Origin of the sequence: Mycolicibacterium austroafricanum (assembly GCF_000612725.1) — a bacterium.
Taxonomy (GTDB): Bacteria; Actinomycetota; Actinomycetes; order Mycobacteriales; family Mycobacteriaceae; genus Mycobacterium; species Mycobacterium austroafricanum.
Window position 1 is genome coordinate 173,789 of the sequence record NZ_HG964452.1, and the last position, 55,895, is coordinate 229,683.

Sequence of the window (55,895 nt, forward strand, 5' to 3'; positions counted from 1 at the left end):
CAACTTCCACGCGATCAACCCCTCCATCGACTTCACCCCGGTGATCGCCCACAACCCGGCACCATCAATCTCGGCAGCGATCTGCGCAATACGCCCATCAATGGCATTGCGCTGACCCGCCAACTCCGCCAACTCCTCGAAAAACGCATCCAGACGATCAGACTGACGCACCACACCACCAGTGCCAGTACCAACCGCAACCCTCGAAGACATAACCCCATCCAACCAGCAGGGTCCGACAAAAACGGCGACGCGAAACCGGGCCTGGCACAGAGCTGTAGCGCATCCGCCGGCGTGGTCATCGTGATGGCAACGGCAAACGTCAGAACCCGCCGAGAGAAATTGGTGACGGCAGTGTCCCTACAGGCGCGGGAGCGCCCGGCCGGCGGTGAATTGGCTACCGTCAAGGAGATTCGGTGTCGCGCGATGGAGCAGCGGGCGACTTGAGCCGGGCCAGGGTCCTTCGGCGATCTCACTGCAGTCCGCGACGCGCTCGGTCTAAGGTTGGGCCAACCGCACGCGAGGAGCGAAACAGATGTCCGGCGAGCTCGCGATCGCTCTGACGGCCGCACTGATCCTGCTCGCCGTGGCCGCGGTGGTGCTCGCGGTCCGGACCAGACGGGTGGTGGCCACCCCCACCGAGCGCGCGGTGCACGCCGCGTTGCACACCGCCTCGCTGGCCGCCCGGGCGTTGCGTCAGGGGCTGAACACCGATTCGGCGCAGACCGCGGCGCCGTTCCTGCGTGACCTGACCGGCGCCGACGGTCTGGCACTGTTCGACGGCGACGGCGCGGTGCTGGCCGAGGACGCCCTGGACGACGCGCTGTGGGACGACGACGTGCGCGACGCCTGCGACGACGCCGCCCACGAGTCGATCTCTGGTCAGCGCCGGGTGATGGCGCACGCCGGCACCTCCGCGGTGGTGGCCCAGCCGCTGCTCGCCGAGTCCGGCGACCTGCTCGGGGTGCTGGTGGTGGTGACGACGCGCTCCCCCGGCCCCGGCATGCTCGGGGCCGTCGGCGAGGTGGCGCGCTACGCGGCCAGCCAGATCGAGCTGGCCGAACTCGACGCCTCCCGGGCCCGGTTGGACCGCGCCGAGGTGCTGGCGCTGCGCGCCCAGATCAGTCCGCACTTCATCTACAACGCGCTGAACACGATCGCGTCGTTCGTGCGCACCGACCCCGACCGCGCCCGCGAACTGATCCTCGAGTTCGCCGACTTCACCCGTTACTCGTTCCGCGCCGCCGGTCAATTCACCACGCTGGCCGAGGAACTCCGCAACATCGACCGCTACCTCACCCTGGAGCGGGCGCGGTTCGGGACAGCGCTGAAGGTCACGTTGCAGGTGGCGCCGGAGGTGCTCAACGTGGTGGTGCCGTTCCTTGCGTTGCAGCCCCTGGTGGAGAACGCGGTGCGGCACGGGTTCGCCGGCCGCGGTAACGGTTCGATCGAACTGGTGGCCCGCGACGAGGGCTCCGACTGTGTGATCACGGTCGAGGACGACGGCGTCGGCATGGATCCCGACGCGTTGCGCTCGGGACCCGGCGATGCGCTCTCCGACGGCGCCCCGGCCTCCGAGGGTGCCGGCGCCCACGTCGGCCTGACCAATGTCGACCATCGGCTGCGCGCGGCGTTCGGCAACGACTACGGTCTGGTGGTCGAAACGGCGATCGGCGCGGGCACCAAGGTCATCATGCGGGTGCCGAAGTTCCGGTCGGGCGTGCGGGCCAGCGGAGGTGGGTTCGTGGTGGGTAGAAATGAGTAGGGCGTGACCAGACCACTGACCGTGCTCGCCGTCGACGACGAGGCGCCCGCCCTCGACGAGCTCGCCTACCTTCTCGGCAAGCACCCGTGCGTCGCCGAGGTCTTCCGTGCCGGCGACGCCACTTCGGCACTGCGGGAACTGAATCGGCGAACCATCGACGCGGTGTTCCTCGACATCAACATGCCCGGCCTTTCCGGGATCGAACTCGCCGGGGTGTTGACCAACTACACCCAGCGCCCGGCGATCGTGTTCGTCACCGCCCACGATGACAAGGCGGTCGCCGCCTTCGACGTGGGTGCCGTCGACTATCTGCTCAAACCGATCAGGGAGGACCGCCTCGACGAAGCGGTCCGACGCGCCGCGACGGCCCACTCCGCGACACCGGCGGCTGCGTCGAGGACCGAGACCGGCGCCGCGGCGCCCGATTCCGACGTCATCCCGGCCGAGCTCGGCGGCGTGACCCACCTGATCCCCCGCGACAGCATCGGCTGGGTGGAAGCCGAAGGCGATTACGCCCGGCTGCACTCGGCGTCCGGATCACACCTGGTGCGCATCCCGCTCAGCACACTCGAAACACGTTGGCGCGACCATGGATTCCAGCGTGTGCACCGCTCGTATCTGGTCGCGCTGCGCCTCGTCACCGGCCTGCGCACCACCGACGGCGCCGTCCTGGTCCGGCTCCGCGCCAACGGCTCGTCCCCCGCGGTCGAGCTTCCGGTGAGCCGGCGCCAGGCCCGCGAACTGCGGGATCGCGTGGTACGCAACCCGATGCGCAGCCTGCGACCGGCCGGGAGCACCGATGACCAGCAGTGAGCGACCGCAGCGGCAGCGGGTGGTCCTCGCGCACCGTCGGGGCGCGCGGATGGTGCGCACCCGGGTGGAGGTCCAGGAACAGACGCAGGTCGGCGACGCTCTCGTGCGCGGCCTGGTACGGGCCCAGCTGGGTCTGGCGCTGCGGCTCGGGGCGGTCGTGGTGGCCCTGATCGGGGCCATCCCGCTGCTCAACGCACTCGTTCCCGGCCTGGGCGCGATCACCGTGGTCGGCATCAGGCTGAACTGGCTTGTCCTTGCCGGCCTGGCGTACCCGCTGATGTACGGCATCGGGTGGCTCTACGTGCGGTTGGCCGAACAGGGTGAGCGCGACTTCGTCGGCGTCGTCGACGCCGAACCATGACCGGCTCCCCGCTGACGGCGGCGGCGCTGCTGGCCGCGGCCGTGGCCACCATCGCGATCGGCGCCTACGGGGTCCGGTTCTCCCGCACGACATCCGACTTCCTGGTCGCCTCGCGTACCGTGGGCTCGCGGTGGAACGCGGCCGCGATCTCCGGTGAATACCTCTCGGCGGCATCATTTCTCGGGGTGGCCGGGCTGATCGCCAAATACGGTGCCGACGCGCTGTGGTACCCCGTCGGGTTCACCGCAGGCTATCTCGGACTGCTGCTGTTCGTCGCGGCACCGCTGCGCCGCTCGGGGGCCTACACCGTGCCCGATTTCGCCGAGTTCCGGCTCGGCTCGCCGCGCCTGCGCAAGGTCGCGATGCTGGTGGTCGTCGTGATCTGCATCTTCTATCTGGTCCCCCAATATCAGGGCGCGGGCCTTGCGCTGAAGACTCTGCTGGGCGTCCCGGTGTGGCTCGGCCCGCTGGCCGTCGGCGCCATCGTCATCATGAACGTCGTCGCCGGGGGGATGCGCTCGATCACGTTCGTGCAGGCATTCCAGTACTGGCTCAAGCTGACCGCGGTCGCCATCCCCGCGCTGGCGCTGGCCGGGCTGTTCCTCACCGACCGCGGCGGTGAGCTCGGCGGCCCGCTGCCGCCGACGGTGCAGCAGATCACCACCGTCGAGATCGAGACCGACGTCGTCGTGCAGGTCGCCGAACCGGCCGGGATCACGGTGACGGGCACGCTGGACGACCGGCAGGTCGACGGTGCGAAGATCGGACCGGCAGGTGACCACACCTTGGGCGCGGGCAGCACCCTGACCTTGTCCGCGGGTGCGGCCACACCTGTCGTGGCGGGCACGCCGAGCGCGGGCCGGGACTGGATCTCCTCGGGCGGCGGATTGGGTGGGCGGCACCCGCTGTATCAGGTGCTGTCCATCATGGTTGCGACGTTCCTGGGCACCATGGGACTCCCGCATGTGCTGGTCCGCTTCTACACCAACCCCGACGGGCGGGCGGCGCGGCGTACGGCGCTGGCGGTCATCGCGCTGCTCTCGCTGTTCTACCTGTTTCCGACGTTGCTCGGCGTGTTCTCCCGGCTCTACGTTCCCCAGCTGCTGATCACCGGAACCGCCGACGCCGCAGTGCTGTTGGCGCCCGGTTCGGTCATCGCCGGGGTGACCGGGCAGCTGCTCGCGGCGCTGGTGGCGGCGGGGGCGATCGCCGCGTTCCTGGCGACGTCGTCGGGCCTGCTGGTCAGTTTCGCCGGGGCCCTGGCCACCGATGTGCTGCCCGGGCGGGTCCGCGACTTCCGGGTGGCGGCCGTCATCGGGGGCCTGATCCCGATCCCGTTGGCGCTGGCGGCTTCCGGGGAACTGGAGCTGTCCCGCAGCGTAGGACTGGCGTTCGCGGTCGCGGCGTCGACGCTGTGCCCGCTGCTGGTGCTCGGCATCTGGTGGCGCGGGCTGACCGCGACCGGTGCGATGGCAGGGCTTGCGGTCGGCGGTGTGCTGTCCGGCGGGGCGGTCACCGTCGCCGTCGCCGGCGGTATCGACGAGAACGTGCTCGGCGGCTGGCCCACCGTGCTGGTCGGCTACCCCGCCGCCGTCAGCGTGCCCCTGGCGTTCGCGACCATGCTGGCCGTCAGCCGCCTCACCCGCGCGACCGCGCCGCCCGACGTCGCGCAGACGTTCGCGCGGATGCACCTGCCGGAACATCTCGGAATGGGAATCGAGCGCATGCCACGGGCATGACCCGCCACCGTTCGTCGTCGCTGAGCAACCGTTCACCGCAGCGTCCCCCGACCTCACCGTGTGACCTGCGTCAGCACTGGGTATGTGACCCACATCTCAACTAGTTTCGCCGGAGAGCCGAGCCACATGTCAGGAGTGTGAGACCAAGGTGTCCGAAACAGATCTTCCCATTCGCCCGGAAGCCATCAGCGGCGAACGATATTTGGAAGTGCAGGCCAGCCCCGAGTTCCAAGAACTGCGAACTAGGTTGCGCCGCTTCGTGTTCCCCATGACGGCGGTCTTCCTCGTCTGGTACGCCGTCTACGTCCTGCTCGGCGCCTTCGCGACCGGGTTCATGGGCACCAAGGTCTGGGGCGACATCAACGTCGGCCTGATCATCGGGCTGGGCCAGTTCCTGTCGACGTTCCTGATCACCGGGCTTTACGTGCGGTTCGCCAACCGCGAACTCGACCCGCGGGCCGCAGCCATCCGCACCCAATTGGAGAGTGAGATCCGATGACCACCCTGCTGGCCCAGACCGAGACCATCGGCAACCCGGTCGCCAACATCGGCATCTTCAGCCTGTTCGTCGTCGTCACGATGATCGTGGTGATCCGGGCGAGCAAGCGCAACGCCACCGCCGACGAGTTCTTCACCGGCGGGCGCGGCTTCTCCGGCCCGCAGAACGGCATCGCCATCGCCGGTGACTATCTGTCGGCCGCCAGCTTCCTCGGCATCGCCGGCGCCATCGCGGTCTACGGTTACGACGGCTTCCTGTACTCGATCGGCTTCCTGGTGGCGTGGCTGGTGGCTCTGCTCCTGGTGGCCGAATTGCTACGTAACACAGGCAGATTCACGATGGCCGACGTGCTGAGCTTCCGCCTCAAGCAGCGGCCGGTGCGGTTGGCCGCGGCCACCAACACGTTGACGGTGTCGCTGTTCTACCTGTTGGCCCAGATGGCCGGCGCCGGTGGCCTGGTGGCGCTGCTTCTGGACATCAACAGCCGCACCGGACAGTCGGTCGTGATCGCCGTGGTCGGCGTGCTGATGATCGTCTACGTCCTGGTCGGCGGCATGAAGGGCACCACCTGGGTGCAGATCATCAAGGCCGTCCTGCTGATCGCCGGCGCGGGCTTCATGACGGTCATGGTGCTCGCGAAGTTCGGGATGAACTTCTCCGAGATCCTCGGCTCGGCGCAATCCGCCATCAGCGGTTCGACCACCACCGGCGTCGCCGGCCGCGACGTGCTGGCCCCCGGTGCGCAGTACGGCGGATCACTGACCTCGCAGATCAACTTCATCTCGCTGGCGATCGCGCTGGTGCTCGGCACCGCGGGCCTGCCGCACGTGCTGATGCGCTTCTACACGGTGCCGACCGCCAAGGAGGCACGACGAAGCGTCGTCTGGGCGATCGCGCTGATCGGCGCGTTCTACCTGTTCACCCTGGTGCTGGGCTACGGCGCGGCAGCTCTGGTGGGTCCCGACCGCATCCTGGGCGCGGCCGGCGGGGTGAACTCGGCGGCTCCGCTGCTGGCGTTCGAGCTCGGTGGGGTGGTGCTGCTTGGGGTCATCTCCGCGGTGGCGTTCGCGACGATCCTGGCTGTCGTGGCGGGGCTGACGATCACCGCCTCGGCGTCGTTCGCCCACGACATCTACGCCAGCGTGATGAAGTCGCACAAGGTGACCGAGGCCGAACAGGTCCGGGTCTCCCGGATCACCGCGGTCGTGCTCGGTGTGCTCGCCATCGGCCTCGGCATCCTGGCCAACGGGCAGAACATCGCGTTCCTGGTGGCGCTGGCGTTCGCGGTCGCCGCGGCGGCCAACCTTCCGACGATCATCTACTCGCTGTACTGGAGGCGTTTCAACACCCGCGGCGCGCTGTGGAGCATGTACGGCGGGCTGATCTCGACCATCGTGCTGATCGTCTTCTCCCCCGCGGTGTCGGGATCGAAGACCGCGATGATCCCGGGTGCGGACTTCGCCTGGTTCCCGCTGGCCAACCCGGGCATCGTGTCGATCCCGCTGGCGTTCATCCTCGGCATCGTCGGCACCCTGACCTCACCGGACGACGAGGATCCGAAGGTCGCCGCCGAGATGGAGGTCCGCTCGCTGACCGGCATCGGCGCCGAGAAGGCGGTCGCCCACTAGCCCCGTTCGCGTAGCCCCGTCCGCGCCGAAATTGCATTCCAGCAGACAAACGTCGAGAGGACGCCTGCTGGAATGCAATTTCGGCGTTCGGGGTTGAGTGGTTCTACTCAGCCGGGCGGCGTCTGCGGTCACCTAGATTTCTGGGCATGAGCGCTGCCGCGTTGTTTCCGCGCCCCGCAGAGGTGGAAGCCGCCACCCCGCCGGACCGCGACCGGGCCATCGACGTCATCCGGATCGTCGCGCTGGTGGGCGTCGTCGTCGGCCACACCGTCATGGCCACCAGCATCATCCGCGACGACGTCTTCATCTGGACCAACCTGCTCACGGCATCCCCGGTGTTCCAGGCGCTGACCTGGCTGTTCCAGATCATGCCGTTGTTCTTCTTCGCCGGCGTCGCCGCCTCGGTGCAGTCGTGGCGGCCCGGCGCCAGCTGGGGCAACTGGCTGATGCGCCGGTGCACGCGGCTGTACCGACCGGTGTTCTACTACCTCGCGTTCTGGGCCGTGGCGCTGGTGGTGCTGCGCCTGCTCCTCCCGGTGCACGTCTACGAGCCCGTCGCGGGCATCTCCGTTCAGCTGCTGTGGTTTCTGGGCGCCTACGTCCTGGTGCTGGCCGCGGTCCCCGCTCTGGCCCACATCAGCACCACCGGGCGCCTCGTCGGGGCCGTCGCCGCCACGTACGGCGTCGTCGCGATCGTCGACGTCATCCGGATCAACACCGACGTGTGGCCGGTGTTCGGTTACCTCAACCTGACGATGTGGCTGATCCCCGGCATGTTCGGGGTGGCCTACCGGCGTGGGCTGCTGAGCTCCGGAGCCGCGCTGGCCCCCGGGGCCGCGCTGTTCACCGTCAACGTCGCACTGGTGACCCTCGGACCGTACGAGCTCAGCCTGGTCGGCATCGAAAGCCAGCAACTCAAGAACATGTCCCCGCCGTCACTGTTGCTGGCCGGGCACGCGATCATGATGTGCGCGTTGGCCATCGCGGCGGCCCCCGGGATCAGCCGGTGGGCGCGGCGCCCGCGGGTGTGGTGGCTGACGGCGATCGGCAACAGCGGCGCGATGACGCTGTACCTGTGGCACATCCCGCTGCTGCTGGGCATGCACCTGACGTTCGACTACCTCGGCCACCCGCGATTCGATCCGGCGGCGCCGGACTTCGTCGCGCTGTCGGTGCTGCAGCTGGTTCTGATGGTGCTCACAGTCGCGGCGGTATTCGTGATGCTGCGCCCGCTGGAGAACCGTCCGCTGCCGTACTGGGATGGCGGATTCGTGGCCCACCCCGGTCTTCGTAGCGCCGCGGTGGGCGCGCTGCTGTGCGTGGCGGGGGCGGCGACGCTGGCGTCGGTCGGCTGGGGTCTCAAGGAGCAGGGTTTGTACTGCGTGGCGGCGACGGTGACCGCGTTGGTCGCCGCCCGGGCACTCGCGAACGACGGGCAGCTGTAGCGCCACCCGGTCGCCGAAATTGCATTCCAGCAGGCGTCCTCTCGACGTTTGTCTGCTGGAATGCAATTTCGGCGGATCAGGGGCTAGCCGCTCTTGCGGCGGAACTCCCGGCGGTTCTCGACCGGGCCGTGCGCGCGGGGCTGCTTGGCTCCGGCGTCCTTGTGCGAAGACCCGCCACCCGCTTTGGCGTTCTTACGCTCGAGCGCCTCACGGAACTTGCGCTTGTTGTCGTCCTCACCGGACTCGGCGGGCTCAGTAGATGCCATGACGGCAGCCTAGTCCGGCCAGGGCCAAACTCGAGCGCCCGCGCTCAACGCCAAACTCGAGCGCCCGCGCTCCGACCAAACTCGAGCGCCCGCGCTCCGACCAAACTCGAGCGCCCGCGCTCAACGCCAAACTCGAGCGCCCGCGCTCCGACCAAACTCGAGCGCCCGCGCTCAGCGCCAAACTCGAGCGCCCGCGCTCAGCGCCAAACTCGAGCGCCCGCGCTCAGCGTTTCCCCGGGGGCATGCCGTACACGTGCGAAATCGGCAGTCTCATCAACACCCGGCGCTCGTCGACCATCGCCCGCCGATAGTCGTCCCAGTCCGGATGCTCACCCGAGATGTTGCGGTACAGCTCGATCAGACCCGTGACCGTGTCATCACCGGGATCCGCGGCCGGGGCGCTGAGCACGGCGTCACCTTCGGCGACCGCGTAGGCCCATCCGTCGTCGGAACTGACGTGGATCGCCGCGCGCGGATCGCGGCGCAGGTTGCGCGTCTTGGCCCGGGGTTCGGCGATCGACACGGAGATCGTCAGCGTGCGCGCGTCGAAGTGGTAGGACACGTTCGACAACTGCGGCCTGCCGTCACGCTTGAGGGTGGCCAGCACGCCCAGCGAGTTTCCGCCGATCAACGCCAGCAGCTTGTCGTCGAAGACATCGCGCGTCATGCGACGAGCCTACGACTTTCAGCGGTCTGGGATCATCGACCTGCAAGACACGCAGGAACAGCGCGGCAGGACGGGAATATTTGATGAACCACACCGGCAAGCACACCGCCACCGACGTGACCGGGGTGTCCGAGACCGCGCTGCTGACGCTGCTGGTGCGCGCTACCGAGGCCAGGCGCCCCGACTCACTGATCGACGATCCGATGGCGATCCACCTGGTGGACTCCATCGATTTCGACTTCGCCAAGTTCGGCTACGTGCGGCGGCAAGATATGTCGTTGCGCGCCTTGGCTTTCGACAAACAGACCCGACTCTATCTACGCGACCACCCGAAGGCGACGGTGGTGGCTCTCGCCGAGGGACTGCAGACCAGCTTCTACCGGCTCGACGCGCAAGGGCCCGATGTGGGCCACGACTTCCGCTGGCTGACCGTCGACCTGCCGCCGATGATCGAGCTGCGGCGCAAGCTGCTTCCCGCGTCCGACCGGGTGCAGATGCTCGCGCAGTCCGCGCTGGACTTCAGCTGGATGGACCGAGTTCCCACCGACGACGGAGACGTCAATCAGGCAGGAGACGACGGAGACGTCAATCAGGCAGGAGACGACGGAGACGTCGATCAGGCAGGAGCCGACGGCGTGTTCATCACCGCCGAGGGGTTGCTGATGTACCTGCAGCCCGAGGAGTCGATGGCATTGATCACCGAATGCGCGGCGCGGTTCCCGGGCGGTCGGATGATGTTCGACCTGCCGCCCTCGGCGTTCGCGCCGCTGGTACGCCGCGGGTTCCGTGCCTCCCTGCGCTACCGGGTCCCGCCGATGCCGTTCACGTTGTCGCCCGCCGAAGCCGCCGACCTCGTCAACACCGTGCCGGGCGTGCGCGCCGTGCACGACGTGCCGGCCGAACACGCGCGCGGCCGCATCCTCAACGCGCTGTTGTGGACCGCCCAGCGGGTGCCTCTGCTCGACCCGGTCAGGCCGATGTTCACGCTTCTCGAGTTCGGCTGACCAGCCGCGCACGCTCGATCACCGGCTCAGCCGAAGGCCGTCTCCACGTAGCGCAGCGCCTCGCCCTTGCCCACGCCGAGCGCTCGGGCCGTGGCCACGTAGGTGTGCGCAGCGGTCGCCATCGCGGCGTCGGCGGGATCCGAGCGCGGCACGTACGTGCCGAAGCGCCCCCGGGTCTCCAGAATCCCCGCCGCTTCCAATTCCCGGTACGCCCGCGCCACGGTGTTGACTGCCAGGTTGATCTGACCCGCCAGTTCACGGACCGTCGGAAGTCGGGTGCCCGGAGTGAGCTCTCCATCCCGGATACCTGCGATGATCTGCGTTCTGAGCTGATCGAACAGCGGCCTGGCAGCGTGCGGATCAACGCGTACCCAATCCCCCAACTCGGCCACGTGCCCAGTATGTCCCAAAGCGGCTAATTTGGTGGGCGTGCAGGTGACGGTGTTCAGCGGTGCGGGGATGTCCGCCGAGAGCGGTGTGCCGACGTTCCGCGACGTCGAGACCGGACTGTGGGCCAAGGTCGACCCCTACGAGATCTCCAGCGCCGACGGCTGGCGCGCACATCCGGACCGGGTGTGGGCGTGGTATCTGTGGCGCCACCACATGATGAGCGCCGTCGCGCCCAACAACGCCCACCGGGCCGTCGCGGCGTGGGAGGACTACGCCGACGTGCACGTGGTCACCCAGAACGTCGACAACCTGCACGAGCGCGCGGGCAGCAGCCGGGTGTACCACGTACACGGCAGCCTCTTCGAGTTCCATTGCGACCGGTGCCGGTCCACTTTTCCCGACGAGGTTCCCGACATGCCCGAGCCGGCGGAGTCCGTCGCCCCACCCAGTTGCGGTGAATGCGGCGGGCTGATCCGGCCCAACGTGGTGTGGTTCGGCGAGCCGCTGCCCGACGACGCCTGGCAACGGTCGGTCGACGCCGTCGTCAACGCCGACCTCGTCGTCGTGGTGGGAACGTCGTCGGTCGTGTATCCGGCGGCCGGACTGCCGGAGCTGGCGATCGCCCACGGCACGCCGGTCATCGAGGTCAATCCCGAGCCGACACCGTTGACGGCCAGCGCGACGGTGAGTCTGCGGGAGACCGCGGCGACCGCGCTGCCGGGGCTGCTGCAGCGCCTCCCCGCGCTCCTGGGTTAAGGCTTGACCGCGACGCCGATCGCGAACTCGGCCACCGGCAGCGGAACCCACCGCGGAAACGTCCACTCCCGGCGGGCGTCGCGCACCCGGAATCCCGCCCCGACGATGGTCTCTTCGGTGTGGCGGTGCGTATGACAGTTGCCCAAGAGCCGGGGCCAGACGGTGGCGTCTGCGAAGCGCTGTAGCCGGGCCCGGCCCCCCTCCGCGGCGATGTGCTCCAGGTAGCGCAGCTGACCACCCGGCTTGAGCATCGAAAGCAATTCAGCCACAACGTCTTCCGGTTTGTCGACGGAGCACAGCACCAACGAGCACACCACGGCGTCGAAGGGTTCGGCGTCGGTGAACTCTTCGACGGTGTCCGTGGTGACGGTGATCGGCACCGCCGCCCGTGCAGCCGCCTCCTGCGCCAGCGTCGCCAACCGGTGCTCGGGCTCGACTGCCACCACCTCGGTGACCGTCGCGGGGTAGAACTCGAAGTTCGTCCCCGTCCCCGCGCCGACCTCCAGCACGCGGCCGGTCAGGCCTGCCAGGTTCTCCCGCCGCAGCCGGCGCAGCGACTCCGGTTCGCGCGACGACATGAGCGTCCACAGCCGCGCGAAGAACGGGTTATCCACGCTGTCGTTCATCGACTACCTCCTTCAACCAGGTCATGATCTCCCGCGGCGACTCGTCCGGCCGGATCGCGACTGACAGGGCTTGGCCGCAGCAGACCGCGCGCATCAGGCGATCGGCGAACTCCTCGGCGCCACCCCAGGGTAGATACGGGCGGGAGATGAGCATCGCGGCGATACCGTGCACGGCCGTCCAGAGTTCCAACGCGAGCATGGTCGGGTCTGCCTGCGGATAGACGCCCTCGGCGATCAGCGCCTGCACCGACATCAGCAGGTGGCCGAACGCCGAACTGTTGAGCGCGACGTCGACGTCGCTGCCCGGGCTTCCGGGGCCCATCATCGCGATGCGGTACAGCACAGGGTTTTTCAGCGCGAATCGCACGTAGGCCATCCCCTGGGCCCGCAGCACGTCGAGGGCCGTGGCGGCGGCGCCGGCGACCTCCTCCATCTCCTCGTCGAGCTTCTCGAAGTACCTGCCGCACACCGCGTCCAGCAGCGCGGTCTTGTCGACGAAATGCAGATAGATCGACGGCGGGGTCACACCGACCCGCTGCGCCACCGACCTGATCGACACCGCTTTCTCGTCGCCGGTCTCCAGAAGGAGATCGGTTGCCGCATCGAGGATCTCGGCGCGCAACTGCTCACCGGCGCCGCGGGGGGCGCGGTGCCGTCGCTGCCGCGGGGCGCTGACGTCAGCCATGCTCGTTGCCGGTGGCGACGTGTTGTCGGCTTCGCGGCGGGCTGTCGCTGCTGTCGTCCAGGGTCTCGCTGAACCCGATGCGCTCGTGCAGTCTGGCCAACGGCTTCGGCGCCCACCAGTTCCACCGGCCCAACACGTGCATGAAGGCAGGCACCAGCAGCATGCGCACCAGGGTGGCATCGGCCAGGATCGCCAGGGTGAGGCCCACGCCGAACATGCGCATGAACGCCACCTTGGCCGCGATCAGTGCAGCGAACGAGATCGACATCAGCAGCGCGGCGGCGGTGACCACGCGACCGGTCCTGGCCAGCCCGAGGGCCACGCTCTCGTCACTGCGCACGTGAGGAGCAAGATCGTCACTGCGTTGGTGCGCGGTAGAACTGTCGGCGCCGGCCCCGCCCGACGCCAGCCAGTATTCGCGGATGCGGGACACCAGGAAGACCTCGTAGTCCATCGAAAGCCCGAAGGCGATGCAGAACAACAACACCGGCATGTTCGCGACCAATGTCCCGGTCGGTGTGGTGCCCAGCGCGCCCAGATGACCGTCCTGGAAGATCCAGACCAGCGCGCCGAACGCCGCGGTCAACGACAAGACGTTGAGTACCAGGGCTTTCAGCGGCAGCACCACGCTGCCGGTCAGCAGGAACAGCAGCACGAAGGTGATGGCCGCGATCACGGCGAGCACGGTGGGCAGCCTCGACGTGATGGCGTCGGCGCTGTCTCTGTTGATCTGGGCGAGGCCGGTCAACAGAACGTCGCGACCCTCGGGCGGTGCGACGTCGTGGAGCCGGTCGAGCTGGGTTTCGGATGCGTCGGTGAACAGCGGCGCGGTGCTGCCGATGGTGAGGAAGGCGCTGCCCTCGGCGATACCCGTGGCCGCCGACGGCGGTCCGGCCTTGGCTCCGTCGACGAAGGTGCCGCCGGGCGCGGACACCGACGAGACGTCCTGGACCCGGGACAGCTCGGCCGCATAGCCGTCGAGCGCATCGGGGCCGAGTCCTTCGGCGTCCGGCAGCACCACGACGACGTTGGCGGACGAGTCGACGGCGAAGTCGGTCCGCAGTTCGTCACCGACCTGGCGGGCCGAGGCGGACTGCGGCAGCACCCGGTCGTCGGGGAACCCCCAGTTCGCTCCGAGGAACGGCGCACCGAGCAGCAGCAGCAACGTGACGACGACGACGCCGATCGGGATCGAGCGCCGCATCACGAATTTCGTCGACCTGTACCAGAACATCTGCTCGACCGGCTTGGCCACCGGCTCGGGCCGGCCCAGGACGCGCCGGACCAGGCGCCGCACGTCCATCGAGTCGAGTCGCGCCCCGGCCAGCACTATCGCCGCCGGCGCCACGACGATGGCCGCCACGGCGGCGAACCCGACCACGGCGATGCCGGCGTACGCGAAAGACTTCAGGAAGTACATCGGGAACAGCACCATCGCGACCATCGACAGCGCCACCGTCAGCGCCGAGAACAGCACCGTGCGGCCCGCGGTCATCATGGTGCGCACCAATGCGCTGTCGCGGTCGTGGCCTTCGGCCAGTTCGTCGCGGTAACGGCTGATGATGAGCAGCGTGTAGTCGATGGCCAGCGCCAGGCCCATGGCGATGGAGAGGTTGAGCGCGAAGATCGACACGTCGGTGACGAGGGTGACGGCGCGCAGCACCGCCATCGATCCCAGGATTGCGAACGCGCCGACAGCCAGCGGCAGGGCCGCGGCGAGCAACCCGCCGAACACCCACACCAGCACCACGAAACTCAGCGGAATCGCAATGGATTCCATCATCAGCAGGTCTTTTTCACTCTGCGCATTGATCTGCACATAGGTCATCGCGACGCCGCCGGCCCGCACGGTGACACCGTCGCGGTCGCGCACCAGTTCGTCGGTCAACGTCTTGGCGTGCTTCTGGGCCTCGCTCTCGCCGCCGGTGATGCCCGCGATGATCAGACCGGTCCTGCCGTCCTCACTGACCAACGCCGGCGCCGCCGACGGGGGCGCCGTCCACGCCGAGGTCACCGCACCGACGTGCGGGGACGCGGCCAGCCGGTCGGCCAGATCCGTGCCGACGGCCCGAGCGGCGGGGCTGTTGGCGCCGTCCGCCGAGTTGTCGTCGGTGATGCTGATGAGCAACTCCATGTCGCCCTGGTCGAACTTGTCGACCAGCAGCTGGGTGGCCCGCGCCGACTCCGACGTCGGATCCTGGAAACCGCCCGCCGACAGGTGTTTGGCCACCGGCGCACCGAAGATGCCGCAACCCACCATGATCAGCAGCGCGACGACAAGGACGCGGCGCGGCGCCGCGATGGCGAGCAGAGCGATGCGATGCAGCATCTGGATCCTCCCCTGAATTACCGTCGCTAAGTTATCAGTGATAACCCAAGGGGGTCAACGGTTCGGGCGATGACTTTCGGACGCTCCGCCGGTCAATCCGATCATGAACGACACACCCAGCCGAGACACCGCCCACGCCCTAGCATTGGCCGAGATGGCAGAGACCGACGCCGACGGTTCCACCGCGGGGACACGTGATATCGGCCTGTTGATCCTTCGCCTTGGGGTCGGCGCAGCCCTCGTGCAGGCCGGTCTGATCAAAGTCGCCGACTTCTCCATGACGGTGCAGTTCATGACGGAGGCCGGGTGGCGACTGCCGGCGTTCGCAGCGTTCATGGTCACTGCGACCGAAACCCTCAGCGGGGTGGCACTGCTGCTCGGGGTCCTCACTCCGCTGGCCGGGTCCGCAGCCCTGGGCGCCATGCTCTGCGCATGGGCGGTCAACGTCTCCGCCGCCGCCTTCTGGTCCGAACCGTTCAACGTGCCGTTCCTGATCGGTCTCGGAGCTGCCGCGCTGATCTTCACCGGCGCGGGCGGGTACTCGGTCGATGCCCGGCTCGTCACACGTCTTCCCTGGTCAACGAGGGTGCGGGTGGCGTTGCTGGTCCTCGCGTTCGCGGTCGCCGTCCTCACCTGGGTGGCGCTCTACGGTGTCAATCCGATCCACTTCACCGCCCCGCCCGCGCCACCGACGCCGTGACGGCCACGCGCCGGAAGACCCGTCTATCTACTCGCCGGTAAGAATTGCCACAGTATTGCGAAACGAGACTCAAAGAATCCTTAAAGGTGATGGTTACTGTCCAGTACATGTGGATCGACGACACCAGTGCTGATGTCATCAAGGTTGATTTCGACGCTCTCTACCACGGCGATGTCCTGGTCGAGGGTTTGACCTCCGAGCAGCTCGACGACGAGCAGGCACTGCCTACCGCAGTGTGAAAGAACGCGCGCCCCGAGGGGCGCGCGTTCTCCGCTTTTCGCTTTGCCTGGCCGTAGGGCAGCCCTACCGCCTGTGACGTGTTGTCACACCCGGGCCGCGGTCGGCGTGACCATCTCCCCGAGACGTCCGGTGATCAGTTGCTCGGCCTCCCCGACGATCCGGGAGACCAGCTCCCCGACGGTCGGGATGTCGTTGATCAGGCCCATCGCGGTACCGACAGTCCAGATCCCGGCATCGATGTCGCCGTCGTCGAAGACCTTGCGGCCACGAACGCCGGCCACCAGATCCTTGACGTCCTCGAACTGACCGCCGTCCTTGAGGATCTGCACCACCTCGCGCGACACCTCGTTGGACGCCACCCGGGCGGTGTTGTGCAGGCTGCGGAAGATCAGCTCCGTGCCCCGCTCGTCACCGGCCACGATGGCCTCCTTGACGTTCTGGTGGATGCAGGACTCGACCGTGCACATGAACCGCGACCCCATGTTGATGCCGTCGGCGCCCAGCGCCAGCGCGGCGACCAGGCCGCGGGCATCGGCGAAGCCGCCGGAGGCGATCATCGGGATCTCGATCTTGTCGGCCGCCGCGGGAATCAGCACCAGGCCAGGAACGTCGTCCTCACCCGGGTGACCGGCGCACTCGAAGCCGTCGATGCTGATGCCGTCCACGCCGAGGCTCTGCGCCTTGACCGCGTGCCGCACCGAGGTGCACTTGTGCAGCACCTTGATGCCGTTGTCGTGGAACATCGGCAGGTGCGGCGCCGGGTTGGAGCCGGCCGTCTCGACGATCTTGATGCCCGCGTCGACGATCACCTGGCGGTACTCGTCATACGGCGGCGGGTTGATCGCAGGCAGGATCGTCAGGTTGACGCCGAACGGCTTGTCGGTCAGATCGCGCGTCTTGGCGATCTCGTTGGCCAGGTCTGCCGGCGTCGGCTGGGTCAGCGCGGTGATAAACCCCAGCGCCCCCGCATTCGCCACGGCCGCAACGAGTTCGGCTCGTCCCACCCATTGCATGCCGCCCTGGGCGATGGGGTGCTCGACACCGAATGTCTCGGTGAACTTCGTCCTGATGGTCATCAGCGAGGCGCCATCCGGATGGCGCCGTCCAGACGGATCGTCTCACCGTTGAGCATCGGGTTCTCCACGATGTGCACGGCCAGCGCGCCGTACTCGTCGGGGTCGCCGAGCCGGGCCGGGTGCGGCACCTGCTTGCCGAGCGAGGCCTGGGCCTCCTCGGGCAGCGAGCCCAGCAGCGGGGTCTTGAACAAACCCGGCGCGATGGTGCAGACACGGATCAGCTCGCGCGACAGGTCACGCGCGATCGGCAGGGTCATGCCGACCACACCACCCTTGGACGCCGAGTAGGCGGCCTGCCCGATCTGGCCCTCGAACGCCGCGACCGACGCGGTGTTGATGATGACGCCGCGCTCACCGTTGATCGGCTCTTGCTTGGCGATCCGCTCGGCGGCGAGCCGGATCACGTTGAACGTGCCGATCAGGTTGACCTCGACGACCTTCTTGAAGGCGTCGAGCGGGAACGGTCCGTCCTTGCTCAGCGTCTTGGCCGCGTTGCCGATGCCGGCGCAGTTGACGTCGATGCGCAGCGGACCCATCTCCTCGGCGGCGTCCAGCGCGGCGGCCACCTGCTCGGGGTCGGTGACGTTGGTCTCGACGAACTTGGCGCGCGCACCGAGCTCCTTGACGGCCTCCTCACCCCGCAGGTCCATGACCACGACCGAGGCGCCCCGGTCGAGCAGTCGCTTGGTGGTCGCCAGACCAAGGCCCGACGCACCTCCGGTGACGACGGCTACGGCGTCTTTGATCTCCACAGATCTTGTCCTTTCTCTACTGTTTGAAAAGCGGGGTCAGACCCATTCACGCAGAACAGCTTCGGTGTCCGCGCCCGGCACACCCGGCGGCTTGGGAGCGGACGGCGCACTGCGTGAGAACCTCGGCGCGGGCGCCGGGTACAGGGATCCGTTCTCGGAGTAGAAGGTGTCACGCTCGGTGTTGTGCGGTTCGGACTCCACCTCGGCGAAGGACAGCACCGGCGTGACGCAGGCGTCGGTCCCGGCGAACACCTTGGCCCAGTGGTCGCGGTCGTGGGCGGCGAAAGCCTTGGTGAAGGCCTCGCGCAGCTCGGGCCAGCGGCTCATGTCGTTCTGGTCGGGCAGATCGGCACCGTCGAGACCGATTCCCTTGAGCATCTCGGCGTAGAACTGCGGCTCGATCGCACCGACCGCGACGTACTTCCCGTCAGCGGTCTCATAGGTGTCGTAGTACGGCGCGCCGGTGTCGAGCATGTTCGTGCCGCGCTCGTCGCTCCACATGCCCATGCCGCGGAACGCCCACATCATCATCGACAGCACGCTGGAGCCGTCGACCATCGCGGCGTCGACGACCTGTCCCTTTCCGGACCGCTCCCGTTCATACAGGGCCGAAAGCACCCCGACGAGAAGGAACATCGAGCCGCCGCCGAAGTCGCCGACGAGGTTCAGCGGGGGCACCGGGCGTTCGCCGGCGCGGCCGATGGCGTGCAGCGCTCCGTTTAGCGAGATGTAGTTGATGTCGTGCCCGGCCTGCTGGGCACGGGGGCCGTCCTGACCCCAGCCGGTCATCCGGGCATAGATCAGCTTCTCGTTGACCTTGGCGCAGTCCTGCGGACCGAGGCCCAGACGTTCGGTGACCCCGGGGCGGAAGCCCTCGATGAGCACGTCGGCCTTGGCGATCAGCCGCAGGACCATGTCGCGGTCCTCTTCGCTCTTCAGGTTCGCCGCCACCGAGCGGCGGTTGCGCAGCAGGTAGTCGCCACCGGGTTTGGTCGCCGGTCCGGGGCCCTTACCGGGCCGTTCGATGCGGACGACGTCGGCGCCAAGATCGCCGAGAATCATTGCGGCGTGCGGCCCGGGGCCGATGCCGGCCAGCTCGACGACGCGAAGTCCCTGTAGTGGTCCAGCCATGCCTAAGCGCCCTTCGTCAGAATCGTTCGGTTGACCGCCGACATAGCTTACTTGTATAACCAAGTCGGACCGGCCACGGGGCTTGAGCTGTCGGGAAGGCCCCCGATGAAGGGGACGTTCATGACCACCACCGACCCGACCACCGACGCCTACGAGGGCATTGCCGACCTCGCCGTCGGCCTCGACGACGGCGTTCTCACCGTCACCCTCAACCGGCCGAACAGCCTGAACTCGCTCACGGCGCCGATGCTGCAGGCGTTCGCGGCGACCTTGGAACGCGCCGCAGGCGACCCGCGGGTCCGGGTGGTGCGTATCGGCGGCGCGGGCCGCGGCTTCTGCTCGGGCGCAGGGATCAGCGAGGAAGACCACGCCAACCCCGGCGCGGCCGGACCCCCGACCGACGTGCTGGACGGGGCGAACCGCTGCATCCGCGCGATCGCGAACCTGCCGCAGCCCTCGGTGGCCGTCGTACAGGGCGCCGCGGCGGGCGTGGGGGTGTCGCTGGCCCTGGCCTGCGATGTCGTAATCGCCTCGGAGAAGGCATTTTTCATGCTGGCGTTCACCAAGATCGGGTTGATGCCCGACGGTGGGGCCTCGGCACTGATCGCGGCCGCGGTGGGGCGCATCCGCGCGATGCGGATGGCGCTGCTGGCCGAACGCATCTCGGCTCGCGAGGCCTACGACTGGGGCCTGGTGAGCTCGGTGCACCCGGCCGAGGAGTTCGATGCCGAGGTCGACAAGGTGATCGCCACGCTGGTGGCCGGCCCCGCGGTGGCGTTGCGCAAGACCAAGGACGCGATCAACGCCGCCACCCTGACCGAACTGGAGGCCGCGCTCGAGCGCGAGACGGCGGGCCAGTTGGTCTTGCTGAAATCCGCCGACTTCCGGGAAGGCACCCACGCGTTCCAGCAGCGCAGGGTCGCCAAGTTCACCGACTCCTAGACGATTTCGGTGTAGTTGGTCAACCTGAGCGAGACCAAGTACACCGAAAATCGCTCGACTCGGTGCGGGGTGGTCGGCAACCATCGATCGGTGAGCACGCAGTACGAGACCGGGCGCAGCAGCGCTCGATCGGATTCGGAGCAGCCGGTGGCCCCCGCCGGCTGGCGCGTGCTCGCGCCATTCCGGTACCGCGAGTACCGGCTGTTGATCGCGGCCGTGTCGCTGTCGATCTTCGCCGAGGGCATGTGGGCGGTCGTGATGGCGCTGCAGGTCATCGAACTCTCCAACGACCCGGCGGCGTTGTCACTGGTCGCGACCTGCCTGGGTGCCGGCCTGGTGGGGTTCGTACTGGTCGGCGGGCTGGCCGCCGACCGGCTCAGCCAGCGGGGCATCATCATCGTGGTCGAGGCCGTCAACACGGTGGCGGTCACCGCCGTCGCCGTGCTCGGATTCGTTGACGCACTACGGATCTGGCATATGGCGGTGGCCGCCGCGGCGCTGGGGATCGCGGCCGCGTTCTTCTTCCCGGCCTACAGCGCGATCCTGCCGAGGATCCTGCCCCCCGAACAGTTGTTGGCCGCCAACGGCATCGAAGGGGTGGTGCGCCCGGTCTTCCAGCGCGCCGTCGGCCCGGCCATCGCCGGTCTGGTGGTGGGGGCGCTGTTCCCGTCGGCGGGCGCCCTGGTGGTGGCCGTCCTGTTCGCGACCGGCTTGGCACTGCTGGTGGCCACTCGGCCACCGAAGGCGAAAGACACAGGGGCGCAACACGAGCCGCGGCCTCATCTGTTGCGGGACCTGCGCGATGGCTGGGTGTTCATGCTGCGCACCCCCTGGCTGTTGTGGACGCTGCTTTTCGCGAGCCTGTTCGTGCTCGTCGTCCTCGGCCCGATCGAGGTGCTGCTGCCGTTCGTCGTCGCCGAGCGGTTCACCCACGGCGCGCAGACCTACGGCTTCATCCTGGCGTTCTTCGGGCTGGGCAGCGCGCTGGGCGCGCTGGGGGTGTCGTCACGACGCCTGCCGCGCCGGTATCTCACGGTGATGATGGCGATGTGGAGCGTGGGTTCCGTCCCGCTGGTGATCGTCGGTGTCACGTCGTCGTTCCCGCTGATGGCGTTGGCCACGTTCGTCATCGGCGTGACCGACGGGACGGCGATGGTCATCTGGGGAACGCTGTTGCAGCGCCGGGTTCCGCCGGAGCTGCTGGGCCGGGTGTCGAGCCTCGACTTCTTCGTGTCGCTGGCGTTCATGCCGGTGTCGTTCGCCATCGTCGGCCCGCTGTCGAAGATCGTGTCGATGGAGGCGATCTTCCTGGCCGCAGGACTGCTGCCGGTGCTGCTGGCTGCAGTGGCCGTGTGGGCGGCCAAGATGCACCGCGACGAGGTGGCGCATCCGCTGCGTTAGACCCCGAAGATCGGGGGCAGTGCGAGCACCATGACCAGACCCCAGAAGAAATGGGTCAGCATCGGTGCGAGCACTCCCCCGGTGGCACGGCGCTCGAACGCACACACCGTGCCCAGGATGATCGCCGCGAAGCCCAGCATCGGGTTGCCGGTCGTGGCGGCCGTGGCGATCACGTAGAGCACCGTCGAGAAGATCACCGGGTGGAACTTCAGCAGCGCGGTGTAGACCGCCCCGCGGAAGAACATCTCCTCGGCCACTCCGTTGATCACCGTGATGAACACGATCAGCCACAGCGGTCCGGTGTTGGAGTACTCCAGCACCCGGGTGATGTAGTCGTTGAGCCCCGGCACCTCACGCACGATCAAAGCGCCGACGACGAAGATCGCACCGAGCGCCAGCCCGATCGCCGTACCCGTGATCACCGGCCGCTGGTTGCGGCCGCGGAAGCAGACGTGGCCCATGTGCAGCGGGCCGGAGGCGAACGCGCCCGCGGCCCACACACCCGCCAGCGCCAGCGTGAGCCAGATGAAGGTCTCGTCACCGGCCGGGCGACTCAGCGAGTAACCGAGAAGCGCGGCACCGACCAGAAGCACGACACCCACGATGAGCTTGCGGCGGTTGACCACCGACGGCGGCTCGTTGTAGGGCCGCGCCTTGCCGCGCGCGATCCTGCGCAGCTCACCGGCCCAGCTCGTCGGGGCGCTCATGCCGGAATCACCTTGGGCACCAGCCCGATCACGGCGTCCAGCCCGGTGCGTACCGCCGCCGCGACGGGTCCGGGAACGAACCCGATGAGACCGAGGAACGGGCGGGCGACGGGCGGCGTCACCGCGCCGGCCAACTGGCGCAGCCGCAGCGCGTCGCCGCCGGCCCAGTCGGGATCGGTGTCGGCGAGGTGGTGCGGATCGGTCAGCTCGTCGACGGGCCGACGCGCCGGACTGGCCGCGGCCCGCCGGATCGCGTCCTCGACGCCGACCAGGCCACCTGGCGGATCGGGGACACGGCCGCGCAGTCCCTCCGCCGACGCCATCATCGGATAGTCAAGTGATTCAACAAGATCGGAGGCCAAACCGGCCGGCACGGGGAGCACGACCCCGGTCAGCTTCGACACCGTCGCGATGTCGACGCCGTACACCGCGACCGGCGCGCGCCAGACCCCGGCGACGCGCGCGTAGGTACGCAGCAGGTCACCGTAGGTGGTGGTCTCCGGTCCGCTGATGTCGTAGGCGCCGGGCGGAACCGTGTCGGCATCGGCCGCCGCGACGAGATAGTGCAGTGCGTCGCTGATGGCGATCGGGTCGATGGGATTAGCCGACCACTCCGGCATGGGCAACAGTAGGAACCGGTCGCCGACGTAACGCAGCATCTCGAACGACGTCGAGCCCGCGCCGATGACGATCGCGGCGCCGAGCCACACCACATCCGGGCCGCCGTCGACGGTCAGCGCGGCAGCAACCTCGGCGCGGCTGGTCAGATGCTCGGACAGCGAGTCGTCGTCGGGGACGAACCCGCCCAGATAGACGATGCGGCGTACCCCTGCCGCCTTGGCCGCCGAGGCGACGTTGGCCGCCGCCCGATTGTCGGCTTCCCGGAACCCGGGCTGCCCGATGCCGTGCACGAGGTAGTACACCACGTCGACCGGCCCGGCGTCGGTGAACGCCTGCCGCGCCGAGATCTCGTCGTGCGCATCGAGGGTGACCGTTGAAACGTCCTTGTACCAGCCGAACTCCGTCAAGCGCGCGGGGTCGCGGCTGGCGGCGACGACCTGATGACCGTCGTGGAGCAACGCGGTGACGAGCCGAGAGCCGATGTAGCCGGTGGCGCCGGCGACCAGTGTGCGCACGGGTTTCACGGTTGCCCTGTACCCCGCCGCGGCGTCTCAGAATCCGGGCTGCGGCGTCAGGTCCGTCACGCCGGGTCCCGGTGTCGCTTCACCAGCTCCTGGTACACCACCGCGTTGTGCCGGATCCCCTCGATCTCGGCCTCGCCGAGTTGCCTGCGCACCTTGCCGGGTACGCCGGCGACCATCGACCCCGGCGGGATCACCGCACCCTGCGGGACGACCGCGCCGGCCGCGATCAACGACCCGGAACCGACGACGGCGCCGTTGAGCACCACCGCCCCCATCCCGACGAGAGAGTTGTCCTCGATGGTGCAGCCGTGCAGCACCGCGTTGTGGCCGACGCTGCAGCCGGCACCGACACGGACCGGGAATCCGGGGTCGACGTGGATCGTCACCCCGTCCTGGATGTTGGCGCCCGCCCCGATCTCGATCAGTTCCGCCTCGGCGCGCAGGATCGCGCCGTACCAGGCGCTGGCGCCGGCGCCGATGCTGACCTGGCCGATCACGGTCGCGTTCGGGGCCACCCAGCTGTCGGGATGCAGTTCGGGCGAGCGGCCGGCGATGGGCAGGATCAGAGGCTCAGGCATGGGCGTCATCGTAGGGCCGGGTGAGCACGACCCGGCCGCCGCATGCGATCCTCACGTCGTGACAGCGACGTCAGCACCGACAGCACTCGACATCGTCGAGGGAGTCGACCTCAGTGGTAAGACCTGCGTCATCACCGGCGCGTCCTCCGGCCTGGGCCGCGAATCCGCGCGTGCACTGGCCAAGGCCGGCGCCCATGTCATCCTGGCGGCCCGCAACGCCGCCGCGATGTCCGAGACCGAGGCGTGGCTGCGCGCTCAACTGCCCGACGCGTTGCTGTCGGTGGTGGACCTGGACCTGACGTCGCTGGCGAGCATCGCGGCCGCCGCGGCCGAGATCAGCGAACTGACCCCCGTGGTGCACGTGCTGATGAACAACGCGGGCGTGATGTTCACCCCGTTCGGCCGCACCGTCGACGGTTTCGAAATCCAGTTCGGCACAAACCATCTCGGCCATTTCGAGCTGACCAGGCTGCTGTTCCCCGCGCTGGTCGCCGCGGACGGGGCGCGGGTGGTCAACCTGTCGTCGGAGGGCCACCGGATGGGCGACGTCGACTTCGACGACCCCAACTGGGAGCACCGCGACTACGACAAGTTCGCCGCCTACGGCGCGTCGAAGACCGCCAACGTGTTGCACGCGGTCGAACTGGACCGCCGGCTCCGCGACAGTGGCGTGCGCGCCTTCGCCGTGCATCCCGGGATCGTGGCCACCTCACTGGCCCGCCACATGACCAACGACGACTTCGCCAGCCTGAACGCGGCCAGTTCCACGCGCAACAGCGACAAGCCGGCCACCGACTTCCGGAAGCAGTTCACGACCCCCGAGTACGGCGCCGCCACCCAGGTGTGGGCAGCGGTCAGCACAGACCTCGACGATGCAGGTGGCGTGTACCTGTCCGACTGCGAGGTGCGCCGGGCCGCGGCGTACGCGGTCGACGAGGCCCGTGCGCTGGCGTTGTGGGACCTCTCGGAACGACTCTGCACGCGGAGCTCGCCGAGTTTAGGCTCAGGTGCGTGAGTTCGTCGGCGAAGGTCATCTACCTTCGCTCCTACGGTGACCGGGACCGCGAGGACCACCACGTGGTCGGGGCGGTCCTCGATGCCACCGCCGCGTTGCTGTGTGAGTTCACGTTCGACGATCTGACCACCCGTCGCATCGCCGAGGCCGCCGGCGTCACACACGGCGACCTCTGCGTGTACTTCCGCTCCACCGAGGCGATCGTCGCCGAGATCTATCTCGGCCTGCTGCGCGATGCGCCGCTCACGGTCGACATCGAGCAGTCCGCGCAGGCGCGGGTCGCCGCGCTGTTCAACCAGCTGGTGATGCTGCCGGCCGACCACCCGGGCCTGGCCGCCGCGTGTTCACGTGCACTGATCTCGCAGGAGATGTCGGCGCATGCGATCCGTCGGCGGATCCACGCCGAGCTGCACCGGCGGGTGTGCGCCGTGCTGCGCTCGGAGGCGTGGCCCGAGGTCACCGAGACGCTCGAGTTCGGGCTGGTGGGCGCGATGGTGCAGGCGAGTGCGGGGATCACCACGTTCGAGGCCACCGCCGGCGAGTTGGCCTGCGTCGTCGCGAGATTGTTGCCTGCGGGCTCCTGACAGCAAACGCACTGTTCAACGACCTGCTCAGCTTCCTGTCGGCGGCCGTGATGCGAGTTCTCGACTTGGCCGTGACCAATTCGTGCACTTACCATGCCAGGCGACTTGACAAGCGTAAGGAGCACACCGTGAAGACCCGCACCAGCAAGGCCATCGGCGTCGCTGTCAGTGCCGCCGCGATCGCCCTGTCGGTTCCACTGGCCATCAACGCCCACGCCGAGCCGTCCACCCCGGTGGCCGAGATCCCGGATCCGCAGGGACCCGACTGCGGCGCGTTCAAGGAGGCGCTGCCGAACTGGAAGGGGCTGGCGAACCTGCCCGTCAGCACCGCACTGTCCTCGATCCCCGACATCTCGTCGTTCAACTCCGCGATCTCCGGGCAGCTGAACCCGGCCGTCAACATCACCGGGGTGCTCGACAACGGGCCGTATGTCGTGTTCGCGCCCACCAACGAGGCGTTCGCGGCGCTGCCGCCCGAGCAGCTGGAGGTGCTGCGCACCGATCCGGCCGCGCTGACCAGCCTGGTGTACTACCACGTGTTCCTCGGCCTGCTCGGCCCTGACGACGTCAAGGGGCAGCGTCCCACCCAGCAGGGCACCGAGATCGAGGTGACGGGCTCCGGCGGCGACATCGCGGTCAACGAGACCACCAAGGTCGTCTGCGGTGGCATCCAGGCGCAGAACGCGCGGATCTACATCGTCGATCAGGTTCTCAACCCGGCCGAGGCGCCGGCCCCGATCACGCCCACCAGCACGTCTGAGACGAGCTCGACCGAGACGACGACCCCCACCACCCCGACGTCGACGGAGACGCCGCCGCCGGCTCCGGCCGAGGCGCCCACCGTGCCCGCGGCCGAAGCACCCATCGGCTAGCTACTCGCACCTAACTCGCCGAGATTGCGTTCAGGGTCGTCGATCCGCCGGCACCACCGCCCTGGACGCAATCTCGAGACACAAAATGCCCCCGCCGTGGCGGGGGCATTTTCGTCCTCAGACGCCCAGCTCGCGGCCGATGATCTCCTTCATGATCTCGGTGGTGCCACCGAAGATCGTCTGGATGCGTCCGTCGACGTATGCCCGCGCCACGCGGTATTCGAGCATGTAGCCGTAACCACCGTGCAGCTGCACGCACTGGTCGACGACCTTCTTGGCGGTCTCGGTGGCCCACCACTTGGCCTTGGCCGCCTCGACCGCGGTCAGCTCACCGTCGACGACGCCCTGCAGGCAGCGGTCGATGTAGTTCTCGGTGACCTCCAGCTCGGTCTCCATCTCGGCGAGCAGGAAACGGTTGTGCTGGAAGCTGCCGATCGGCTGCCCGAAAGCCTTGCGGTCCTTGGCGTATTGCAGCGTCTCCTGAAAGACCGCACGCGCCCCGGCGATCGCCGAGATGGCGATCGAGAGCCGCTCCGACGGCAGGTTGGTCATCAGGTGGTAGAAACCGCGGCCCTCCTTGCCGAGCAGGTTGGCATTGGGCACCCGGACGTTCTCGAAGTGCAGCTCGGAGGTGTCCTGGCTGTGCAGGCCCATCTTGTCGAGCTTGCGGCCCCGGGTGAAGCCCTCCATACCGCGCTCCACCACGAACAGGCTGAAGCCCTTGTGGCCGGCCTCGGGGTCGGTGCGGGCGACCACGACGCACAGGTCGCAGTTGATGCCCGAGGAGATGAACGTCTTGGAGCCGTTGATGATCCAGTCGTCGCCGTCGCGCACCGCGGAGGTGCGGATGCCGGCGAGGTCGCTGCCCGCGCCGGGCTCGGTCATCGCGACCGCGATGATCGTCTCGCCGCTGGCGATGCCGGGCAGCCACCGCTTCTTCTGCTCGTCGTTGGTGAGGTCCTTGAAATAAGGCCCGACGACGTCGTTGTGCAGGCTCAGCGCCGGTCCGTGCACGCCGGACTTCGCCATCTCCTCGTCGATGATCGCGTTGAACCGGAAGTCCTCCGAGCCGCCGCCGCCGTACTCCTCGGGCATGTTGAACCCGATCAGGCCGTACTTGCCCGCTGCGGTGTAGGCCGACCGGTCGACGATGCGCTCGGTCTCCCACTTCTCGGAGTTCGGCACGAGCTCACGCTCGATGTACTCCTTGACGGTCTCGCGGAACGCCTCGTGCTCGGCGTCATAGATGGTGCGCTTCATTCGCTTCCTTACTTTGCTTTCCAGACGGGCTCGCGCTTCTGGGCGAAGGCCAGCGGCCCTTCCATGGCGTCTTCGGTCTTCAGCAGCGTCGAGAACTCACCGAACGTCTGCTTCCAGAACGGCTCTTCGCTGCCGACCACACCGTCGACGGCCCCGTAGGAGACCCGCTTGCTGGCCTGCACGGCCAGCGGCGCGTTGCAGGTGATCCGCTCGGCCAGAGCCAAAGCCGCGTCGACCACGGTGCCGTCGGGCACGACCTGGTTGATCAGGCCCCAGCGCAGCGCGTCGGCCGAGCTGATCGGCTCACCGGTGTAGATCAGCTCGAGTGCCACCTTGCGCGGCAGCTGCTCGACGATGCGGAACACCCCGCCCGCGCCGGCGATCAGGCCGCGTTTCACTTCGGGCAGACCGAATTTCGCGCGTTCCTCGGCGACCACCAGATCACTGGCCAGAGCCAGCTCGGTGCCGCCTCCCAGCGCGGTGCCGTTGACCGCCGCGATGGTCGGCTTGTCGATGAAATGCCGCACGTATCCGGCGAAGCCCCATTCCGTGTGCTCGGGGTGGAAGAGGTTCTCGCCGCGTGAGATCGCCTTGAGGTCCGCTCCGGCACAGAACGACTTGCCGCCGGCACCGGTCAGGATGACGGCCCGGATCTCCGGATCGTCCTGCGCGGCCTGTAGGGCGTTGCCGACGCCGATGCTGACCGACGCGTTGACGGCGTTGCGTGCCTCGGGTCGGTTGATCGTGATGATCAGGACGTTCCCCCTGCGCTCGGTGAGAGCGCCGGGCGCGGTATCGGTCACGGTGTCGGTCACAGCAGTTCCAGGATGGTCGCGTTGGCCTGGCCGCCGCCCTCGCACATGGTCTGCAGGCCGTACTGAATGTTGTTGTCCCGCATGTGGTACAGCAACGTGGTCAGGATACGGGCGCCGGATCCGCCGAGCGGGTGACCGAGCGCGATCGCGCCGCCGTTGGGGTTGAGCTTCTTCTCGTCGGCGCCGATGTCCTTCAGCCACGCCATCGGAACCGGAGCGAAGGCCTCGTTGACCTCGAACGCGCCGATCTGGTCGACGCTCAGGCCGGACTTCTTCAGCGCCTTCTGGGTGGCCGGGATCGGCGCGGTCAGCATGATGACGGGGTCGGCGCCGGCCAGCACCGCGGTGTGCACCTTGGCGAGCGGCTTGCAGCCCAGCTCCTTGGCCTTCTCGGCGGACATGATCAGCAGCGCGGCCGAACCGTCGGAGATCTGGCTGGAGTTACCGGCGTGGATCACACCGTCCTCCTTGAACGCCGGCTTGATCTTGGCCATCGACTCGACGGTGCCGCCACGACGGATGCCGCCGTCCTCGAGAACCACGGTGTCGTTGCCATCGGCGTCCTTGGTCTTGATGCCCACGATCTGGTCCTTGAAGGCGCCGGAATCCTGTGCGGCGGCGGCCTTCTCATGCGAACGCAGGGAGAACTCGTCGAGCTGGGTGCGGCTGAAGCCCCACTGCTCGGCGATCATCTCGGCGCCCACACCCTGGTTCGGGGTCTGGGCGTAGCGGGCCTTGAACGACTCGCCGTAGGGGTTTCCGCCATTGGCCAGCGAGGACCCCATCGGGGTCCGCGACATCGACTCGACGCCGCCGGCGACGACGACGTCGTAGTGGCCGGCGATCACACCGGCGACTGCGAAGTTCAGCGTCTGCTGGCTGGATCCGCACTGCCGGTCCACGGTCACGCCTGCGACGGTCTCGGGCCAGCCGGCCGACAGCGCCGCGGTGCGGGCGATGTCGAGAGCCTGCTCACCGGCCTGCATGACGCAGCCCCAAATGACATCGTCGACGAGCGCGGGATCCACGCCGGCACGCTCCACAAGGCCGTTGAGGACCTGGGCGGACAGCTCGGCGGGGTGCACCCCCGACAGTGCGCCGTTGCGCTTGCCGACTGGCGCGCGTACGGCCTCGACGATGACGGCTTCAGCCATGGGGATACTCCTTCATTGGATGGGCTTTGCCCCGAAACTAACGAACAAGGTTTACTAGGTCAACCTACTGGTTGGTAGGTGCGCGTCGGCGCGCACCCCCGGCGGCAAAGTCCGCTTGATCCGCAGTTCGGGCACCACATGGTTTACTGAGTTGCACAGCTGACTCAGCTGCGCGGTCGACTGCCTGAGGAGGTGCAATGACGCGCAACACCCCGTTGGCCCCGATGATCGGGCCGGACGCCGTCGCGTCACGCGCCGCCGTCCGCTCCCCCAAGACCGCCGAGCTCGTCGCGGGAACACTGCGCCGGATGGTGGTCGAGGGCCAGCTCAAAGACGGTGACTTCCTGCCCAACGAGGCCGAGCTGATGGCACACTTCGGCGTCAGCCGTCCGACACTGCGCGAGGCCGTCCGGGTGCTGGAGTCCGAACGTCTCGTCGAGGTGCGCCGAGGGTCCCGCACCGGGGCGCGGGTCCGGGTGCCCGGCCCCGAGATCGTGGCCCGCCCGGCCGGTCTGTTGCTGGAGCTGTCGGGCGCGACGATCGCCGACCTGCTGACCGCGAAGTCGGGTATCGAGCCGATGGCCGCGCGGCTGCTCGCCGAGTCCGGTTCTCCCGAGGCTTTCGACGAGCTCGAGCGGATGCTGGAGGAACTCGCCGCCGACAGCCACAAGTCCAGCCGGCTCGCCGAGGCCACCGGGCTGTTCCATCTGCGCGTGGTGCAACTGTCGGGCAATGCGACGCTGAGCATCGTCGCCGGCATGCTGCACGAGATCACGGTCAGGCACACGGCTTTCGTGTTCAACGAGCGTCGCCCGGTCTCGAAGGCGGATTACGACACGCTGCTGCGGTCCTACCGCAAGCTGATGCAGTTCCTGCGCGCCGGTGATGCCGTCGGCGCCGAAGCGCATTGGCGCAAGCACCTTGACACGACTCGGGAGCTGCTGCTGACGGGCCTGGAGAGCGTGCCGGTCCGCGACGTGATGGGCTGACGCTCACCTGCGCCAAGTCACGTGCACCGGCACCGTGTCGTCCCACGGCTGGCGGGTGACCATGTCGGCGACCATGACGTAACCACGTTCGAACTCCCCGGTGGCCGCGTCGACGAGACGGTATTCCTGACGCTGTCTGTGAATCGGTTGCGCGTCGAGCAGCAGCACCCGCACCTCGCCGGGCTCGAACTGGCACCGCTTCTGCAGCGCGGCGATCAGTTGTTCGTTGTGCATGTGACCGTCGCCGAAGTTCCACCCGATCGCGGTGCTACAGATGCGTTCGCCGTCGGTGAGGACGTAGTCGTCTTCGCTCCCGTCGGCCATCGCCCGGTGCGCGAGCGTGAACATCGCGCGGCCGTGGGTGTTGAACGACCGGAACGCATACCCCATGTACTGGTAGACCTCCGCGGTCTCCTTGCTGCCGTAGAACTTCTCCATCTGCGCGGCGGGCATGCTGGCGATCGCGACGATGCCGTTGGCGATCTTCTCCGCCGCCGAGGGTTTCACGCACCAGAGCGTGGTGTCCCAGTTCCCCGCGTAGTAGCGCATGCCGGGCAGGAAGGACACCTTGCGGGGGAACAGGTTTCCGATCACCACCGTGCCGGCGACGGCGGCGAACAGCAGGATCGGCCACGGACTCTGCAGGTCGGCCAGACCGATTCCGGCGTTGCCGACGAACAACGCCAGCACGCTGAACATCATGAAGACGTTCCACTCCAGCGGCACGCCCATCGGGATGGCCGACAGGATGCCGAAGTGGAAGACGAGCATCACGAACGCGGCGATCGCGGTGGCCCAGCCGCCGTGGGAGAAGAAGAGGACGAGCGGCACCAGGCCCTCGATGGCGGTGCTGAAGTGGGCGAGGAACCGTGACGCCCGGCCCGGACGCAGGTCGTCGGGGAAGTGTTCGAAGAACTTCCGCTTGATCCAGCGCGGCCGCATCACCGGGTTGTTGCTCATCATCGTGGAGATGACGAACGGGAAGTGCTTGTTGAGCTTCGAGGTGGCCGCACCGAGCCAGATCACCAGGCACACCAGCTTGGCGGCGATGATGATGTCGGCCCCGCTGAACAGAAAGCAAACCGCCAGCGAGCCGTACACCTCGCCGCGGGCGGCCAGGAAGATCACCTTGTCGCGCAGCCCGGCGACGACGAGCAGGCCGATGATCGTCGCGGTCTGCCACACCGGCAGCACCCCGACTTCCGACCCCAGCTCGGGAATGGGCCCGGTGCCATCAGAAAACAGCGCGAACAACAACATCACCAACAACGCGGCGTAGAGCAGTACGTCGAACGGTGTGCGGCTGTCCCCGGCGGTCAGCGGAACCCGGTTCGGCCACGGTGGCAGCCGAATAGTCCTGGGCCGCAACCAGTACAGGATCGATCCCATCGGTGGGAAGAACCGGTTGTTCAGCGGGCCGAAGCCGCAGCCGAGGCCGACGACCTCGAACAGCATCGTGTAGAAGACGACCTTCTGGTACACGATCGGCTCGTGGTACCAGGCGGCGACGTTGGTGAACCCGTCGATGCCGCTGGTGGTCAGCACGATCAGCCACGCCACCAGGATGTAGAGCAGGATCTTCACGACGTAGAACAGGTGCAGCACCACCGGCGTGCCGAAGCCGACCTCGGCCCAGTGCCGCGCCATCGGGACGATGCGCTCTGCCCGGGTGCCCTTGCTCCATTCCGCGTAGTCGACGACGGGCGCGTCCTGCTTGAGAAACCCCATGACGGTCAGACTAGAACGTGTTCCAGTTCCTCCGGGTGATTCGGGTGTAGTTGGTCACGCTGAGGTTGACCAACTACACCGAAATCCCTCAGGACGCGCTCTGCGGCGCCGGGGGGCGGTAGAAGATGACCAGCTGGCCGATGCCGCCGGCCAAACCCAGCACCACCGCGATGAGCAGGCCCCACCAGCCGTGCAGCAGGTCGTAGATCCCGGTTCCGGAGAACAGGGCGTAGTCCAGGCTGAGCCTGCCCGCGCCGATGGTCGCGATGCCGACCGCCGACGCCGCCAGCACCAGGTTGTACTCCCAACCCTCCTTGACGATGAAGAAGCCGTTGGGCTTGTGCACCGTCCACGCCGCGACCAGCATCAGCGCGACGAAACCGGCAGCAGGGATCGGGGTCAGCAGCCCGACGGCCAGACCGATCCCGGCAGCCATCTCGGTGGTCGCCGCGATCCGGGCGTGGAACATGCCCGGCCTCATCCCCATGCTGTCGAACCAGCCTGCGGTGCCCTTGAGCCCGCCCTTGCCGAAGAACTTGTTGTAGCCGTGCGCGGCCATGGTCAGGCCGAGAACCACTCGCAGGATCAGCACGCCGACGTCGTAGGCAGTCATGCAACAGAACTTAGAACATCTGTCACGTCGCCGCCCACCCCCCGTCCACGCTGAGGACGGCTCCCTGGATGTTGGCGGCATCGTCGGAGGCCAGGAAGACCACCGCTGCGGCGACCTCCTGCGGCGTGCTCATCCGCCGCGACGGGACGCGCGCCAGCGCCGGTGCGATGTGTTCGGCGAACTCCGCGGCACGTTCCGTCGCGATCGGTCCGGGTGCGACGGCGTTGACCCTCACCCCCGACGGTCCGTACTCGGCGGCCCACGACCGTGTCAGCGAGTGCACCGCCGCCTTGGTGGCGTCGTACACCGCCGACCCGGCAGTGCCGCGGAGGCCCGTGATGGACCCGATGTTGACGACGGAACCGGAGCCGCGTGCCGCCATGGCCGAGGCGAGGCGCCCGGTCAGCAGCATCGGTGCGATGACGTTGACCGTGAACGCCTCCGCCACCTCGCCGGCCGACAGGGTCGCGGTGGGCTCGGGCAGCAGCAGCTTTGCCGCGTTGTTCACCAGGATGTCGATGTCGGTGCCTGCCGCCTGGGCCGCGCGCTCTGCCAGGCTGCCGATCGCCCGTTCGTCGGCACCACCCAGGTCGGCCGCCACGAAATGCGCCGACGCCCCGGCGGCCCGGATGCCGGAGACCACGGATTCACCCCTTGCGGCGTCGCGACCGGTGACGACGACGACCGCCCCGTCGGCGGCGAGTGCGTGCGCGATGGTCACCCCGAGGCCGCCGGTGGAACCGGTGACCAGTGCTGTGCGGCCGGCCAGCCGCGTACTGTTTGGACTCATGAGTCCATACGCTGCTCCTAATAAAATGGACTCGCAAGTCCATAAATTCACGGTGAAGGGACGCGCCACCCGAGACCGAATCGTCGAGGGTGCCGCGGCCGAGATCCGGGAACGCGGAGTCGCGGCGACCACGCTCGACGACATTCGCGCGCGCACACAGACGTCGAAGAGTCAGCTCTTCCACTACTTCCCGGACGGCAAAGACCAACTGCTGCTGGCAGTCGCCGAGCACGAGGCGCACATGGTGCTCGAAGACCAGCAGCCCCATCTCGGTGAGCTCACGTCCTGGGCGGCATGGCGGCGCTGGCGCGACGCAGTGGTCGACCGCTACCGCAGGCAGGGCCAGCACTGCCCGCTGGCGGTGCTGATGTCGGAGATCGGGCGCACCACACCGGGCGCGGAGGCGGTGAGCGCGGCCTTGGTCACCAAATGGCACGGCGAGATCGCCACCGGTATCCGCGACATGCAGGCGCAGGGCAAGATCGCCGACCGGGTCGACGCCGACCGCACCGCCGCGGCTCTGCTGGCCGGCATCCAGGGCGGTGTCGGAATCATGCTGTCCACAGGCGATCTCGGCTACCTCGAAGCCGCCCTGGACGTGGGCATCGCCGCGCTGCGCGACTAGGCGGTGGGCACCCAGTTGCCGTGGAACCCGGCCGGCACCCGGTGCGGCAGATTGACGGCGGCGACGTCGTCGAGGGTGGCGGCGTCGAGGATCGCCAGCTGGCTGCGATCCGTCGGACGATCGTAGATGTACCCCATCAGTACCCCGTCATCCTCGGCCGCGTCCGGCGATGATGGATGGAACACGAACTCGCCCAATGTCTTTCCTGCGCCGAACGAGCGGGACACGGACCCTGCTCCGACGAAGTCGTGCTTGAGCAGGGTGTCTGCGCAGGATCCGCCGCCGGTGACCGTCGGGGCGTAGCCGTACCGGTGCCGCCTGCCCACCACGCGTTCGTCGACGCGCGGAAACTCCTGTCCCCGATCGTCGATCCGCGACTCCCGCACCTTTCCGTCGGCGAGGTCGACGGTCCACCGCTCCAGCGTCGGCATGCCCTCGTTGGGCCCGAGATGATCGGTGGCGAACATCTTCTCGTGCCGGACGACGTCGAGGACGACGGTGTCCCCGTCGTCGAAGGCGTTCATCGGATGGAAGACGTAGCACGGTTCGACCTCGAACCAGCGGACGTCGCCGTTGCCGCCCTCACGCGGCATCACTCCGATGCGCGCCGGATATCGCGGGTTCCACGAGTACGGGAACGCGGCGTCGGAGCTGTCGCGGCCCGGCCGGCGCGCCGCAAGCGGATCAGGTATGCGCACCCGGCCGATCAACGCGGACAACACGAGTCGCGCCGGCAGTTGCAGCCAGCGCGGCACACCGATCGTGGCGGCCTGACGGGAGTCGAAGGTCACCGGCAGGTCGTAGAACACCACGTGCCGTTCGGTCAGGGAGAAGTCGTGCATCATCGGGCTGCCGGTGACCTCGACGTCGACGGTGCGCCCGGCCCGACCGTCGACACCGATCACCGAGTACTGCACGGTATTGCCGTTCAACAGGCAGTAGGACACCGCGTGCAGTTCGCCGGTCCCGGGGTCACGTTTGGGGTGCGCGGTGTATCCGCCGGCCAGCGTGCCGTCGAAATCGCAGACGCCGACGGTGTCCAGGTCGTCGGTCAGCTCGTACTGGGCCACGCCGGCTTCGATCAGCGCCAGCGTCTTGCCCGCGTGGCCGATCACGTTGGTGTTGGCACCGATCGGGGTCAGTCCGTAGTCCCCTCGGGGCGGCGTCTCCCCCAGCGCCTCGGCGACCCGCGGACTGCGCACCCACCGGTTGCGGTACCACTCGGCTTTTCCGTCCCGGATGCGGATGCCGTGCACCATGCCGTCACCGGTGAACCAGTGGTAGAGCTCGGGGTCGACCTCTGCGACCGGGTTCGGGCCGTTGCGCAGGTAGCGGCCGTCGAGATACGCCGGGATGTCGCCCACCACGTCGAGATCGGTGAGCGTGTATTCGTTCACCACCGGTGCAAACGCGCCTTCGAGGTACTGATTGACCATCGCCGATCCCCTATAACAGCGTTATACGTGGATCTTGTATAACACCGTCGGGGCGCCATGTGGGGCTAACGCAGCTCCCGCTCCAGTCGTTCGACGTAGGCGTCGATGTCACCGATCGCCGAGTCGGCGGCGTGCACGCTGACCGCGACCGTGCCACCGATGCCGTGCACGCCGTGTGTCACGCCCATCATCGGGGACAGCCCCGGAAATCCGGTGGTGAGCACGACACGCGCATCGCCGAAGCTGAGGTCCTTCGCACCGCGGTTGACGCTGGACACCACGGTGTTGCCCGTGACCGTCGACGACCGCGCCTCGGGGTTGAATTTCCCCACCCCCCAGCGCAACAGCGGCGCGGGGACGGCGGCCAGGGCGGCCGCCTCGGCAGCCATCGCCGGATGGGTGGCCCGACGCCGACGCTGATGGAGATCGGCGGCGATCGAACGGACCCGACTGGAGAGCTCCCGGTCCGGGTAAAGGCCCACGCCGACGTTGCCGAAGTGGTTGTACGACAGCCGCGGTCCAGCTTTGGCCATCGGTACCTCGGCCCCCAACTGCGCCGGGTCCTCGCCGAATTCGCGTAGGTGACCGGCCAGCGCAGCCGAAATCGCGGCCAGCGCACCGACAGTGACCGTCGCGCCACCGAACCGCTCCCGCGCACACACCACGCTACGTAGGTGACAGGCCCCGGCCGGGCGGGCGTTGCTGCGCAGAGCGGGCCGCGGAACCGCCTGTGGTGGAACCATTCCCGCATCGGTATCGCGAACCAGACGTCGATACGCACGACCCGCGCCGAACGCGCGCAGCGGCAGCGCGGCCGCTCTTCCCCGGTGTGCGGTCAACGCAGGCACGTCACCGGCGCGGCCGAAGAGGTGGGCTGCCAACGCCGAGGCCCGGATGCCGTCACCGAGCGCGTGGCAGATCTGCAGCACCGCAACCGAACCCGCTCCGGCCTCGGGCAGCCCTTCGACGGCCGGGAAGACGTGCAGCCGCCAGGTCTGCACGCGGGGGTCGACCTGCTCGCCGACCAGCCCCGCGACCGCGGAGAGGCAGCCTTGCCAGGTGGCGTCGGCGAGCTGATGCACCACAATCTGGTCGGCGCCGGCCTCGCGCGGCGCCCACACCGGATATCTCCAGAATTCGGTGTCTTCGATGCACACCCCGAGGTCGGCACACTGCTGCGCCCTGTCCCGAACCACGCGCAACGCCCGGTCCAGGTCGGCCACGGGTCCGTCGAATGCGTACAGCAGGAACTGGTCGCTGGGAACCGAGGCCGACATCCAGTACGTCTGGGCGTCGACCGCCGAGAGCCGGCGCACCGTCATGACGCGAGACCAGGCGCGCAGCGCAGCGGCTACACCGGGTCGAACTTGGAGATCAACCAGCGGTCGCCGACCTTCTCCAATGTCACCCGCACACTCGACGCCGTGTCGGTGGGCACGTCCGCTCCGACCGACACCGTCTGGTTCACGAACAGGAGCACCACCGCCTCGGTCGGCGTGGCAGACACCGACGCGGCCGCGGGCACCGACGCGACCGCCGAGATCTGCTTCTCCTTGGCGCCCGGAATCACCACGTCATTGGTCAGCGACGTGTACGAATCGCGGAACTCCCCGGTCAGCAGGTCGCGTGCGGCGCCGAGCTGCTGCTCGACGGTGTCGGGCTTGTAGGACAGGAGGGCGATCGTGCTGTCCCTGGCGATCTGCACGGTCTTCTCCGCGAGGGACAGTCTGCCGCTGGGGCTGGCTTCGATCGCACTACTTCGGAAGGTGGTGTCCTGCCACTTCAGGTAACCCGCCCCGAGCGCCAGTACCAGGGCCAACGCCGGCAGCAGCACGAACGCGGTCAGGCGCGCCCATTTGCCGTCCCGTTTCGGCGTGGCGGCCGCGTCCTCGGTGACCTCGGCGTCCTCACCGGCGTCCTCGGTGACCTCAGCGTCCTCATCGTCGTCCTCGGTGACCTCGGCGTCCTCATCGGCGTCCTCGGTGACCTCAGCGTCCTCATCGACGGTGTCGGTCTCCTCGGCGCCGGTCTTGTCGGCCGCGGACTCCGCGTCGTCAGTGCCCTTGGCGAGATCGACGGTGCCCTTGACGGGCTCGTCGGCCGCCGCGGTGGTGTCCTCGGTGATATCTGCGGTCCCGGTCTTCTCGTTGCTCATGGCACGAACTCCACGTTGGACACCTTGGCGTCGTCTCCGATCTTCTCCACCGAGATGCGCATCCGCCACGCCCGCGGTTCCTGTTCGGGTGCGCCGGCGTTCGACGTCTTCACCGTCACCGCGACGAGCACCTGTGCTTCGTTGGCGCCGGCGGACTCCAGCCCGGCCTCGGCGACGGTCCCCACGGACTTGGATTGGGCCTGCTTGACGACCTCCACGAACGGCTGCGCGCGCTGCTGGAAGTCGTCGTAGAAGGTGCCGGTGGCCGAGTCCAGGATGCGTTGCACGTCCGCCTCGGCGTTCTGCCAGTCGATCGTCGTGAGGTTGAGCGCGCCCTGTCGGCCCACCTGCAGGAACAGTTCGCGCCGGTGTTCGTCGCGGTTCGCCTCGTACGTGCGGTACCCCATCCAGGCGGTGAGACCCGCAAGAGCCAGCACGCCGACCAGGCCGGCGATGAGCGCGACCTTGACGTGCGACATCGGACTGCGCGGGGCGGCCTCGGCCCCGTCGGCCTCGTCGGCATCCTCGGCTTCGTCGGCCTCTGAATCCTCGGTTTCGAGGTCGTATTCTTCGATGACCTCGGAGTCCTCCGCCGTGTCCGACTCGATCTCCGCTGGATCCGCGACGGGCGCCGCCGCGTCGGCGGGGCTCCCGGCGGGCGCGTCGACCTCGGTGGTCGACTCCTCGGCGGGTCTCTTCTCGTCTGCCATCAATGTTTCCTCAGCGGCCGGCGGGCCAGATCGGGGTCGGGTGCACAGGTCGGTACCAACCTACGTGTCCGACACCATATCGTCGGCGACCTCGGGGTAATTCGATGCACCGACTATTGCCGGACCCTCGGGCAGTGGACGCGCACCCCGAGTCGGATCGTCAGCCGCCGGGCGGGACGAGCATCGACTGCCACGGCCGCTCCCCGGACGCACCATCGGCAAGGTTGGACTGGGTGTACACCTTCCCGTCCGGCCCGACGTATTCGCCAGACGCGGGGTCGTATTCGGCGGCCGCGACGGGCAGCGGCGGCGTCCCCGGTGGAGGAGGCGTCACCGCGACCGGAACATCCGGCGGCACGTCTGGAATCGGCTCCCCGGACAGGGTGGCGTTCGGATCGCCCTTCCAGTTGTAGCCGTCGTTGAGCGGCACGTAGACCTCGTTGCTTTCGCAGTCCTGCCATGTCGGGGCGCGTTTGCCCGGTACGGAGATGCACGGCAGGTTGCGGGCGCCGCGGACGTTGAACGGCGCATCCTGCGGGACGCGGCAGTACAGGTTGCCCACCGGCCTGTCGGGGTAGTCCTCGAAGGTCGGCACCCGACGCTGCTGCGCCGGCAGGAAGCCGGTGGTGCACGGGGGCGGCAACTGCTGCGGCGGCAACGGGATCGGCGCAGGCAGCAGCGGGATCGCCAGGTTCAGGTTGAAGACCAGGGCATCACCCATGTAGTCCTGCTTGGTGTTGCGCTTGTGCACGCCGACGGCCTGCGTGACCGCGGTGCCCTGCGGCAGCAGCACCAGCAACTGCTCGAGGCTGGGCTGATAGGTGACCGCCACCTCGCCGATGCTCACCAGGTTGGCCAGCACGATCGGCAGTGTCGGTTGCAGGCGGTCGAACAGCGCCCGCACCTCCTCGGCGCCGCCCGGTCCCTTGTCCAGAATCCCCGCCACGGCGGGGTCCTGGCTCTGCAGCTGACCGGAGATACTGGCCAGATTCGCCGCCCACGCCTGGATCGAGTCCCCGGTCTCGGTCTGCGAATCCAACACCGGTTTGGACTGGTCGATCAGCGTCGTCAGCGACTCGAGGTTCTTGCGGGCGTCGATCGCCAGCGCTGTGCTCCCGGTGACCAGGCGGCGCAGTTCAGGCCCCAGCCCGCCGACGGCGGTGTAGGCCTCGTCGATAACCGTCTGCAGGTTCTCCTGCGGGATAGCCTCAAGGCCGGCGTTCGTGGCGTCCAGGACCCCGTTGATGTCCGTCGGAACCGTCGTGCGGTTTATCGGGATGACGTCGCCGTCCTTCAGCACCGGCCCGTCGGCGCTGCGCGGCAGCAACTGGACGAACTGCTCACCGACGGAGGACACGCTGTGCACCTCGGCTTCGAGGTTGGCGGGGATCTCGACGTTGTCGTTCAGCGACAGCACCGCCTCGACGCCGGTGTCGGTCAGCTGGACGCTCTTGACCTCCCCCACCTCGACGCCGCGGTAGGTGACGTTGCCCCTCGGATACAGGCCGCCCGTCTCGGGCAACTCCAGGGTCACCCGGTACTGCCCGATGCCCAGGAACGCGGGCAACCGCATGTAGGCGAAGACCATGATCACCAGGGCAGTCGTCGCTATGACGGCGAAGATCGCCATCTGGATGAGGATTTGACGAGTCAGACGCATGCTATGGCCCCTGGTCCCAGCGGTACGGAGCGATCAACGGGTTGCCCGCGGTGCCCGGGCCGCCCGCGTTGCACGGGTTGGGGAACTGCCCGATGGTGCGGCCCCACTGCAACTCCAACCAGGTCAGGTCGCACTCCCACCGGCTTCCGGTGAAGAACCCGGAGTCGATCCTGCTCAGTGTCAGGTCGAGGATCAACGTCAGGTTGGCATAGTCGCCGCGCATCCAGTTGGTGAGCGTCTCCTTGGGGAAGGGGAACGTCGGCAGGAAGCTCAGCGCGCGGGTCAGTGCGGGACCTGCGTCGGCCAGTTCCTCCAGTACCGGGCCGAGGTCTTCGAGCTCGGCGACCAGCGCCTCCTTGGTCTGGTTGACCGAGTCGGCGGCCAGCGCGCTGAACCTGCCCAGCTGGGTGAGCGCCTCGGCCAGGTTGTTGCGCTGGTCTTTGAGCACGGCCAGCGCATCGGGGATGGTCCGTAACGCCTTGTCCACCACGGGCTTCTGCTCGGCGAGCTGCCCCATCAGGTTGTTGAGGCTCTCGGCCGCGGCGATGATGTCGTCCTTCTGGTCGTCGAGGTAGCCGATGGCCTTGTCGAGCTGCTCGATCAGGCTGCGCAGGTCGTTCTCCCGGCCGGTGAAGGCGGTGCTCAGCGCCTCGGTGATGTCCTGGATGTCGCCGATGCCGCCGCCGTTGAGCAGCAGGGCGACCGCGGCCAGCGCCTGTTCGGTGCTCGGGTACGCCCTCGATGACGAAAGTGGGATCAGCGAGCCCTCTTTCAGCCTGCCCTGCGGCGCCTCGTCGGTCGGCGGCGCCAATGCGATGTGCAGCGAACCCAGCAGGCTGGTTTGACCGAGTGTCGCCGTCGCGTTCGCAGGCAACTCGACGTCGCCGTTCAGCTCGATCGTCACCAGCGCATGCCAGCCCTGACGTTCGATCTTTCTGACGTGGCCGACGTTCACGTCACCGACCCGGACGCGGGAGTTCGGCTCGATGTTGTCGACTTCCGGCATCTGCGCCTGGATCTGGAACGCTCCCGGCCCCGTGCCCTGGACACCGGGCAGCGGTAAGGAGTTCAGCCCGCGCCAGCCGGCACAGCCCGACAGCAGCCCGGCCAGCACGGCGGCGACGACGATTGCGCGAAACGCCCTGGCGCGCATCATGATCCCGCTCCAGCCGGCACCATCAGGCCCTGAAGGCCGTCAGCCGGGTTGGGCGCGGTGGGCACCGCCTCCGCGGGCAAGAGCGGACCCAGCGCCGGGGGCAGCGGCGCACCTGCCGGTGGCTGTGGCGCACCTGCCGCGGGCTGCGGCGCACCTGCGGGTGGCGGAGGCGCCGCCGAACCTGGTTGCGGCGGAATGTAATCGGGCCGCAGCCAGTCCTCGCTGTAGGTGAGCTCATTCGGTCGGGTGGTGGCACCGACGAAGACGTTCTGCGCGAGCGGCAGGAAGTTGTACTGCCGGTTCTTGATGATCGGGGCCATGTATTGCACGCACAACTTCGCCGACTCCTCGGCGCCCAGGCGTGACGCCGCCTGAACCGCGCCGCACAGGAAGGAGACCGGATCGGCGAAGTTGTTGATCATCGGCACGCTGCTGACCGCACCCTGGGCGGGTTGCCAGATGTTGACGTAGTTCTGCAAGGTGTTGGGAGCCACGTGCAGGAACTGCTTCACATCGGCGAGACTGTCCGTCAACGCCTGGGTCACCCCCGCCAGCTTGTCCGAGGTGGTGCCCAGCGATTCGCGATTGTCGGCCACGAACGTCTGGACCTCGCCGACGGCCTTGTCGAGGTCGCGGACCGCGTTGGCCACCTCGTCGGGATCGTTGGCGAGTAGGCCGGTCACGCTCGCGAGGTTCTGGTTGAGCTGCCGCATCAGGTTGGTGCTGTCCTGCAGCGCCGACACCAGGGTGGCCAGGTTCTTGACCGTGGAGAAGATGTTGGTGCTGTTGTCACCGAGGGCCGAAATGGCCTGCGACAGCTTGATGACGGTGTCCCGGATGTTGGCACCCTCGCCACGCAGATTGTCGGCGGTGGTGTTGATGACGGAGCCGAGCGGGCTCACGCCGCCGGGCTCGGTCGGCTGCAAGGTGTCGGCCAGCTTCGCCAGTTGCTGGCGAACCTCGTCCCACTCCACCGGGACCGCGGTGCGTTCCCGTGGGATGACCGCGTCGTTCTCCATCACCGGCCCACCCCGATAGGCGGGAGTGAGCTGAATGGTCCGGGCCGTCACCAGCGTGGGCGACAAGATCACCGCCTTCGCGTCGGCCGGGACCTTGTACTTGCTGTCGTACCAGAAGGAGACCTTGACCGACTCGGGCTGCGGCTCGATGGACTCGATCTTGCCGACGGGCACACCGACGATGCTGACAGCGTCGCCTGCATAGATGCCGTTGCTGTTCTCGAAGTACGCGACGGCATGTGTGCGGTTGATCGCTTCGGTGGTGCGCAACAGCACAACCACGCCGCCCACGAGGATCACGGAGAGTGAGGCGATCAGCAGGATCCGGAGGGTGCGCGTCACTGTCCGGCCTCCGCGGATCCGAGATGAGGCGTCTCACCGGGGGCGGGCACCAGCACCGGCGCCGGGGTCGGCCCCGGAATCGACTGCTGACCCGGCTGCGCCTCGGCGGGCGGCCCCGGCGGCGGCCCGCCGGGTGGCGGCGCGGGCAGCGGCTCGCGGTACGGGTAGCAGCCCGGGCCGGGCAACGGCAACCCGGGCAACCCACACGCCTGGTCGCCGGGATTGCCGGTGATGGCGTCGGGAACCGTCAGCCGCGGCTCGCCACCCTGCCCTGTCCGGGGGTATTGCCCCGGCATGGCCGGTGTGCCCGGCTGGCCGACCGGCGGGTCGGTGAGTTCCGACGGCAGCAGCACACTGGGATCCACCCCGAGGTCGGAGAAGGCGGAGTCGATGAACGGCTGCAGGAACTGGCCGGGAAGCAGGTTGGCGACATAGGTCTTGAAGAACGGTCCGGATGCCACCGATTCGCCCAGCGACATCGAGTACTGCTGAAGCAGGTGGATGGACTTCTGCAGGCGTTCCTTGCGGTTGTCGATGATCGTCAGCACGCCGTTGAGCTTGTCCAGCGCGGGCTTGAGGGTCTCACGGTTCTCGGCGATGAACCCCACGAGTTGATCGCTGAGCGCCGAGATGTTGCCGGAGATCTGATCCAGTGCGGCGCTTTGGTTTTCCAGTTCGATCAGCAGGGCGTTGCTGTTGGCGATCAGGCTCACGACCTGATTGCTGCGCTCGGCCAGCACCGTCGTCGCCTTGTCGGCGTTACCCAGCAGGGACCGCAACTCCGCATCGCGTTCGTTGAGGGTCTCCGAGAACCGCGCGACCCCCTCGACTGCGACCCGAAGCTGCGGCGGGGTGTCGGCGAACGTCGCAGACAACACCCTCAGGGATTCGGACAGCTGATCGGTGTTCAGCCCGCTGATCGTCATTGCCAGATCGCCCAATGCGTCCGGCAATTGGTACGGCGACGTGGTGCGCTCGAGCGGAATCGGACCGTCGAGTTGACCCTCGCCGCGCGAGGTGATCTCCAGCATCTTGGTGCCCAGCAGGCCCCTGGTCTTGATCGCCGCCTCGGTGCGCTCACCGAGCCGGATGTCCCGGGCGACGGTGAACGTGACGAGCGCGAGCGATCCGTCCAATTCGATGGACTTGACGTCACCCACCGTGAAGCCCGAAACCTGCACGTCTTCACCGGTTTTCAGGCCACCCGCCTCGGCGAAGTAGGCCTTGTACTCCTTGCCCTGCAGGAACGGCAGCCTGTCGTAGTTCAGCGACACCAGCACAATGCCGATCGTCAATGCCAGCCCGACGATGCCGACGACGAACTGGTTCCGTTCACTGAAGGATTTCATCGCGGCGCGCACCTCCCGGTGGACTGGCCGGCGACCTTGACGTACACCGGCTGCCCGCCCTTACCGTTGAGTTTCAGCACGATGTCGCACAGGTAGAAGCTGAAGAAGTCACCGTAGATGCCTTGCCGCGCCAGCGCTTGATAGGCGTCCGGGAGCGTGTTGAGGAAGTTGTCGAAATACTCGTGGTCGGCCACCACGATCGCCGCGGAGCGGTCGGTCTCCTTGATGGTCTTGGCCAGCGGCGGACGAGCCTGCGCGAGCAGGTCCGCGATACTGGCGGCCGCGGCGTTCGTATACGCCAGGCCGTTGCTCACGTCTTCTTTGCGGTCCCGCAGCGTCTGCACCAGGTCGGCGAGCGAGTCGATCGCCTTTGCGAACTGGTCGTTCTGATCACCCAGCGATCCCAGCACGACGTTCAGGTTGGTGATCACCTCGCCGATCAGCTGGTCCCGGTCGGCCAGCGTGCTCGTCAGCGTCGCGGTCTGGGCCAGGAACGAGTTGATCGTTCCGCCCTGACCCTGCAAGGCCGAAATCAGCTGACCCGACAAGGCGTTCACCTGTTCGGGATCCAACGCCCGGAACAGGGGCCGGAATCCACCGATCAGCGCGTCGAGGTCCAGCGCCGGCGCGGTGCGGGCCAACGGAATCGTTTCTCCCGGCTTGAGCGTCGTCGTGGCGCCGGCACCCTCCTGCAGCGCCAGATAGCGCCCGCCGATCAGGTCGTCGTAACGGATGACGGCCCTGCTGCCCTCGGTCAGCACCACCGACTGATCCGCGGTGAACTCGACCAACGCCGTCGTGTCGGGTTGAATGGCAACCTTTTTGACCTGGCCCACCTCGACGCCGGCGATGCGGACGAAGTCCCCGTTCTCCAGCCCCGTCACATTGCTGAACGCGGCCTTGTAACTGTGGGTTTTCTCCCCGAAACGCATCTGACCGAAGACCGCGAACAATCCGAACACGCCGACCAGGCACACAGTCAGGAACACGCCCAGACGCAATGCGTCATGGCGAACCCTGGTTGTCAAGCCCGGCATGGCGGTGTACCTCTCCTCGCTTTTCCGGCGGCGGTCATGGGGACGGAGCTGCCTCGCGCGGCAACGGCACGGGTGGTAGGGGTGTCGGCTGCATCTGCGCCGGGTGCTGAACGATGAACGGCTCGGAGCCAGGCGTCGGCCCGGGGTCCCGCGGCGCCATCGGCGGCGGCGCCGGGGGCAGCCCCGGCCACAGCGGGGTGCCGTCCGGTGCGTACAGGTCCGCGCCGTAGGCGGGTGCGCCCGGATACGGAATCGGCCCTATCGCAGGCCCGCCGAAGAGGTTGCGGATGCTCGGCGGTTCCGGCACCGCCCGGGTGGTCGGCAGGTAGTTGGCCCAGGCCGGGAAGCCGATGCCCGGGTTGGGCCGCCAGTCGATCCCGGTGCCGAATCCGGTGTTGGTGACCAGGTTTCGCACCGGCCAGTTCTTGGCGACGTCGGGCAGCGAACCACAGCTCGGCTTGCCGCCCGGTCCGCCCTTGGCGCCGATGACCGGCAGGTTGTCGGGGTAGTGGTACGGGTCGTCGCCGAGCGTCAGGCCGACATCGAGGACCAGTGTTCGCCCGTTCCCGCCCGGCGCGTCATAGCCGCCCGTGTCCAGCAGGGTCTTCGCGCCCGTCAGCAGACAGGTGTACGACGGGCTGTACTTGTGCAGCAGGTTCGTCGTCGGCTCGAGCACGTTGATGGCCTTGATGAGGTTGGCCTGGTTGGGCGCCAGCAGGCTGATGCCGCTGTTGGAGAGTCCGGTGGTGGCCATCAGCAACGCATCCAACTGGGTGGCACGGTTGGTGATGGTGGTGCTGGTTGTGCTGAGCGCATCCAGCGTGGTCAGGATGTCCTGTGCGGCAACGCTGTAGGTGTCGTTGAAATCTCGCAGCGCCCGCCAGTTCTCGGCGATCGTCTCGTTGCGCGGATTCAGCTCGAGCAGGACCTGATTGGCGTCGGTGGTGGCCTGGCCGATTCGCTCGCCCTGCCCGCGGACACCGTCGGCCAGCGCGGACAAGGTGCTGTTGAGCTTGGCCACATCGATCCGCTTGATGATGTCGACGACGTTCTGGAACACCGTGTTGGCCTCGACGGTGACGTTGCGGGATTCGATCACCTGGCCTGCCTGTAGCTGCCCCTTGGGATCCTCCGGATAGACCAGGTCGACGAACTTGGCACCGAAGACCGTGGTGGCCCGGATCTGACCTTCGATATTCGCCGGGATGAACTTGATCTTGTCCTTGTCGATCTCCAGCTTCAGCGCCACCGGCTGGCTGCCGCCCTGGATGGCGGAGACCCGCCCCACCTGGACACCGCGCAGCTTGACCTTGGCGCCGGTCTCCATCACCAGGCCCGACCGCTCGGAGGTCAACGTGACCGTTTCGTGCGCCCTGAAGGTGCCGAAGAACAACGAGTAGGTCAGCCAGAGGGCGACCACGGTGAGGATCACCAGGATCAACGTCCACCAGGCGGGGTGCAGGCCTTCTTCGTGTCCTTCCATGTCACCCTGCCAGATTGAAGTTGCCGGACTGGCCGTACACGGCCAGTGAAAGCATCACGAGGACGAACGCCGAGACGATCAGCGAGGTACGCACCGCACGACCGACGGCCTCCCCGACGCCCGCGGGCCCGCCGCGCGCGGTGTAGCCGTAGTAGGTGTGCACCAGCATGATGATCACCGAAAGGGCGATGCACTGACCGAACGACCACATCAGGTCGGTGGGATTGAGGAACGTCTTGAAGTAGTGGTCGTAGACACCGGTCGATTGACCGTAGATGACCGTCGTGCCGAACCGTGCCGCCCAGAACGCCATCAGCACACCCACGCAGTACAGCGGGATCACCACGAGGAAGCCGGCGATCACCCTGCTGGAGGCGAGGAACGCGATGGACCGAATGCCCATCACCTCGAGCGCGTCGATCTCCTCGTTGATTCGCATGGCGCCCAGTTGTGCGGTGGCGCCGGCGCCGATGGTGGCCGACAAGGCGATCGCGGTCGTGGCCGGTGCGATGAGCCGCACGTTGAAGTACGCCGACACGAAGCCCGTCAACGCCTCCACGCCGAGTTCGGAGAAGTCGCTGTAGCCCTGCACCGCCACCAGTGCGCCGGTGGTCACCGTGAGGAACCCGACGATCGCGACCGTCCCGCCGATGACGATGAGTGCCCCTGCCCCGAGGCCCATCTGGGCGATGATCCGGATCAACTCGACGCCGTAGTGGGTGAAGACGTAGCCGACGGAGCGCAGGGTGCGGCCGTAGAACTTGGTCTGCGTTCCGATGTGATTCCAGGGGTCGGCGACGCGGGCGAATTGGCTTTTCAGCCAGGGGAACTGGGAGTGCGGCCGGGAGACGGTCATAGCGTGATCTTGATCGCGACAGCGGTTGCGACGATGTTGATGGCGAACAGCGCCATGAAGGTGAACACCACGGTCTCGTTCACCGCGTTGCCGACCCCGGCGGGGCCGCCCCGCACGGAAATCCCTTTGTAGCAGGCGATCAGGCCGGCCGAGAGCCCGAACAACGCCGCCTTCACCAGCGCGATGACCACGTCGGTGGCCCCGATGATGAGGGTCAGGCCGGCTGCGAACGCGCCCGGCGACACGTCCTGGATGTAGACGACGAAGAAGTAGGCACCGGACAGCCCGACCAGAATCACGGTGGCGGACAGCGCGAGCGACACCACCATGGCGGCAAGCACTCGGGGAACCACGAGCGCCTGAATGGGATTGATGCCCATCACGCGTAGCGCGTCGAGCTCCTCACGGATGGTTCGCGCACCCAGATCGGCGCACATGGCGGTGGCGCCGGCTCCGGCGACCACCAGCACCGTGACGATCGGCCCGATCTGGCGCACCGTGCCGAGGGCGGCGCCCGTACCGGAGAAATCCGAGGCACCGATCTCTGTCAGCAGGATCGTTTCGATGAAGGTCAGCAGGACCGTGTAGGGAATGGTCAACAACAGCGTCGGCAGGATCGACACCCGCGCGACAAACCAGGCCTGCGAGATGAATTCGCGCCACGCGAACGGTGGCTGGAACATCGCCACGAACGTGTCGAGCGCCATCGAGTAGAAACCACCGAAAGCGCGCACGGGCTTGGAGATCACGTCAGAAGCGACCATTTATCCGGCCCCTCCTCGTGTAAACCTCGCCGCCATACGCCCTCCGACAACCGGCCTGGCCCCGATTCGGGTGGGGCTGAGGTTACACAGGTGAGGACGCCGGGAAAGCGTATATCAACAAATTCCGGCCCGGCAACACGGACGGCGTCCGACGAGCAGGAGGCCGGCTAGACCCCCTGCACGGCGTCCTCAAGTTGCGCAATCAAGATCTTGCGCATACCCAACATGGCCTTGGTCGCGGCCGCGGCGCGGGCCGGGTCGGGGTCGCTGGTGAGTTCGGTGAGCCGGTCGGGCACGATCTGCCAGCTCAGCCCGTATCTGTCTTTGAGCCAGCCGCACTGCGACTCCTGTCCCCCGGCGACCAGCCGATCCCAGTAGTAGTCCACCTCCGCCTGGTCCCGGCACGCCACCGTGAACGACACGGCCTCGGTGAAGGGGAACTGAGGGCCACCGTTGATGCCGATGAACCGCTGACCGCCGAGCGTGAACGTCGCGGCCACCACCTCCCCGGGCGTGCCGGGGCCCGCCTCGGTGTAGCGCTCGATCGTCTCGATCGCCGAGTCCGGAAATATCGAGCTGTAGTAGGCGATGGCCTCCTCCAGGTCGTTGTCGAACCACAGCGACGGCGTGATGGTGGGCATGGGCGGCTCCTTCGGGTCGAATGTCGATACCCTTCAGACCACGGAGCGGGGCGCGACTCATCGGCGGGAGCGGGGCGCGACTCATCGGCGGGAGCGGGGCCCGACTCATCGGCGGGAGCGGGGCGCGACTCATCGGCGGGAGCGGGGCGCGACTCACCGGCGGGTGTCTTGACCCCCGGGGACCGCGCCGACGGCGCGTAACGCGAAGTCCAGCACGGCGACCTCGGCCTGCTTGCGGGCCTGCGGGTCGTCGGTGGTCTGACGGACGAGCAGCCTGCTGACGAGGGCGTTGACGGCCACCGCGTCGATTTCTGGTTCGGCCAGCGGGAAGGAGCCGTCCCGCCGGCCCCTGCGCAGGATCTCGGCGAGCGAGCTCTCCCGCTCGGCGTGAAGCCGTTCGCGCATCTCGCGGTATCCCTTGGCGGCCCGGACCTCGTCGGAGTCGATCACCGTCAACTGCAGCCGCTGCTGCGGATCCACGATGATGTCGAACATGGCCGCGATCCAGTCGGCCAGCTGGTCGGCGGGACTGCCGACCGCGGCGTCGGCGATGCGGTCCACCTGGGCGATCACCGCCTCGCACTCCTGTCGCAGCAGCGCCAGGAACAGGTCGTCCTTGGACAGGAAGTGGCGGTAGAACGCCCGGCTGGACAACCCGGCGCTGCGCAGTATCGACGTCATCGGGATCGGCCCGGCGTGGGGATGGGCCAAGCACCGGTACGCGGCCTCGATGATCCTTCGGCGATCGCCGTCGTGGTCGGGCCCCGGTTGCACAAGGAAAGTTTAGGGTCGCCCTGCGGTCCTGGACCCGAGATCGCCGCAACCCACAGCCTGGGTAGCGTGATCCCGGAGATCAGCCGAGAGGACGCCTGTGAGCACTGTGAGCAGCGAACCGACGACCGTGACGTTTCGCGGGGCGGAGGATCTGGCGCTGGTCGCCGACGAGTGGAACAACCCCGCCGAGGCGGCGTCTTCGGGCCGCGACTTCGACGCGTCGCGCCCCTCGGTGCTGATGCTGCACGGGGGCGGCCAGAACAGGTTCTCCTGGAAGAAGACCGGCCAGACCCTGGCTTCCCAGGGCCTGCACGTGGTGGCCCTCGACAGCCGCGGCCACGGGGACAGCGACCGCTCCCCCGATGCCAACTACACCGTGGAGGCGTTGTGCGCCGACACGCTCGCGGTGCTGCGCCAGATCGGCCGTCCGACAGTCCTGATCGGCGCCAGCATGGGCGGGCTCACCGGCATCCTCGCGTCCCGGCAGGCCGGCCCCGAGCTCGTCACCCGCCTCATCCTCGTCGACGTCGTCCCCCGCTACGAGAAGGACGGCAGTGCCCGGATCCGCGAGTTCATGTTCAGCCACGTACACGGCTTCGAGTCGCTGGAGCAGGCCGCCGAGGCCGTGGCCGCCTACCTGCCGCACCGGACGAAGCCGCGCAGTCCCGAGGGACTGAAGAAGAACCTGCGCCACCGCCACGGCCGCTGGTACTGGCACTGGGACCCAGCGTTCCTGACCAAACCGAACGAAGACCCGTTCGTGCGCGTCGAACAGCTCGAGCAGGCCGCGATCGAGTTGACCATTCCGATCCTGCTGATTCGAGGCAAACTGTCCGATGTGGTGAGTGAAGAAGCGGTGCAGGACTTCCTGACCAAGGTGCCCAACGCCGAGTTCGTCGAGCTTCCCGGTGCGGGGCACACCGCCGCCGGGGACGACAACGACGCGTTCTCCGAAGTCGTCGCCCAGTTCGTGCTGCGGTGAGCACCCGATCCACCGCGGGCTTCAACTTCCTGGAACAGCAGGAGTTGCCCGCCCCGCAGGTGAGCGAGGCCCAGGCGCAAGACATCCTGTTCACACACTACGGTCTGGCCGCGCATGTGAGCGCGCTGGGAAGCCAGCAGGACAAGAACTTCACGGTCCGCGACGACGGCGGCGCGGTGGTCGGGGTGCTCAAGATCGCCAACCCGGCGTTCACCGCCGAGGAACTGGCCGCCCAGGATGCGGCGGCCCGGCGGATCGCCGAGGCCGAACCCGGTCTGCGGGTTGCGGTGCCGCTGGCCAACGCCGCAGGCGAGACACGCACCGCGGTCGACGGTGTGCTCGAGGGCACCGCCCTCGTGCGACTGCTGCAATTCCTGCCGGGCGGCACCGTGTCGGAGTCCGGCTACCTGACCCCGGACTCGGTGGCCGGCCTCGGCGATGTCGCGGGCCGCGTCAGCCGGGCCCTTGCGGATTTCACCCATCCGGGCCTGGACCGGATCCTGCAGTGGGACTTGCGGTTCGGGATGCATGTGGTCGGCGAGCTGAGTGCGCACGTCGGTGAGCCCGCGCTGCGGCGCCGGCTGCAGACCGCCGCGCGCGACGCGTGGGCGCGGATCGCACCACTCGACGATGCGCTGCCGCGACAGGCGGCTCACATCGACCTGACCGACGCGAACGTGGTGGTCTCCCCGGCGGACAGCCGCCCCGACGGGGTCATCGACTTCGGCGACCTCTCGCACACCTGGGCGGTCTCCGAGCTGGCGATCACCGCCTCGTCGGTACTGGGACACGTCGGTGCACAAGTCACTTCGGTGTTGCCGGCGATCCGCGCGTTCCACGCTGTGCGTCCGCTGTCGGTGGCAGAAGCCGACGCGCTCTGGCCGATGCTGGTGTTGCGAACCGCGGTGCTGATCGTCAGCGGAGCGCAACAGTCCGTCCTGGACCCCGACAATGAGTACCTCACCGAACAATCCGACGCCGAGCAGCAGATGTTCGACCTCGCCACCTCGGTCCCGATCGATGTGATGACCGCGGTGATCAAGGCCGGCCTGGGGATGGCGCAGCCGTCGCCGCCGGTTCGGGTGCAGGCGCAACTGATCGGCGCGGACAGGACCTCTACGGTCACCCTCGATCTGTCCACCACATCCGAGGTCTACGACGACGCGTTCGACGCCGCCGGGGTGATGCGCTCCGATATCGAGGACGAATCCGCAAGGGCCGCAATGCATCAGGGCGCCACGGTGGTGGTCACCCGCTTCGGAGAGGCCAGGCTGGACCGGGCGCCGAGGTTGAGCCAGGACAGCCCTGAGGTGGTGGCCACCGGGATCAGCATGTGGACAGCCGCCGACACCGACATCGCAGCGCCGTGGGACGGCGAGGTGGTCACCGATGCCACGGGATCGATCACGCTGCGCGGCAACGACTTCGAGGTGACCGTGGTCGGCGCGGCGCCGGCCGGCGGCGCCGCGGTGTGCGCCGGCGAGGTCCTGGCCAGTGCCCGGGCCGGTGAGCGGATCGAGGTGAGCGTTCGCCCTGTCGGTGTGCCGGTCGCCCCACCGTTCATCCGCGCCGATCTGGCACCCGGGTGGCTCGCACAGGTCCGCGACCCCAGGCCACTGCTCGGGCTCGCGCCGCTCGAGCAGGACGGCGCCGCCGACCTGCTTTCCCGACGGGACGCGAGTTTCGCTCCGGTCCAGGAGTTCTACTACCGCACGCCACCGCAGATCGAACGCGGCCGACGGCATTACCTGATGTCGACCGCGGGCCGCAGCTACCTCGACATGGTCAACAACGTCACCGTGCTCGGGCACGCACACCCGCGAATCGCCGACACCGCCGCCCGCCAGTTGCGCAGGCTCAACACCAATTCCCGGTTCAACTACGAGGCCGTCGTCGAATTCAGCGAGCGGCTGGCGGCGCTGCTGCCCGACCCACTGGACACGGTCTTCCTGGTCAACTCCGGCTCGGAGGCCAGCGACCTGGCGATCAGGTTGGCCACCGCGGCCACCGGCCGGCGCGACGTGGTCGCGGTCCGTGAGGCCTATCACGGGTGGACGTACGGCACCGACGCGGTGTCGACGTCGACCGCCGACAACCCCAATGCGCTTGCCACCCGCCCGGATTGGGTGCACACCGTCGAGTCACCCAACAGCTTCCGCGGCAAGTACCGCGGCTCGGAGGCATTCCGCTACGCCGAGGACGCGGTCGCCCAGATCGAGGCGCTGGTCATGTCGGGACGACCGCCGGCGGCGTTCATCTGCGAAAGCGTGTACGGCAACGCCGGCGGCATGGCGCTGCCGGACGGCTACCTGAAGCAGGTTTACGCGGCGGTGCGGGCCGGCGGCGGGCTGGCGATCTCCGACGAAGTCCAGGTCGGCTACGGCCGGCTCGGTGAGTGGTTCTGGGGATTCCAGCAGCAGGATGCGGTGCCCGACATCGTGTCGGTGGCGAAGTCCGTGGGCAACGGTTACCCGGTGGGAGCGGTGATCACCACCCGCGCCGTGGCCGAGGCGTTCTCCAGCCAGGGTTACTTCTTCTCCTCCACCGGCGGAAGCCCGCTGTCCTGTGCGATCGGGATGACGGTGCTCGACGTGCTGCGCGACGAGGGACTGCAGGACAACGCCCGCCGCGTCGGCGCTCACCTCAAGACCAGGCTGGAAGGGCTGAAGGAACGTCACCCGCTCGTCGGCACCGTGCACGGGTTCGGGCTGTACCTGGGGGTCGAGATGATCCGCGACCCGCAGACCTTGACCCCGGCAACCGCGGAGACCTCGGCGATCTGCGACCGGATGCTCGACCTCGGGGTGATCATCCAGCCCACCGGCGACCACCAGAACATCCTCAAGACCAAACCGCCGCTGTGTATCGACGTCGAAGCAGCCGACTTCTACGTCGACACCCTTGACCGGGTCTTGACCGAAGGTTGGTAACAGCCGCCCAGCCGAAACTGAAGTCGATGGTCAGATTTTCACCGGACATCGCGAACATCTTCAGTTTCGGCCTGCGGTCAGGTTTGCTTGAGCCATGACACGCACCCCCGACGCCGTGGTGACCGAGTTCTGCGCGAAGTGGACCACCCCCGATCCGCAGGAGTTGGCCGCATACTTCACCGAAGATGGTGTCTACCACAATATTCCGATGACACCGGTGGTCGGCCGCGACGCCATCGCGGCCTTCATCACCGAGTTCACGAGCATGGTCGACGGCATCGACTTCCGGGTGCACCGCCAGATCAGCTCGGGCAACCTGGTGTTCAACGAGCGCACCGACGTGATGCGGTTCAAGGACGGCCGGGAACTGCCGTTGCCGGTGGCCGGGGTGTTCGAGATCACCGACGGCCGGATCGCGGCGTGGCGTGACTACTTCGACATGGCGACGGTGACCGCAGCGTGGAGCTAGGCCAGTAGCGGCACCGAGTCGAGCCGGTCATCGGTGAGAATCTCGAACATCGCCCGTCGACTCACCAGCTCCGAACGTTCGAATGCCTTGCCCGCCACCTGTATTCGACAACTGGCGATCGCCGAGTTGTAACAGTATTTCACGCCGCCGTGCGTGTCGCTGTAGGTGAGGCCGATGACATCGGAAGGCACGGTGGTGATCTCGCCTTCGATCATCTGCTCGCCCACCCGCGCCCCGAACGTCCAGCGGAACGGAGCGTAACGCCCGTGGCTCTGCAGACTGCCCCGGATCGAGCGCACCGCGAACTGCTGACCCTCGTGCCGGAACACGAACAGCGTCACCCCCGGCAGCAGCACCGGCCCCAGGGCCGCACGTGCGGTGACGATCTCCAGCGTCGCCTCGGGCGCGTTGTCGAATCCACACACCTGCCCGTACGCGTACGCCGGGGTGTGCCGGGTGCCCCAGTTGTGGTTGACGCTGCCCGTCCAGCCGTCGATGTCGACACCGTGCCCGGAGATCTCCAGATGGCCGTCGAACCGGGCCAACGGGTCGCGGACGCTCGTCTTGGCGGTCGGAAAGCGCGCCTGGTACGCGCGGTCGGACAGCACCCGCACGGGCTCCTGGCCGCTCGCGGTGATCGCAAGGTCCCATCGCGCGTCGGCCAGGGCGCCGAAGGCGGCGGTGTCGTCGAGCACCGTCGAGGCGATGCGCGCCGTCCAGTCGTCGTAGCCGAACGCGGCCTCGGCGATCGTGAACTGCTGCTTGACCGCGCGGTGACCGGACGGATCGAACACCATCACCCACACGTCGGCGACCGGTTCGCCGACGGTGGGCAGAAGCAGCGTCTCGCGCAGCCACACCGCGCGGGCGGTGTCCGGGTCGTTCGCCCGGATGAAACGACTCTCGTAATAGGGGGCCTTCGCCATCGTCACGTGACCAGCATCCAATACTGGAGCGGTGACCGGAACGCTGATGGCGCTGTTGGTGCTCGCGGCGGTGGTTGTCGGGCTCGCGGTGGCGCTGGCAGTGCAGTCGCGGCGCCTGAAAACCGCTCGGCAGGAGGCCGACGAGCTGCGTCGCCGCCTCGACACCCGTCAGATGCTCGTCACCGGGAGCACCAAGGCCGTCAAGACGGTGTGGCAGACCGCCAACATCCTGCGCCGGGACGGCTTCGGGGCCGCGGTGCGGTCCTCGATCGAGGAGCTCGCCGACTGGGCCGAGGTGGAACGTCCCGATCTGGCGCGGCTGGCCCCCAACGGCAGGGTCGCGATCATGTTCTCCGACATCGAGGAGTCGACCGCACTCAACGAACGCATCGGGGACCGCGCGTTCGTCCGGCTCCTCGGCAGGCACGACAAGTCGGTGCGCCGCCATGTCGACGCTCACGACGGTTACGTCGTCAAGAGTCAGGGCGACGGCTTCATGGTGGCGTTCGCCCGGCCGGAGCAGGCGGTCCGCTGCGGCCTCGCCATCCAGCACTCACTTGATAAGCGGCCCAACGGCATTCGCGTGCGCATCGGTATCCACGTCGGGAAGTCGGTACTGCGCGGCGACGACCTGTTCGGCCGCAACGTGGCGATGGCCGCGCGGGTGGCCGCCGAGGCCGACGGTGGAGAAGTCCTGGTCAGCAGCGCGGTGCGCGATGCTCTGACCGACGCCGACGACATCGTGGTCGACGGCGAGAGGGATGCACACCTGAAGGGATTCTCTGGATCCCACACGCTCTACTCGGTGCGTTCGGCCTCGGCGAGCCGCTGATGCAACCGCGCGCGGATGTCGTCCGGGGTGTAGGCGTTGCGGCGCCGCTGATCGCGCGCAACAAGGACTCCACCTGCGACGACGCCTGCGACACCGGCAAGCCCGACCCACTTCCAGATCCCACGCATGCCCATCAGTCTGCATAAGCTGCTGGGGTGAAACCAAGCACGGTGTCGCTGGAGCGCGCGCTTGAGGAGACCCGCACGGGTGACATCTGGTTGTTCCGGGGTCGCTCGGGCCCGGACCGGGCCATCCAGTCGATGACCAACAGCCCGGTGAACCAT

General features: G+C 67.9%; 57 protein-coding genes and 1 pseudogene (1 of these 58 cut by a window edge). 23 read left to right on the forward strand and 35 right to left on the reverse strand.

Annotation, left to right across the window (positions count from 1 at the left end):
* Positions 1-213, reverse strand: a pseudogene (locus BN976_RS34380) (HNH endonuclease); the annotation flags it as partial.
* Positions 214-535: 322 nt separating this feature from the next.
* Between BN976_RS34380 and BN976_RS11210 the strand changes: the two are divergent.
* From BN976_RS11210 to BN976_RS11240, 7 genes are all read left to right on the forward strand, one after another.
* Positions 536-1,765, forward strand: coding sequence for a sensor histidine kinase (locus BN976_RS11210; RefSeq protein ID WP_036370788.1), 1,230 nt, complete (start codon positions 536-538; stop codon positions 1,763-1,765).
* A gap of 3 nt (positions 1,766-1,768) precedes the next feature.
* Positions 1,769-2,578, forward strand: coding sequence for a LytR/AlgR family response regulator transcription factor (locus tag BN976_RS11215; protein WP_036370790.1), 810 nt, complete (start codon positions 1,769-1,771; stop codon positions 2,576-2,578).
* Complete coding sequence (locus tag BN976_RS11220) at positions 2,565-2,939, forward strand: DUF485 domain-containing protein (protein ID WP_011781713.1); 375 nt, start codon at positions 2,565-2,567, stop codon at positions 2,937-2,939. The genes BN976_RS11215 and BN976_RS11220 overlap by 14 nt, the downstream gene beginning before the upstream one ends.
* Entirely contained in the window at positions 2,936-4,678 is a 1,743-nt protein-coding gene (locus tag BN976_RS11225; protein ID WP_036370792.1) for a sodium/solute symporter, read from the forward strand. The genes BN976_RS11220 and BN976_RS11225 overlap by 4 nt, the downstream gene beginning before the upstream one ends.
* Before the next feature lie 148 nt (positions 4,679-4,826).
* Positions 4,827-5,177 (forward strand): DUF485 domain-containing protein, encoded by a 351-nt coding sequence (locus BN976_RS11230; protein WP_011781715.1) that lies wholly within the window; start codon positions 4,827-4,829, stop codon positions 5,175-5,177.
* Positions 5,174-6,805, forward strand: a complete 1,632-nt coding sequence (locus BN976_RS11235) for a monocarboxylic acid transporter (RefSeq protein WP_011781716.1) — start codon at positions 5,174-5,176, stop codon at positions 6,803-6,805. The genes BN976_RS11230 and BN976_RS11235 overlap by 4 nt, the downstream gene beginning before the upstream one ends.
* 146 nt (positions 6,806-6,951) lie before the next feature.
* A complete protein-coding gene (locus BN976_RS11240; protein ID WP_036370794.1) occupies positions 6,952-8,250 on the forward strand; it encodes an acyltransferase family protein in 1,299 nt (432 codons plus the stop codon).
* An 83-nt stretch (positions 8,251-8,333) separates the two neighbouring features.
* Here BN976_RS11240 and BN976_RS11245 read toward each other — a convergent pair whose 3' ends face one another.
* Positions 8,334-8,516: a DUF5302 domain-containing protein gene (locus BN976_RS11245; RefSeq protein ID WP_011781718.1), complete on the reverse strand. Its 183-nt coding sequence runs from the start codon at positions 8,514-8,516 to the stop codon at positions 8,334-8,336.
* Positions 8,517-8,739: 223 nt separating this feature from the next.
* On the reverse strand, positions 8,740-9,183 hold the full coding sequence (locus tag BN976_RS11250; RefSeq protein WP_011781719.1) for a PPOX class F420-dependent oxidoreductase: 444 nt from the start codon (positions 9,181-9,183) through the stop codon (positions 8,740-8,742).
* Between the two features lie 83 nt (positions 9,184-9,266).
* On the opposite strand from BN976_RS11250, the gene BN976_RS11255 reads away from it, so the two are divergent.
* Positions 9,267-10,187 (forward strand): class I SAM-dependent methyltransferase, encoded by a 921-nt coding sequence (locus tag BN976_RS11255; RefSeq protein ID WP_036370796.1) that lies wholly within the window; start codon positions 9,267-9,269, stop codon positions 10,185-10,187.
* A 26-nt stretch (positions 10,188-10,213) separates the two neighbouring features.
* On the opposite strand, the gene BN976_RS11260 is transcribed toward BN976_RS11255, so the two are convergent.
* Positions 10,214-10,579 carry an Rv1152 family transcriptional regulator gene (locus BN976_RS11260; protein WP_036370797.1) on the reverse strand — a complete coding sequence of 122 codons (366 nt, stop codon included), beginning with the start codon at positions 10,577-10,579 and terminating at the stop codon, positions 10,214-10,216.
* A 37-nt stretch (positions 10,580-10,616) separates the two neighbouring features.
* Here BN976_RS11260 and BN976_RS11265 point away from each other — a divergent pair, with 37 nt between their 5' ends.
* Positions 10,617-11,333: an NAD-dependent deacylase gene (locus tag BN976_RS11265; RefSeq protein ID WP_199558928.1), complete on the forward strand. Its 717-nt coding sequence runs from the start codon at positions 10,617-10,619 to the stop codon at positions 11,331-11,333.
* Here the strand turns inward: BN976_RS11265 and BN976_RS11270 are convergent.
* The 3 genes from BN976_RS11270 to BN976_RS11280 are packed head-to-tail and all read right to left on the reverse strand — an operon-like array spanning position 11,330 to position 14,973.
* Entirely contained in the window at positions 11,330-11,959 is a 630-nt protein-coding gene (locus BN976_RS11270; protein WP_036370799.1) for a class I SAM-dependent methyltransferase, read from the reverse strand. The two genes, BN976_RS11265 and BN976_RS11270, sit on opposite strands and share 4 nt — an antisense overlap.
* Positions 11,940-12,644: a TetR/AcrR family transcriptional regulator gene (locus tag BN976_RS11275; RefSeq protein ID WP_036370801.1), complete on the reverse strand. Its 705-nt coding sequence runs from the start codon at positions 12,642-12,644 to the stop codon at positions 11,940-11,942. The genes BN976_RS11270 and BN976_RS11275 overlap by 20 nt, the downstream gene beginning before the upstream one ends.
* The gene (locus tag BN976_RS11280) at positions 12,637-14,973 is read right to left on the reverse strand and encodes an MMPL family transporter (protein WP_036370803.1); all 2,337 of its coding nucleotides are present in this window, start codon (positions 14,971-14,973) and stop codon (positions 12,637-12,639) included. The genes BN976_RS11275 and BN976_RS11280 overlap by 8 nt, the downstream gene beginning before the upstream one ends.
* Before the next feature lie 154 nt (positions 14,974-15,127).
* Here BN976_RS11280 and BN976_RS11285 point away from each other — a divergent pair, with 154 nt between their 5' ends.
* Together BN976_RS11285 and BN976_RS33195 are read left to right on the forward strand one after the other, a co-directional pair.
* Positions 15,128-15,673, forward strand: coding sequence for a DoxX family protein (locus BN976_RS11285; protein WP_036371339.1), 546 nt, complete (start codon positions 15,128-15,130; stop codon positions 15,671-15,673).
* Positions 15,674-15,762: 89 nt separating this feature from the next.
* Entirely contained in the window at positions 15,763-15,912 is a 150-nt protein-coding gene (locus BN976_RS33195) for a hypothetical protein (RefSeq protein ID WP_011781727.1), read from the forward strand.
* An 84-nt stretch (positions 15,913-15,996) separates the two neighbouring features.
* Here BN976_RS33195 and BN976_RS11290 read toward each other — a convergent pair whose 3' ends face one another.
* Genes BN976_RS11290 through BN976_RS11300 form a run of 3 tightly spaced genes read right to left on the reverse strand, consistent with a single transcriptional unit; the run spans position 15,997 to position 18,872 of the window.
* Complete coding sequence (locus BN976_RS11290) at positions 15,997-16,989, reverse strand: NAD(P)H-dependent flavin oxidoreductase (RefSeq protein WP_011781728.1); 993 nt, start codon at positions 16,987-16,989, stop codon at positions 15,997-15,999.
* A complete protein-coding gene (locus tag BN976_RS11295) occupies positions 16,989-17,741 on the reverse strand; it encodes a 3-hydroxyacyl-CoA dehydrogenase (RefSeq protein WP_036370805.1) in 753 nt (250 codons plus the stop codon). Before BN976_RS11295 ends, BN976_RS11290 begins: the two co-directional genes overlap by 1 nt.
* A gap of 36 nt (positions 17,742-17,777) precedes the next feature.
* Positions 17,778-18,872 (reverse strand): CaiB/BaiF CoA transferase family protein, encoded by a 1,095-nt coding sequence (locus BN976_RS11300; protein WP_036370807.1) that lies wholly within the window; start codon positions 18,870-18,872, stop codon positions 17,778-17,780.
* Between the two features lie 120 nt (positions 18,873-18,992).
* Between BN976_RS11300 and BN976_RS11305 the strand changes: the two genes are divergently transcribed.
* The gene (locus BN976_RS11305; RefSeq protein WP_036371340.1) at positions 18,993-19,814 is read left to right on the forward strand and encodes an enoyl-CoA hydratase; all 822 of its coding nucleotides are present in this window, start codon (positions 18,993-18,995) and stop codon (positions 19,812-19,814) included.
* Between the two features lie 90 nt (positions 19,815-19,904).
* On the forward strand, positions 19,905-21,215 hold the full coding sequence (gene tet(V), locus BN976_RS11310; RefSeq protein ID WP_375167623.1) for a tetracycline efflux MFS transporter Tet(V): 1,311 nt from the start codon (positions 19,905-19,907) through the stop codon (positions 21,213-21,215).
* On the opposite strand, the gene BN976_RS11315 is transcribed toward tet(V), so the two are convergent.
* The 3 genes from BN976_RS11315 to BN976_RS11325 are packed head-to-tail and all read right to left on the reverse strand — an operon-like array spanning position 21,212 to position 23,654.
* A complete protein-coding gene (locus tag BN976_RS11315) occupies positions 21,212-21,922 on the reverse strand; it encodes a CPBP family intramembrane glutamic endopeptidase (RefSeq protein WP_011781734.1) in 711 nt (236 codons plus the stop codon). The genes tet(V) and BN976_RS11315 overlap by 4 nt on opposite strands.
* Entirely contained in the window at positions 21,919-23,067 is a 1,149-nt protein-coding gene (locus BN976_RS11320) for an NAD(P)H-binding protein (RefSeq protein WP_011781735.1), read from the reverse strand. Before BN976_RS11320 ends, BN976_RS11315 begins: the two co-directional genes overlap by 4 nt.
* Before the next feature lie 56 nt (positions 23,068-23,123).
* Entirely contained in the window at positions 23,124-23,654 is a 531-nt protein-coding gene (locus tag BN976_RS11325; protein ID WP_199558929.1) for a gamma carbonic anhydrase family protein, read from the reverse strand.
* A 49-nt stretch (positions 23,655-23,703) separates the two neighbouring features.
* On the opposite strand from BN976_RS11325, the gene BN976_RS11330 reads away from it, so the two are divergent.
* From BN976_RS11330 to BN976_RS11340, 3 genes are all read left to right on the forward strand, one after another.
* Entirely contained in the window at positions 23,704-24,660 is a 957-nt protein-coding gene (locus BN976_RS11330) for an SDR family NAD(P)-dependent oxidoreductase (protein WP_036371342.1), read from the forward strand.
* Positions 24,657-25,244, forward strand: a complete 588-nt coding sequence (locus tag BN976_RS11335) for a TetR/AcrR family transcriptional regulator (protein ID WP_011781737.1) — start codon at positions 24,657-24,659, stop codon at positions 25,242-25,244. The genes BN976_RS11330 and BN976_RS11335 overlap by 4 nt, the downstream gene beginning before the upstream one ends.
* 128 nt (positions 25,245-25,372) lie before the next feature.
* Positions 25,373-26,116 carry a fasciclin domain-containing protein gene (locus BN976_RS11340; protein ID WP_036371344.1) on the forward strand — a complete coding sequence of 248 codons (744 nt, stop codon included), beginning with the start codon at positions 25,373-25,375 and terminating at the stop codon, positions 26,114-26,116.
* 117 nt (positions 26,117-26,233) lie between these two features.
* Here the strand turns inward: BN976_RS11340 and BN976_RS11345 are convergent, their stop codons facing one another.
* From BN976_RS11345 to BN976_RS11355, 3 genes are read right to left on the reverse strand one after another with little or no spacing between them, the layout of a single operon-like run.
* Positions 26,234-27,376, reverse strand: coding sequence for an acyl-CoA dehydrogenase family protein (locus BN976_RS11345; RefSeq protein WP_011781739.1), 1,143 nt, complete (start codon positions 27,374-27,376; stop codon positions 26,234-26,236).
* A gap of 8 nt (positions 27,377-27,384) precedes the next feature.
* The gene (locus BN976_RS11350; protein ID WP_199558930.1) at positions 27,385-28,191 is read right to left on the reverse strand and encodes a crotonase/enoyl-CoA hydratase family protein; all 807 of its coding nucleotides are present in this window, start codon (positions 28,189-28,191) and stop codon (positions 27,385-27,387) included.
* A complete protein-coding gene (locus BN976_RS11355) occupies positions 28,188-29,345 on the reverse strand; it encodes a thiolase family protein (protein WP_011781741.1) in 1,158 nt (385 codons plus the stop codon). The genes BN976_RS11350 and BN976_RS11355 overlap by 4 nt, the downstream gene beginning before the upstream one ends.
* A gap of 197 nt (positions 29,346-29,542) precedes the next feature.
* On the opposite strand from BN976_RS11355, the gene BN976_RS11360 reads away from it, so the two are divergent.
* Positions 29,543-30,334, forward strand: a complete 792-nt coding sequence (locus BN976_RS11360; protein WP_011781742.1) for a FadR/GntR family transcriptional regulator — start codon at positions 29,543-29,545, stop codon at positions 30,332-30,334.
* Positions 30,335-30,337: 3 nt separating this feature from the next.
* On the opposite strand, the gene BN976_RS11365 is transcribed toward BN976_RS11360, so the two are convergent.
* The 3 genes from BN976_RS11365 to BN976_RS11375 all read right to left on the reverse strand — a co-directional run bounded on the left by BN976_RS11365 (position 30,338) and on the right by BN976_RS11375 (position 33,465).
* On the reverse strand, positions 30,338-32,062 hold the full coding sequence (locus BN976_RS11365; protein WP_011781743.1) for a DUF3556 domain-containing protein: 1,725 nt from the start codon (positions 32,060-32,062) through the stop codon (positions 30,338-30,340).
* An 88-nt stretch (positions 32,063-32,150) separates the two neighbouring features.
* Complete coding sequence (locus tag BN976_RS11370) at positions 32,151-32,675, reverse strand: DoxX family protein (RefSeq protein ID WP_011781744.1); 525 nt, start codon at positions 32,673-32,675, stop codon at positions 32,151-32,153.
* A gap of 22 nt (positions 32,676-32,697) precedes the next feature.
* Positions 32,698-33,465 (reverse strand): SDR family NAD(P)-dependent oxidoreductase, encoded by a 768-nt coding sequence (locus tag BN976_RS11375; RefSeq protein WP_036370810.1) that lies wholly within the window; start codon positions 33,463-33,465, stop codon positions 32,698-32,700.
* Positions 33,466-33,490: 25 nt separating this feature from the next.
* On the opposite strand from BN976_RS11375, the gene BN976_RS11380 reads away from it, so the two are divergent.
* A complete protein-coding gene (locus BN976_RS11380; protein WP_036370811.1) occupies positions 33,491-34,090 on the forward strand; it encodes a TetR/AcrR family transcriptional regulator in 600 nt (199 codons plus the stop codon).
* Here BN976_RS11380 and BN976_RS11385 read toward each other — a convergent pair.
* The 14 genes from BN976_RS11385 to BN976_RS11450 form a co-directional block, all read right to left on the reverse strand.
* On the reverse strand, positions 34,087-35,526 hold the full coding sequence (locus tag BN976_RS11385) for a carotenoid oxygenase family protein (protein WP_036370813.1): 1,440 nt from the start codon (positions 35,524-35,526) through the stop codon (positions 34,087-34,089). The genes BN976_RS11380 and BN976_RS11385 overlap by 4 nt on opposite strands.
* A gap of 65 nt (positions 35,527-35,591) precedes the next feature.
* Complete coding sequence (locus BN976_RS11390) at positions 35,592-36,848, reverse strand: WS/DGAT domain-containing protein (protein WP_109489594.1); 1,257 nt, start codon at positions 36,846-36,848, stop codon at positions 35,592-35,594.
* Positions 36,849-36,877: 29 nt separating this feature from the next.
* Complete coding sequence (locus BN976_RS11395; RefSeq protein ID WP_036370815.1) at positions 36,878-37,681, reverse strand: hypothetical protein; 804 nt, start codon at positions 37,679-37,681, stop codon at positions 36,878-36,880.
* The gene (locus tag BN976_RS11400; RefSeq protein WP_036370816.1) at positions 37,678-38,391 is read right to left on the reverse strand and encodes an Rv1363c family protein; all 714 of its coding nucleotides are present in this window, start codon (positions 38,389-38,391) and stop codon (positions 37,678-37,680) included. Before BN976_RS11400 ends, BN976_RS11395 begins: the two co-directional genes overlap by 4 nt.
* Positions 38,392-38,551: 160 nt before the next feature.
* Positions 38,552-40,051: an MCE family protein gene (locus tag BN976_RS11405; RefSeq protein WP_011781751.1), complete on the reverse strand. Its 1,500-nt coding sequence runs from the start codon at positions 40,049-40,051 to the stop codon at positions 38,552-38,554.
* 1 nt (position 40,052) lies between these two features.
* On the reverse strand, positions 40,053-41,204 hold the full coding sequence (locus BN976_RS11410; protein ID WP_011781752.1) for an MCE family protein: 1,152 nt from the start codon (positions 41,202-41,204) through the stop codon (positions 40,053-40,055).
* Positions 41,204-42,568: an MCE family protein gene (locus BN976_RS11415; RefSeq protein ID WP_051558400.1), complete on the reverse strand. Its 1,365-nt coding sequence runs from the start codon at positions 42,566-42,568 to the stop codon at positions 41,204-41,206. Before BN976_RS11415 ends, BN976_RS11410 begins: the two co-directional genes overlap by 1 nt.
* A complete protein-coding gene (locus BN976_RS11420) occupies positions 42,565-43,917 on the reverse strand; it encodes an MCE family protein (RefSeq protein ID WP_011781754.1) in 1,353 nt (450 codons plus the stop codon). Before BN976_RS11420 ends, BN976_RS11415 begins: the two co-directional genes overlap by 4 nt.
* Positions 43,914-44,954: a virulence factor Mce family protein gene (locus BN976_RS11425; protein WP_011781755.1), complete on the reverse strand. Its 1,041-nt coding sequence runs from the start codon at positions 44,952-44,954 to the stop codon at positions 43,914-43,916. The genes BN976_RS11420 and BN976_RS11425 overlap by 4 nt, the downstream gene beginning before the upstream one ends.
* A gap of 34 nt (positions 44,955-44,988) precedes the next feature.
* Positions 44,989-46,437, reverse strand: coding sequence for an MCE family protein (locus BN976_RS11430; protein ID WP_011781756.1), 1,449 nt, complete (start codon positions 46,435-46,437; stop codon positions 44,989-44,991).
* Position 46,438: 1 nt separating this feature from the next.
* On the reverse strand, positions 46,439-47,293 hold the full coding sequence (locus tag BN976_RS11435; RefSeq protein WP_011781757.1) for an ABC transporter permease: 855 nt from the start codon (positions 47,291-47,293) through the stop codon (positions 46,439-46,441).
* A complete protein-coding gene (locus BN976_RS11440) occupies positions 47,290-48,057 on the reverse strand; it encodes an MlaE family ABC transporter permease (RefSeq protein WP_011781758.1) in 768 nt (255 codons plus the stop codon). The genes BN976_RS11435 and BN976_RS11440 overlap by 4 nt, the downstream gene beginning before the upstream one ends.
* A 167-nt stretch (positions 48,058-48,224) precedes the next feature.
* The gene (locus BN976_RS11445; protein ID WP_036370820.1) at positions 48,225-48,698 is read right to left on the reverse strand and encodes a VOC family protein; all 474 of its coding nucleotides are present in this window, start codon (positions 48,696-48,698) and stop codon (positions 48,225-48,227) included.
* Positions 48,699-48,851: 153 nt separating this feature from the next.
* A complete protein-coding gene (locus tag BN976_RS11450; protein WP_199558931.1) occupies positions 48,852-49,472 on the reverse strand; it encodes a TetR/AcrR family transcriptional regulator in 621 nt (206 codons plus the stop codon).
* A 97-nt stretch (positions 49,473-49,569) separates the two neighbouring features.
* Here BN976_RS11450 and BN976_RS11455 point away from each other — a divergent pair, with 97 nt between their 5' ends.
* From BN976_RS11455 to BN976_RS11465, 3 genes are all read left to right on the forward strand, one after another.
* Positions 49,570-50,454, forward strand: coding sequence for an alpha/beta fold hydrolase (locus BN976_RS11455; RefSeq protein ID WP_011781761.1), 885 nt, complete (start codon positions 49,570-49,572; stop codon positions 50,452-50,454).
* Positions 50,451-53,384 (forward strand): aminotransferase, encoded by a 2,934-nt coding sequence (locus BN976_RS11460; RefSeq protein ID WP_036370822.1) that lies wholly within the window; start codon positions 50,451-50,453, stop codon positions 53,382-53,384. The genes BN976_RS11455 and BN976_RS11460 overlap by 4 nt, the downstream gene beginning before the upstream one ends.
* Positions 53,385-53,478: 94 nt before the next feature.
* A complete protein-coding gene (locus BN976_RS11465; RefSeq protein ID WP_036370824.1) occupies positions 53,479-53,853 on the forward strand; it encodes a limonene-1,2-epoxide hydrolase family protein in 375 nt (124 codons plus the stop codon).
* Here BN976_RS11465 and BN976_RS11470 read toward each other — a convergent pair.
* Positions 53,850-54,779: a hypothetical protein gene (locus tag BN976_RS11470; RefSeq protein WP_036370826.1), complete on the reverse strand. Its 930-nt coding sequence runs from the start codon at positions 54,777-54,779 to the stop codon at positions 53,850-53,852. The two genes, BN976_RS11465 and BN976_RS11470, sit on opposite strands and share 4 nt — an antisense overlap.
* A 46-nt stretch (positions 54,780-54,825) precedes the next feature.
* On the opposite strand from BN976_RS11470, the gene BN976_RS11475 reads away from it, so the two are divergent.
* Positions 54,826-55,611: an adenylate/guanylate cyclase domain-containing protein gene (locus tag BN976_RS11475; RefSeq protein ID WP_036371352.1), complete on the forward strand. Its 786-nt coding sequence runs from the start codon at positions 54,826-54,828 to the stop codon at positions 55,609-55,611.
* On the opposite strand, the gene BN976_RS33200 is transcribed toward BN976_RS11475, so the two are convergent.
* Positions 55,578-55,739 (reverse strand): hypothetical protein, encoded by a 162-nt coding sequence (locus tag BN976_RS33200; RefSeq protein WP_086008448.1) that lies wholly within the window; start codon positions 55,737-55,739, stop codon positions 55,578-55,580. The genes BN976_RS11475 and BN976_RS33200 overlap by 34 nt on opposite strands.
* Before the next feature lie 42 nt (positions 55,740-55,781).
* Here BN976_RS33200 and BN976_RS11480 point away from each other — a divergent pair, with 42 nt between their 5' ends.
* Positions 55,782-55,895, forward strand: the 5' portion of a protein-coding gene (locus BN976_RS11480; protein WP_011781766.1) for a guanylate cyclase. It continues 564 nt past the right edge of the window; 114 of the gene's 678 nt are visible here — the first part of the coding sequence; it begins with the start codon at positions 55,782-55,784; its stop codon lies off the right edge, out of view.

Coding starts and splice junctions, on each gene's coding strand:
- BN976_RS11210 (WP_036370788.1), top strand. CDS start 536: ATGTCCGGCGAGCTCGCGATCGCTCTGACGGCCGCACTGATCCTGCTC.
- BN976_RS11220 (WP_011781713.1), top strand. CDS start 2,565: ATGACCAGCAGTGAGCGACCGCAGCGGCAGCGGGTGGTCCTCGCGCAC.
- BN976_RS11225 (WP_036370792.1), top strand. CDS start 2,936: ATGACCGGCTCCCCGCTGACGGCGGCGGCGCTGCTGGCCGCGGCCGTG.
- BN976_RS11235 (WP_011781716.1), top strand. CDS start 5,174: ATGACCACCCTGCTGGCCCAGACCGAGACCATCGGCAACCCGGTCGCC.
- BN976_RS11240 (WP_036370794.1), top strand. CDS start 6,952: ATGAGCGCTGCCGCGTTGTTTCCGCGCCCCGCAGAGGTGGAAGCCGCC.
- BN976_RS11245 (WP_011781718.1), bottom strand. CDS start 8,516: ATGGCATCTACTGAGCCCGCCGAGTCCGGTGAGGACGACAACAAGCGC.
- BN976_RS11250 (WP_011781719.1), bottom strand. CDS start 9,183: ATGACGCGCGATGTCTTCGACGACAAGCTGCTGGCGTTGATCGGCGGA.
- BN976_RS11255 (WP_036370796.1), top strand. CDS start 9,267: ATGAACCACACCGGCAAGCACACCGCCACCGACGTGACCGGGGTGTCC.
- BN976_RS11270 (WP_036370799.1), bottom strand. CDS start 11,959: ATGAACGACAGCGTGGATAACCCGTTCTTCGCGCGGCTGTGGACGCTC.
- BN976_RS11275 (WP_036370801.1), bottom strand. CDS start 12,644: ATGGCTGACGTCAGCGCCCCGCGGCAGCGACGGCACCGCGCCCCCCGC.
- BN976_RS11280 (WP_036370803.1), bottom strand. CDS start 14,973: ATGCTGCATCGCATCGCTCTGCTCGCCATCGCGGCGCCGCGCCGCGTC.
- BN976_RS11285 (WP_036371339.1), top strand. CDS start 15,128: ATGGCAGAGACCGACGCCGACGGTTCCACCGCGGGGACACGTGATATC.
- BN976_RS33195 (WP_011781727.1), top strand. CDS start 15,763: ATGGTTACTGTCCAGTACATGTGGATCGACGACACCAGTGCTGATGTC.
- BN976_RS11290 (WP_011781728.1), bottom strand. CDS start 16,989: ATGACCATCAGGACGAAGTTCACCGAGACATTCGGTGTCGAGCACCCC.
- BN976_RS11300 (WP_036370807.1), bottom strand. CDS start 18,872: ATGGCTGGACCACTACAGGGACTTCGCGTCGTCGAGCTGGCCGGCATC.
- BN976_RS11305 (WP_036371340.1), top strand. CDS start 18,993: ATGACCACCACCGACCCGACCACCGACGCCTACGAGGGCATTGCCGAC.
- BN976_RS11315 (WP_011781734.1), bottom strand. CDS start 21,922: ATGAGCGCCCCGACGAGCTGGGCCGGTGAGCTGCGCAGGATCGCGCGC.
- BN976_RS11325 (WP_199558929.1), bottom strand. CDS start 23,654: ATGACGCCCATGCCTGAGCCTCTGATCCTGCCCATCGCCGGCCGCTCG.
- BN976_RS11345 (WP_011781739.1), bottom strand. CDS start 27,376: ATGAAGCGCACCATCTATGACGCCGAGCACGAGGCGTTCCGCGAGACC.
- BN976_RS11355 (WP_011781741.1), bottom strand. CDS start 29,345: ATGGCTGAAGCCGTCATCGTCGAGGCCGTACGCGCGCCAGTCGGCAAG.
- BN976_RS11360 (WP_011781742.1), top strand. CDS start 29,543: ATGACGCGCAACACCCCGTTGGCCCCGATGATCGGGCCGGACGCCGTC.
- BN976_RS11365 (WP_011781743.1), bottom strand. CDS start 32,062: ATGGGGTTTCTCAAGCAGGACGCGCCCGTCGTCGACTACGCGGAATGG.
- BN976_RS11370 (WP_011781744.1), bottom strand. CDS start 32,675: ATGACTGCCTACGACGTCGGCGTGCTGATCCTGCGAGTGGTTCTCGGC.
- BN976_RS11375 (WP_036370810.1), bottom strand. CDS start 33,465: ATGAGTCCAAACAGTACGCGGCTGGCCGGCCGCACAGCACTGGTCACC.
- BN976_RS11380 (WP_036370811.1), top strand. CDS start 33,491: ATGGACTCGCAAGTCCATAAATTCACGGTGAAGGGACGCGCCACCCGA.
- BN976_RS11385 (WP_036370813.1), bottom strand. CDS start 35,526: ATGGTCAATCAGTACCTCGAAGGCGCGTTTGCACCGGTGGTGAACGAA.
- BN976_RS11390 (WP_109489594.1), bottom strand. CDS start 36,848: ATGACGGTGCGCCGGCTCTCGGCGGTCGACGCCCAGACGTACTGGATG.
- BN976_RS11395 (WP_036370815.1), bottom strand. CDS start 37,681: ATGAGCAACGAGAAGACCGGGACCGCAGATATCACCGAGGACACCACC.
- BN976_RS11400 (WP_036370816.1), bottom strand. CDS start 38,391: ATGGCAGACGAGAAGAGACCCGCCGAGGAGTCGACCACCGAGGTCGAC.
- BN976_RS11405 (WP_011781751.1), bottom strand. CDS start 40,051: ATGCGTCTGACTCGTCAAATCCTCATCCAGATGGCGATCTTCGCCGTC.
- BN976_RS11410 (WP_011781752.1), bottom strand. CDS start 41,204: ATGCGCGCCAGGGCGTTTCGCGCAATCGTCGTCGCCGCCGTGCTGGCC.
- BN976_RS11420 (WP_011781754.1), bottom strand. CDS start 43,917: ATGAAATCCTTCAGTGAACGGAACCAGTTCGTCGTCGGCATCGTCGGG.
- BN976_RS11425 (WP_011781755.1), bottom strand. CDS start 44,954: ATGCCGGGCTTGACAACCAGGGTTCGCCATGACGCATTGCGTCTGGGC.
- BN976_RS11430 (WP_011781756.1), bottom strand. CDS start 46,437: ATGGAAGGACACGAAGAAGGCCTGCACCCCGCCTGGTGGACGTTGATC.
- BN976_RS11435 (WP_011781757.1), bottom strand. CDS start 47,293: ATGACCGTCTCCCGGCCGCACTCCCAGTTCCCCTGGCTGAAAAGCCAA.
- BN976_RS11440 (WP_011781758.1), bottom strand. CDS start 48,057: ATGGTCGCTTCTGACGTGATCTCCAAGCCCGTGCGCGCTTTCGGTGGT.
- BN976_RS11445 (WP_036370820.1), bottom strand. CDS start 48,698: ATGCCCACCATCACGCCGTCGCTGTGGTTCGACAACGACCTGGAGGAG.
- BN976_RS11465 (WP_036370824.1), top strand. CDS start 53,479: ATGACACGCACCCCCGACGCCGTGGTGACCGAGTTCTGCGCGAAGTGG.
- BN976_RS11470 (WP_036370826.1), bottom strand. CDS start 54,779: ATGGCGAAGGCCCCCTATTACGAGAGTCGTTTCATCCGGGCGAACGAC.
- BN976_RS11475 (WP_036371352.1), top strand. CDS start 54,826: ATGGCGCTGTTGGTGCTCGCGGCGGTGGTTGTCGGGCTCGCGGTGGCG.
- BN976_RS33200 (WP_086008448.1), bottom strand. CDS start 55,739: ATGCGTGGGATCTGGAAGTGGGTCGGGCTTGCCGGTGTCGCAGGCGTC.